The organism is Clostridium kluyveri (genome assembly GCF_001902295.1).
Classification (GTDB): Bacteria; Bacillota; Clostridia; order Clostridiales; family Clostridiaceae; genus Clostridium_B; species Clostridium_B kluyveri_B.
In genome coordinates this window covers 1-56,723 of record NZ_CP018336.1, presented here as the reverse complement: position 1 = coordinate 56,723, position 56,723 = coordinate 1, and the positions used below count along the sequence as shown (strand labels likewise).

Annotated in this window: 79 protein-coding genes (1 of these 79 running past the window's edge); 9 read left to right on the top strand and 70 right to left on the bottom strand. The window is 32.8% G+C overall.

Going from position 1 to position 56,723, the window contains the following annotated elements; genetic code table 11:
• The 40 genes from BS101_RS22200 to BS101_RS23610 all read right to left on the bottom strand — a co-directional run.
• Nucleotides 1-290 carry the 5' portion of a hypothetical protein gene (locus tag BS101_RS22200; protein ID WP_073540058.1) on the bottom strand. Its footprint begins 118 nt before the window's first position, so only the first 290 of its 408 coding nucleotides appear in the window; its start codon is at nt 288-290; the stop codon falls past the left edge of the window.
• A gap of 65 nt (nt 291-355) precedes the next feature.
• Entirely contained in the window at nt 356-595 is a 240-nt protein-coding gene (locus BS101_RS22195; protein ID WP_073541621.1) for a hypothetical protein, read from the bottom strand.
• A gap of 39 nt (nt 596-634) precedes the next feature.
• On the bottom strand, nt 635-1,555 hold the full coding sequence (locus tag BS101_RS22190) for a GH25 family lysozyme (RefSeq protein ID WP_073541619.1): 921 nt from the start codon (nt 1,553-1,555) through the stop codon (nt 635-637).
• A 13-nt stretch (nt 1,556-1,568) separates the two neighbouring features.
• Nucleotides 1,569-1,823, bottom strand: coding sequence for a hemolysin XhlA family protein (locus tag BS101_RS22185; protein WP_073541617.1), 255 nt, complete (start codon nt 1,821-1,823; stop codon nt 1,569-1,571).
• 410 nt (nt 1,824-2,233) lie between these two features.
• The gene (locus tag BS101_RS22180; RefSeq protein WP_073541615.1) at nt 2,234-2,875 is read right to left on the bottom strand and encodes a lactate utilization protein; all 642 of its coding nucleotides are present in this window, start codon (nt 2,873-2,875) and stop codon (nt 2,234-2,236) included.
• 131 nt (nt 2,876-3,006) lie between these two features.
• The gene (locus tag BS101_RS22175; protein ID WP_073541613.1) at nt 3,007-4,083 is read right to left on the bottom strand and encodes a GLUG motif-containing protein; all 1,077 of its coding nucleotides are present in this window, start codon (nt 4,081-4,083) and stop codon (nt 3,007-3,009) included.
• Nucleotides 4,084-4,104: 21 nt separating this feature from the next.
• Nucleotides 4,105-5,190: a signal peptidase II gene (locus tag BS101_RS22170; protein WP_073541611.1), complete on the bottom strand. Its 1,086-nt coding sequence runs from the start codon at nt 5,188-5,190 to the stop codon at nt 4,105-4,107.
• Between the two features lie 8 nt (nt 5,191-5,198).
• Entirely contained in the window at nt 5,199-6,194 is a 996-nt protein-coding gene (locus tag BS101_RS22165; protein WP_073541609.1) for a hypothetical protein, read from the bottom strand.
• 11 nt (nt 6,195-6,205) lie between these two features.
• Nucleotides 6,206-6,466, bottom strand: a complete 261-nt coding sequence (locus BS101_RS22160; RefSeq protein ID WP_073541607.1) for a hypothetical protein — start codon at nt 6,464-6,466, stop codon at nt 6,206-6,208.
• Nucleotides 6,450-8,450 (bottom strand): hypothetical protein, encoded by a 2,001-nt coding sequence (locus BS101_RS22155; RefSeq protein ID WP_073541605.1) that lies wholly within the window; start codon nt 8,448-8,450, stop codon nt 6,450-6,452. Before BS101_RS22155 ends, BS101_RS22160 begins: the two co-directional genes overlap by 17 nt.
• 11 nt (nt 8,451-8,461) lie before the next feature.
• A complete protein-coding gene (locus BS101_RS22150; RefSeq protein WP_073541603.1) occupies nt 8,462-9,700 on the bottom strand; it encodes a hypothetical protein in 1,239 nt (412 codons plus the stop codon).
• A gap of 11 nt (nt 9,701-9,711) precedes the next feature.
• The gene (locus tag BS101_RS22145) at nt 9,712-10,719 is read right to left on the bottom strand and encodes a hypothetical protein (protein WP_073541601.1); all 1,008 of its coding nucleotides are present in this window, start codon (nt 10,717-10,719) and stop codon (nt 9,712-9,714) included.
• A gap of 2 nt (nt 10,720-10,721) precedes the next feature.
• Nucleotides 10,722-11,291, bottom strand: coding sequence for a hypothetical protein (locus BS101_RS22140; protein ID WP_242951502.1), 570 nt, complete (start codon nt 11,289-11,291; stop codon nt 10,722-10,724).
• Nucleotides 11,292-11,294: 3 nt separating this feature from the next.
• Nucleotides 11,295-11,639, bottom strand: coding sequence for a hypothetical protein (locus BS101_RS22135; RefSeq protein ID WP_073541597.1), 345 nt, complete (start codon nt 11,637-11,639; stop codon nt 11,295-11,297).
• A gap of 1 nt (nt 11,640) precedes the next feature.
• Complete coding sequence (locus BS101_RS22130; RefSeq protein WP_073541596.1) at nt 11,641-12,753, bottom strand: hypothetical protein; 1,113 nt, start codon at nt 12,751-12,753, stop codon at nt 11,641-11,643.
• The gene (locus BS101_RS22125; protein WP_073541594.1) at nt 12,743-13,180 is read right to left on the bottom strand and encodes a hypothetical protein; all 438 of its coding nucleotides are present in this window, start codon (nt 13,178-13,180) and stop codon (nt 12,743-12,745) included. The genes BS101_RS22130 and BS101_RS22125 overlap by 11 nt, the downstream gene beginning before the upstream one ends.
• A gap of 12 nt (nt 13,181-13,192) precedes the next feature.
• Entirely contained in the window at nt 13,193-14,503 is a 1,311-nt protein-coding gene (locus BS101_RS22120) for a phage tail tape measure protein (protein WP_073541592.1), read from the bottom strand.
• A 206-nt stretch (nt 14,504-14,709) separates the two neighbouring features.
• The gene (locus BS101_RS22115; protein WP_156876155.1) at nt 14,710-15,618 is read right to left on the bottom strand and encodes a hypothetical protein; all 909 of its coding nucleotides are present in this window, start codon (nt 15,616-15,618) and stop codon (nt 14,710-14,712) included.
• Nucleotides 15,619-15,806: 188 nt separating this feature from the next.
• Nucleotides 15,807-16,772 carry a phage tail tape measure protein gene (locus tag BS101_RS22110; protein WP_242951501.1) on the bottom strand — a complete coding sequence of 322 codons (966 nt, stop codon included), beginning with the start codon at nt 16,770-16,772 and terminating at the stop codon, nt 15,807-15,809.
• 58 nt (nt 16,773-16,830) lie between these two features.
• Complete coding sequence (locus BS101_RS24695; RefSeq protein WP_073541588.1) at nt 16,831-17,343, bottom strand: hypothetical protein; 513 nt, start codon at nt 17,341-17,343, stop codon at nt 16,831-16,833.
• A 295-nt stretch (nt 17,344-17,638) separates the two neighbouring features.
• Nucleotides 17,639-18,100, bottom strand: coding sequence for a hypothetical protein (locus tag BS101_RS22095; protein WP_073541586.1), 462 nt, complete (start codon nt 18,098-18,100; stop codon nt 17,639-17,641).
• An 11-nt stretch (nt 18,101-18,111) separates the two neighbouring features.
• Complete coding sequence (locus BS101_RS22090) at nt 18,112-19,014, bottom strand: hypothetical protein (protein WP_083585848.1); 903 nt, start codon at nt 19,012-19,014, stop codon at nt 18,112-18,114.
• A gap of 6 nt (nt 19,015-19,020) precedes the next feature.
• Nucleotides 19,021-19,452: a hypothetical protein gene (locus tag BS101_RS22085; protein WP_073541584.1), complete on the bottom strand. Its 432-nt coding sequence runs from the start codon at nt 19,450-19,452 to the stop codon at nt 19,021-19,023.
• 8 nt (nt 19,453-19,460) lie between these two features.
• Nucleotides 19,461-19,907 (bottom strand): hypothetical protein, encoded by a 447-nt coding sequence (locus BS101_RS22080; protein ID WP_242951500.1) that lies wholly within the window; start codon nt 19,905-19,907, stop codon nt 19,461-19,463.
• The gene (locus BS101_RS22075) at nt 19,904-20,275 is read right to left on the bottom strand and encodes a hypothetical protein (RefSeq protein ID WP_073541582.1); all 372 of its coding nucleotides are present in this window, start codon (nt 20,273-20,275) and stop codon (nt 19,904-19,906) included. The genes BS101_RS22080 and BS101_RS22075 overlap by 4 nt, the downstream gene beginning before the upstream one ends.
• Nucleotides 20,272-20,547: a hypothetical protein gene (locus tag BS101_RS22070; RefSeq protein ID WP_073541580.1), complete on the bottom strand. Its 276-nt coding sequence runs from the start codon at nt 20,545-20,547 to the stop codon at nt 20,272-20,274. The genes BS101_RS22075 and BS101_RS22070 overlap by 4 nt, the downstream gene beginning before the upstream one ends.
• Nucleotides 20,548-20,560: 13 nt before the next feature.
• Complete coding sequence (locus BS101_RS22065; RefSeq protein WP_073541578.1) at nt 20,561-20,770, bottom strand: hypothetical protein; 210 nt, start codon at nt 20,768-20,770, stop codon at nt 20,561-20,563.
• A gap of 51 nt (nt 20,771-20,821) precedes the next feature.
• Nucleotides 20,822-21,859 carry a major capsid protein gene (locus BS101_RS22060; protein ID WP_073541576.1) on the bottom strand — a complete coding sequence of 346 codons (1,038 nt, stop codon included), beginning with the start codon at nt 21,857-21,859 and terminating at the stop codon, nt 20,822-20,824.
• A gap of 21 nt (nt 21,860-21,880) precedes the next feature.
• Nucleotides 21,881-22,231, bottom strand: coding sequence for a hypothetical protein (locus BS101_RS22055; protein ID WP_073541574.1), 351 nt, complete (start codon nt 22,229-22,231; stop codon nt 21,881-21,883).
• 18 nt (nt 22,232-22,249) lie between these two features.
• On the bottom strand, nt 22,250-22,888 hold the full coding sequence (locus tag BS101_RS22050; protein ID WP_073541572.1) for a phage scaffolding protein: 639 nt from the start codon (nt 22,886-22,888) through the stop codon (nt 22,250-22,252).
• The gene (locus BS101_RS23115; RefSeq protein ID WP_156876154.1) at nt 22,889-23,056 is read right to left on the bottom strand and encodes a hypothetical protein; all 168 of its coding nucleotides are present in this window, start codon (nt 23,054-23,056) and stop codon (nt 22,889-22,891) included.
• A 44-nt stretch (nt 23,057-23,100) separates the two neighbouring features.
• Nucleotides 23,101-23,337 carry a hypothetical protein gene (locus BS101_RS22045; protein WP_198039635.1) on the bottom strand — a complete coding sequence of 79 codons (237 nt, stop codon included), beginning with the start codon at nt 23,335-23,337 and terminating at the stop codon, nt 23,101-23,103.
• A gap of 2 nt (nt 23,338-23,339) precedes the next feature.
• Nucleotides 23,340-23,609: a hypothetical protein gene (locus BS101_RS22040; protein ID WP_156876153.1), complete on the bottom strand. Its 270-nt coding sequence runs from the start codon at nt 23,607-23,609 to the stop codon at nt 23,340-23,342.
• A gap of 50 nt (nt 23,610-23,659) precedes the next feature.
• On the bottom strand, nt 23,660-23,827 hold the full coding sequence (locus tag BS101_RS22035; protein ID WP_073541566.1) for a CPCC family cysteine-rich protein: 168 nt from the start codon (nt 23,825-23,827) through the stop codon (nt 23,660-23,662).
• 11 nt (nt 23,828-23,838) lie between these two features.
• On the bottom strand, nt 23,839-25,143 hold the full coding sequence (locus BS101_RS22030; RefSeq protein WP_073541564.1) for a hypothetical protein: 1,305 nt from the start codon (nt 25,141-25,143) through the stop codon (nt 23,839-23,841).
• A gap of 9 nt (nt 25,144-25,152) precedes the next feature.
• The gene (locus BS101_RS22025) at nt 25,153-26,595 is read right to left on the bottom strand and encodes a phage portal protein (protein WP_073541562.1); all 1,443 of its coding nucleotides are present in this window, start codon (nt 26,593-26,595) and stop codon (nt 25,153-25,155) included.
• Complete coding sequence (locus BS101_RS22020) at nt 26,595-27,938, bottom strand: PBSX family phage terminase large subunit (protein WP_073541561.1); 1,344 nt, start codon at nt 27,936-27,938, stop codon at nt 26,595-26,597. The genes BS101_RS22025 and BS101_RS22020 overlap by 1 nt, the downstream gene beginning before the upstream one ends.
• Nucleotides 27,938-28,705 carry a phage terminase small subunit gene (terS, locus tag BS101_RS22015; protein ID WP_073541559.1) on the bottom strand — a complete coding sequence of 256 codons (768 nt, stop codon included), beginning with the start codon at nt 28,703-28,705 and terminating at the stop codon, nt 27,938-27,940. The genes BS101_RS22020 and terS overlap by 1 nt, the downstream gene beginning before the upstream one ends.
• Nucleotides 28,706-28,763: 58 nt before the next feature.
• Nucleotides 28,764-28,886 (bottom strand): hypothetical protein, encoded by a 123-nt coding sequence (locus BS101_RS24340; protein WP_278335257.1) that lies wholly within the window; start codon nt 28,884-28,886, stop codon nt 28,764-28,766.
• A 294-nt stretch (nt 28,887-29,180) separates the two neighbouring features.
• Entirely contained in the window at nt 29,181-29,393 is a 213-nt protein-coding gene (locus BS101_RS23610) for a hypothetical protein (protein WP_198039640.1), read from the bottom strand.
• A 69-nt stretch (nt 29,394-29,462) separates the two neighbouring features.
• Between BS101_RS23610 and BS101_RS22010 the strand changes: the two genes are divergently transcribed.
• The gene (locus BS101_RS22010) at nt 29,463-29,645 is read left to right on the top strand and encodes a type II toxin-antitoxin system HicA family toxin (protein ID WP_073541546.1); all 183 of its coding nucleotides are present in this window, start codon (nt 29,463-29,465) and stop codon (nt 29,643-29,645) included.
• A 54-nt stretch (nt 29,646-29,699) separates the two neighbouring features.
• Nucleotides 29,700-30,101 carry a type II toxin-antitoxin system HicB family antitoxin gene (locus BS101_RS22005; protein WP_073541544.1) on the top strand — a complete coding sequence of 134 codons (402 nt, stop codon included), beginning with the start codon at nt 29,700-29,702 and terminating at the stop codon, nt 30,099-30,101.
• A gap of 473 nt (nt 30,102-30,574) precedes the next feature.
• On the opposite strand, the gene BS101_RS22000 is transcribed toward BS101_RS22005, so the two are convergent.
• The 25 genes from BS101_RS22000 to BS101_RS21900 all read right to left on the bottom strand — a co-directional run bounded on the left by BS101_RS22000 (nt 30,575) and on the right by BS101_RS21900 (nt 44,834).
• A complete protein-coding gene (locus BS101_RS22000; protein ID WP_073537069.1) occupies nt 30,575-31,579 on the bottom strand; it encodes a DUF3231 family protein in 1,005 nt (334 codons plus the stop codon).
• Between the two features lie 113 nt (nt 31,580-31,692).
• Nucleotides 31,693-32,211, bottom strand: coding sequence for a hypothetical protein (locus BS101_RS21995; protein ID WP_073541542.1), 519 nt, complete (start codon nt 32,209-32,211; stop codon nt 31,693-31,695).
• Between the two features lie 546 nt (nt 32,212-32,757).
• Nucleotides 32,758-33,174 carry a hypothetical protein gene (locus tag BS101_RS21990; protein ID WP_073541540.1) on the bottom strand — a complete coding sequence of 139 codons (417 nt, stop codon included), beginning with the start codon at nt 33,172-33,174 and terminating at the stop codon, nt 32,758-32,760.
• Nucleotides 33,175-33,275: 101 nt separating this feature from the next.
• On the bottom strand, nt 33,276-33,635 hold the full coding sequence (locus BS101_RS21985) for a DUF7448 domain-containing protein (protein ID WP_073541538.1): 360 nt from the start codon (nt 33,633-33,635) through the stop codon (nt 33,276-33,278).
• A 27-nt stretch (nt 33,636-33,662) separates the two neighbouring features.
• A complete protein-coding gene (locus BS101_RS21980) occupies nt 33,663-33,992 on the bottom strand; it encodes a MazG-like family protein (RefSeq protein ID WP_156876152.1) in 330 nt (109 codons plus the stop codon).
• 20 nt (nt 33,993-34,012) lie between these two features.
• Nucleotides 34,013-34,348, bottom strand: coding sequence for a hypothetical protein (locus BS101_RS21975; protein ID WP_073541536.1), 336 nt, complete (start codon nt 34,346-34,348; stop codon nt 34,013-34,015).
• 3 nt (nt 34,349-34,351) lie between these two features.
• Complete coding sequence (locus BS101_RS21970; protein ID WP_242951327.1) at nt 34,352-34,615, bottom strand: DUF1064 domain-containing protein; 264 nt, start codon at nt 34,613-34,615, stop codon at nt 34,352-34,354.
• A 43-nt stretch (nt 34,616-34,658) separates the two neighbouring features.
• On the bottom strand, nt 34,659-34,823 hold the full coding sequence (locus tag BS101_RS24125) for a hypothetical protein (RefSeq protein ID WP_242951506.1): 165 nt from the start codon (nt 34,821-34,823) through the stop codon (nt 34,659-34,661).
• Between the two features lie 13 nt (nt 34,824-34,836).
• Nucleotides 34,837-35,157 (bottom strand): hypothetical protein, encoded by a 321-nt coding sequence (locus BS101_RS21965; RefSeq protein WP_073541534.1) that lies wholly within the window; start codon nt 35,155-35,157, stop codon nt 34,837-34,839.
• Between the two features lie 147 nt (nt 35,158-35,304).
• Nucleotides 35,305-35,709, bottom strand: coding sequence for a hypothetical protein (locus BS101_RS21960; protein WP_073541532.1), 405 nt, complete (start codon nt 35,707-35,709; stop codon nt 35,305-35,307).
• Nucleotides 35,710-35,715: 6 nt separating this feature from the next.
• Complete coding sequence (locus BS101_RS21955) at nt 35,716-36,357, bottom strand: ATP-binding protein (RefSeq protein WP_242951505.1); 642 nt, start codon at nt 36,355-36,357, stop codon at nt 35,716-35,718.
• Between the two features lie 97 nt (nt 36,358-36,454).
• Nucleotides 36,455-37,339, bottom strand: coding sequence for a hypothetical protein (locus BS101_RS21950; protein ID WP_073541529.1), 885 nt, complete (start codon nt 37,337-37,339; stop codon nt 36,455-36,457).
• Nucleotides 37,340-37,487: 148 nt separating this feature from the next.
• Nucleotides 37,488-38,213 carry an MBL fold metallo-hydrolase gene (locus BS101_RS21945; RefSeq protein ID WP_083585846.1) on the bottom strand — a complete coding sequence of 242 codons (726 nt, stop codon included), beginning with the start codon at nt 38,211-38,213 and terminating at the stop codon, nt 37,488-37,490.
• Nucleotides 38,213-39,145: a recombinase RecT gene (locus BS101_RS21940; RefSeq protein ID WP_073541517.1), complete on the bottom strand. Its 933-nt coding sequence runs from the start codon at nt 39,143-39,145 to the stop codon at nt 38,213-38,215. Before BS101_RS21940 ends, BS101_RS21945 begins: the two co-directional genes overlap by 1 nt.
• Nucleotides 39,146-39,165: 20 nt before the next feature.
• Entirely contained in the window at nt 39,166-41,154 is a 1,989-nt protein-coding gene (locus BS101_RS21935) for an ATP-binding protein (protein ID WP_073541515.1), read from the bottom strand.
• A 10-nt stretch (nt 41,155-41,164) separates the two neighbouring features.
• Nucleotides 41,165-41,434: a hypothetical protein gene (locus BS101_RS21930; protein ID WP_156876151.1), complete on the bottom strand. Its 270-nt coding sequence runs from the start codon at nt 41,432-41,434 to the stop codon at nt 41,165-41,167.
• A gap of 92 nt (nt 41,435-41,526) precedes the next feature.
• Nucleotides 41,527-41,670: a hypothetical protein gene (locus BS101_RS23605; RefSeq protein WP_198039638.1), complete on the bottom strand. Its 144-nt coding sequence runs from the start codon at nt 41,668-41,670 to the stop codon at nt 41,527-41,529.
• 12 nt (nt 41,671-41,682) lie between these two features.
• Complete coding sequence (locus BS101_RS23110; RefSeq protein WP_156876150.1) at nt 41,683-41,820, bottom strand: hypothetical protein; 138 nt, start codon at nt 41,818-41,820, stop codon at nt 41,683-41,685.
• A 14-nt stretch (nt 41,821-41,834) separates the two neighbouring features.
• On the bottom strand, nt 41,835-42,002 hold the full coding sequence (locus BS101_RS23600) for a hypothetical protein (protein WP_242951504.1): 168 nt from the start codon (nt 42,000-42,002) through the stop codon (nt 41,835-41,837).
• A 28-nt stretch (nt 42,003-42,030) separates the two neighbouring features.
• Nucleotides 42,031-42,792, bottom strand: coding sequence for a hypothetical protein (locus BS101_RS21920; protein ID WP_073541509.1), 762 nt, complete (start codon nt 42,790-42,792; stop codon nt 42,031-42,033).
• Nucleotides 42,793-42,816: 24 nt separating this feature from the next.
• On the bottom strand, nt 42,817-43,239 hold the full coding sequence (locus BS101_RS21915) for a hypothetical protein (protein ID WP_073541507.1): 423 nt from the start codon (nt 43,237-43,239) through the stop codon (nt 42,817-42,819).
• Between the two features lie 6 nt (nt 43,240-43,245).
• A complete protein-coding gene (locus tag BS101_RS23105; protein ID WP_012102339.1) occupies nt 43,246-43,398 on the bottom strand; it encodes a hypothetical protein in 153 nt (50 codons plus the stop codon).
• Complete coding sequence (locus tag BS101_RS21910; RefSeq protein WP_073541505.1) at nt 43,399-43,611, bottom strand: hypothetical protein; 213 nt, start codon at nt 43,609-43,611, stop codon at nt 43,399-43,401.
• Between the two features lie 4 nt (nt 43,612-43,615).
• Nucleotides 43,616-44,155 (bottom strand): hypothetical protein, encoded by a 540-nt coding sequence (locus BS101_RS21905; RefSeq protein WP_156876149.1) that lies wholly within the window; start codon nt 44,153-44,155, stop codon nt 43,616-43,618.
• 475 nt (nt 44,156-44,630) lie between these two features.
• Nucleotides 44,631-44,834: a helix-turn-helix domain-containing protein gene (locus BS101_RS21900; protein ID WP_073541501.1), complete on the bottom strand. Its 204-nt coding sequence runs from the start codon at nt 44,832-44,834 to the stop codon at nt 44,631-44,633.
• Between the two features lie 156 nt (nt 44,835-44,990).
• Here BS101_RS21900 and BS101_RS24120 point away from each other — a divergent pair, with 156 nt between their 5' ends.
• Nucleotides 44,991-46,025, top strand: a complete 1,035-nt coding sequence (locus tag BS101_RS24120; RefSeq protein WP_083585844.1) for a helix-turn-helix domain-containing protein — start codon at nt 44,991-44,993, stop codon at nt 46,023-46,025.
• 70 nt (nt 46,026-46,095) lie between these two features.
• Here BS101_RS24120 and BS101_RS21885 read toward each other — a convergent pair whose 3' ends face one another.
• Both BS101_RS21885 and BS101_RS21880 read right to left on the bottom strand, forming a co-directional pair.
• A complete protein-coding gene (locus tag BS101_RS21885; protein ID WP_073541499.1) occupies nt 46,096-46,896 on the bottom strand; it encodes a YhfC family intramembrane metalloprotease in 801 nt (266 codons plus the stop codon).
• 202 nt (nt 46,897-47,098) lie between these two features.
• Entirely contained in the window at nt 47,099-48,517 is a 1,419-nt protein-coding gene (locus BS101_RS21880; protein WP_073541497.1) for a hypothetical protein, read from the bottom strand.
• A 316-nt stretch (nt 48,518-48,833) separates the two neighbouring features.
• Here BS101_RS21880 and BS101_RS21875 point away from each other — a divergent pair, with 316 nt between their 5' ends.
• From BS101_RS21875 to BS101_RS21865, 3 genes are all read left to right on the top strand, one after another.
• The gene (locus tag BS101_RS21875) at nt 48,834-49,019 is read left to right on the top strand and encodes a hypothetical protein (RefSeq protein ID WP_012102358.1); all 186 of its coding nucleotides are present in this window, start codon (nt 48,834-48,836) and stop codon (nt 49,017-49,019) included.
• 165 nt (nt 49,020-49,184) lie between these two features.
• Complete coding sequence (locus BS101_RS21870) at nt 49,185-50,795, top strand: recombinase family protein (protein ID WP_073541495.1); 1,611 nt, start codon at nt 49,185-49,187, stop codon at nt 50,793-50,795.
• Between the two features lie 89 nt (nt 50,796-50,884).
• Nucleotides 50,885-51,298, top strand: a complete 414-nt coding sequence (locus BS101_RS21865; protein WP_198039637.1) for a helix-turn-helix domain-containing protein — start codon at nt 50,885-50,887, stop codon at nt 51,296-51,298.
• Between the two features lie 17 nt (nt 51,299-51,315).
• Here the strand turns inward: BS101_RS21865 and BS101_RS23090 are convergent, their stop codons facing one another.
• Nucleotides 51,316-51,489: a hypothetical protein gene (locus BS101_RS23090; protein ID WP_198039636.1), complete on the bottom strand. Its 174-nt coding sequence runs from the start codon at nt 51,487-51,489 to the stop codon at nt 51,316-51,318.
• Nucleotides 51,490-51,759: 270 nt separating this feature from the next.
• On the opposite strand from BS101_RS23090, the gene BS101_RS21860 reads away from it, so the two are divergent.
• Nucleotides 51,760-51,999, top strand: coding sequence for a helix-turn-helix domain-containing protein (locus BS101_RS21860; protein ID WP_073541493.1), 240 nt, complete (start codon nt 51,760-51,762; stop codon nt 51,997-51,999).
• Nucleotides 52,000-52,075: 76 nt separating this feature from the next.
• Nucleotides 52,076-52,366, top strand: coding sequence for a helix-turn-helix domain-containing protein (locus BS101_RS21855; RefSeq protein ID WP_073541491.1), 291 nt, complete (start codon nt 52,076-52,078; stop codon nt 52,364-52,366).
• 227 nt (nt 52,367-52,593) lie between these two features.
• On the opposite strand, the gene BS101_RS21850 is transcribed toward BS101_RS21855, so the two are convergent.
• Nucleotides 52,594-53,133 carry a nitroreductase family protein gene (locus BS101_RS21850; RefSeq protein WP_073541489.1) on the bottom strand — a complete coding sequence of 180 codons (540 nt, stop codon included), beginning with the start codon at nt 53,131-53,133 and terminating at the stop codon, nt 52,594-52,596.
• Nucleotides 53,134-53,255: 122 nt separating this feature from the next.
• On the opposite strand from BS101_RS21850, the gene BS101_RS21845 reads away from it, so the two are divergent.
• Complete coding sequence (locus tag BS101_RS21845; RefSeq protein WP_073541487.1) at nt 53,256-53,576, top strand: winged helix-turn-helix transcriptional regulator; 321 nt, start codon at nt 53,256-53,258, stop codon at nt 53,574-53,576.
• Between the two features lie 321 nt (nt 53,577-53,897).
• Here the strand turns inward: BS101_RS21845 and BS101_RS23595 are convergent, their stop codons facing one another.
• Nucleotides 53,898-56,723, bottom strand: a complete 2,826-nt coding sequence (locus BS101_RS23595) for an N-6 DNA methylase (RefSeq protein ID WP_073541485.1) — start codon at nt 56,721-56,723, stop codon at nt 53,898-53,900.

Genomic DNA, 56,723 nt, shown 5'->3' with positions numbered 1-56,723 from the left:
ATTTGAATTTCACAGTTATGCACTGTTTTTTCTAAATTTTTCAATTCTTTTAAGGCTATTATAAATGGTTCTAATCCTGCCTTTCTTCCTGTACATTTTCCAAACAATATCTTAGGGCTTTTTTCAGTCTTACAAAAGCAGTCATTACATTGTCGTTTAGTATTGCCTATAACAATACTCATGTACCAAATATTGCTTTTATTACTACTAACATAACTGAACACTACTTTAAGCCACTGACCATTTTTTAATTTAAAAAATTTGCCCATAGGTCTTCCATTTACCTCCATAATTTATAATCTAAAAAGAGAGCCTTTCAGCTCCTAATTTATTTACTTTATATTGCATATAATTTTTAAACCTCAGATACCCCTTTTGCTCTCATGTCATTAAAAATCCTAAGTGCTGCTCTGCAAGTTTCTAAGCTTATTGCTGTATAAACGTATATTTTATCAGTTGTTGATATTGGTTGCCCAAGTGCCTTGATTCCATCCCAGTCTTTATTTACGTCATTTACTGTCTTGATTGACCGCAAATTGTCTTCATATGCTTTTATATGGCTTTCCATATTTTCAATAGCTTTTTTTATATCCAAAACGTCACTTCCTTTGCACTACGCCTTGTGAAAATATTTTTAGTTATTCAAAAATATACTCCATGTCTCCAATCTCAATACTCCATCCGTCGGTCTTTCCCAATTCTTCTGGAGTTCAGTTACAGCCTGAAAAGTTGGTTCGTCATATAACATTTGGGTATAGGAATTTTCTTTTAGATATCCATATTGTTCTAATTTCTGCTGCAGCCATAATACAACATGGGACTTGTGGCCTTTTACAATGATATCCTGAATTCCTTTTAATGCTGCCATAGTAGCCGGACCTGCTATTCCATCTATAACTAACCCTGCATTATAATCAATATTCAAGTTATATTGAAGGGATTTAATTTGCTCTATAAGTGGATCTGGTTTTACTGGTTCATTTGTACCAATGCTATTATAAAAAGATTCCGCCATGTAATTTAAATCCAGGTATCCACTTATTCCTGGTATCTGCCCTTTTTCTGTATACTGCCACATTGCATAATCAGGCCATAATACAGTGCTTGGACTGCTAACTCCATAATGGGCCACCCATAGAGGATACTTTGTTATACTGCTGTTTAAATATGATTTTATATAGCTTGGATTACAATAAATAAGTGCAGGTGCAATAGTAGCCACTATTTCTAAGAAAGCCAGACATGCTTCTGTCATATCTCCTGAACACTGTTGCTCAAAATCTAATACTACAAAGTCTGGTTTAGCTCCTGCAGCAATAGACTTGAAAAAATTTGCTTCCTGGATGGCCTTTGCTATGGTTGTAAATCTAGCGAAATGATAAGCCCCGGTTACAAGTCCCAGGGCTTTAGCTTTAGCAATATTATCATTGTAATATTTATCTACAAAGGTACTTCCCTCTGTGGCTTTTGCTATTAAAAAAGAATTACCTGCATTTTTAATTGAGTCTATACTAATTGAGCCATTTAAATTACTTATATCTACTCCTTTAATCAATCTGAATTACCTCCTATTTTTTTAATAAAATTCCCATAACAAAAATAGAGACTGTGACAAATATGCCAAGTCCCCATTTGATTGTTGATATGAGATCATCCATCTTTTTTATTAAATTTTTTATGTCAGTTTTATTTTCCCTGGTGTCCTGTTTAATTAAGCTTATTTCTTCATCATGCTTTTTTAACCAAGTTTCATGTTCATCCACTGTATTATTTAGTGTTTTGTGCTTTTCTTCACACAATTTCCCGTCATAGCATTCACTCATAGTGCACCTCCTAGTTTTATGTAAAATAAAAGAACCTGGTTAAACCAAGTTCTTTTGAGTTAGATATTTTCAGATTAATCTTAACATCAATCTTTTTTCTGTGTCTTCTTGCTATGTTTAGTTTTAGAATTATTTTCTTTTCTCTCTTTTTCTTGTTTGCTTCCACAAGAAGAACAATGTTTTTCACCCATAGCACTTATTCCTCCTAAATGAGAATTTACTGTAATATCCTTAATATTTTGTTCAATATAAAAATTATAATGCTATGAAATTAATAGTAAAAATAAGCATTCATTATTTGCTTACGCTACCAATATTTTATTAAATAAATTGAGCATTAAAAAGAGCTCTGGATTTATCCAAAACTCTGAATATTTATCGCATAATATGAAATATTACGAAATAAATAATTAATATCCTAATTGCTTTCCTACAATAATTACTTTTATCCTATCTTTGATAAACTGTCCTCTAATTATTGTAAAATCATTACATATTCTATCAGGACTTTTACAATCTACACAATAGCCTAATGTAGTACATGGAGTATTTTTCCCTAATCTTTTTGCGTCAATTGGAGCAGAATAATTTCTAACTCTTTTTTCTGCTTCTTCTATGTTCTTAACAATCTTATTTATACCAGTTACTAAAATAACCTGTTTAGGCCCATAAATCATTGGTGCAACTCTACTTCCATTACCATCAATATTGTAAAGTTCTCCATCTTCAGTTAAGGCATTTGTACTACACATAAAAGTATCAGAAGAAAAGTTTTTTATATAGATTTGTTTTTTATCTTCACTTGTAATATCTTCTCTGTACTTATCTAAAAAAACGTAGTTTCCTTTACGCAGAAAATCTATAGTACCTGTTTCAAAGAGTGTCATTGAATCTCCTACACCTACTACAGAATTTTCATCTATAAGTTCTTTTAAAAGTCCTTTTAGTTCAACATCATCCTTAACGAAAAAACCTGCCATATTTCGTTTTCTTAAATTGTTTATAGTTCTTTCGATTTGTTCTTCTAAATACCACAAGACATTATTATCCATCTAAATGTATATCCTTTCGATAAATATAGTTCAACTCTTATTTTTATTATACTAATATCATACTTCATAATATGTTTCTAATTTAATGATACCATATTTTCAAGGCAAAATAAAAAAGCCATCTCTAGCTCCTATTTTGCCTTCATCATTCTAATTTCAAATTGATCATTCAAACTATCAATTAATTTATTTCCATTTGCATCTGGAGTTAACAATGCTTCTTTCAAGTCTTCTACACCATAATTATTAAACAATTCCTCCTTCTGTGTATCGTCTGTTGGTGTTCCTAATAAAGTCAATATGTTATTTTGTATACTATAATATTGGTTATCTCGCATTATGAGATATTTATTTGGAGGTTTTTCAAACCATAACTTAGGATACTCTCCTTCTTTTAATTTCCATACCTTAGTAACTCCATTGTCTAGTACTTGTGTATCCCAATCTACGAAACTTGAAGGAGTTTTCATCTGTACTGTTGTGAGTCCTGTCCCTCCTGCTGATGTAGATATACCAGATGCTTCTTTGTCCCAATAAGAATTAGATACAATACTCCCATCTGTATCTGTATTACGTCCAGCAATACCTCCTATATACATATTTTGTTCAAAAGTTATGGTACCAGCAAAATAACAATTTCTTATAATAGCTCGATAATCATTATTTGCTGCAATTCCCCCTGCATAACTACCAACAGAAGCTACATTACAAGTAGAGTAACAATTAGATATAATACTATTGGCCGAAGCTGTATTATACCCTATAATTCCTCCAACATTATAACTTGTTGCACTTATATTACCATTAGAATGACAATTAGCTATAGTGCCTCCAGTATTATACCCTACAATTCCTCCTACATATCGCGATCCTGTTACATTAATATTAACAATTCCTACATTTTTAATAATTGCAGGGGGTCTTACATATCCAAATAAACCTACAATTTCAATAGTTGGCTTATTTATAAATAAATTAGAAATAATATGACCATTACCATCAAATACCCCTGTAAAAGAAGGATTAGCACTTCCAATAGGAGTCCAACCTTCTCCATTATTATATGGAGATATATTTAAATCTATATCTTTAATCAATTTATAAGATTTACCTAAGCCATTTCTAATAGCATTTAAATCTAAAGCATCTTCTATTAAATATGGATTAGATGTAGTTCCATCTCCTCCTGCAAAACTTCCATTTGCCATTTATTATTGCCTCCCAATCTTTCAATAATTTATTTTCACATCTCCACTAAATTTCAAAAGTACTTGTAAATTAGTGTTACTGCTATAAACCACATCATAAGTATCTTCTTTGGATTGCACCCATTTCCCTTGACCATCATACTGTAATTCTAAATCATCTATATTTTCTACATCATCTATAGAATCCATAGCTAACAAATAAGCAAATCTTATCTTTTTATTTGCATTAAGTAAATTCCAATAGGTAGAATTTATAGCATTAAATGTGTTAATGCTTATTCCTCTTGCTTTTACATCTTCTACAGTTAAATTCACATCTTCCCAGTGGTCTGTATTAAAAGTTTTCCATGATTCACCTGAATCTACACTTACAACTATTTTCAAATTACTTCCTGTGGCTGTTACCTTAAAATAATCTATACTTTGTACATAACTTAAATCTTTATCGCCACTGGCAATTAACAATCTATCCATTGGAATTGCAATTATAGCAATTACTTCATTCACCCCATCTGTATTTTCTTGTATATCTTCTATACTTTTAAAAATGTTTGTATCTATTTCACAGCCATATTCCTTATTATCTGTTCCTATATCTCCAATATATTGCATTTGATAATCATATTCTGTTTTTAGATGCGTAGTATCATCAAAGACAATCATGTCGTCAACCTGAAAATCACCACTATCAGAATTACTAAATGAATTTAAAGTTTTAATTACATTCTGGTCTCCTTGCTGGAATTGCAACACATTTACTCTAGGCACTTTAAAATCCAGCGTATTAACTGGAATATCTACTACATAGGGTGACGAAGTGCTTCCTACTACTCCCATTTTACTTATTTGCTTTAAGCTTAGCCCAGCAGCATCCCCTATAGTTTCAACATCTATAGTGGTGAATTTTTTCATATCATCCGAATAAACAACTACTTGTTTATCCTTCTTATTTGCTGCATTTACATCATCTAAGCTTTCAAACCGGGTCACTCTATGACGGATTATTTCATCTAGTATTTTCTGACCTGTCCATCCTGCGAAATTATTCGTTACACTATCATCCAGCACAACATCTTTATTTAAAGTTACACTAAAAAATTCACTCATACAATCACCTACTCGCTTATAACTAATTGGAAATCTCTTACTGAAAAATTATGATTATCTACATTTTTAGTTATCTTTACAAATATGTCTTTGCTCTGTCCTTGCGCTAAATCCAAAACTATAGTATCAGAATAAATTTCACTGTCTAAACTCAGCTGGATCAAGTCATTGCTTGCAGTTTCTATTCCTATATTTAATCCGGTATAATCCACAGTATCTACATTTTTAATAGTTATGCTTTCATCTAAATCTTTTAATATTCCAGGGCTTGTATTTGTAACAACCAAACCATTATAGATTATCTCAAGCTCATACTGGCTAAATACATATATGTCACCGTATTTTAAATCCAGTGAATTAGACCTATATAACTCATTTCCTTCTTCATCCTTGAAAATAAAATACCCTTTAATATTGGAATCTAAAAATACTTTACACTCCATATTACTATCAAATGTTCTAGTTTTAAGTAGATTGTCATTTTCATCATACAGCTGGCAAACAGTATTTTCAGGGAAGTTTTGTAGTGTAATATAAGGGTCGGCATATACTTTATAATCATTTAATATAAAATCCTCAGTGCTATGTTTTTCAAATCCTTGTTTTGTGATGCTCTCTGCAAAATTCATACCGCCGATATCTACATAATTAATCCCGTCATCACTTGCATATGCTTGAATATAATTGTCCTGCTTAAGAATCTTCCAGAACTTATGTTGCTCGTCCTGCTTCTCATCCTTAATCCCAAAAGCGTAATCATTATTTCCTAGATATAAAATACAGTAATCATCCTGTCCCATAGAACTAAAATTTTCTTTTTCAAGTTCTATGACAAATTCCTCAAGAGTAAAATTTCTTTCAATCTTATTGTTGCTAATTAACTTTACCTTTCCGGTGCTAATGTCCCTACTTACATTTGCACTTCCGGCAAAATCTGCAAAAGAAGAGGTTAAGAAAAAATTCTCAACCTCCAGTAATCCATCTTTAACTTTTATAAGTTTCATATGCTCACATCCTATACATTAGGCTGCATAATGTAGTCATATGGTACAAATTCAACAACTTGCACATTAGAAGTTCCAGTCCCCTGTGCTATTAATAATTTTGCTTGCTCCAAAGCGTCCTGATAACAGTTCGTTGAATAAGATTTTACAGGATTTCCAGAAGTATCTGTTATTCCTCCATAATTCAATTGGACTAAATCTTTATCCTGTAATATCCCCCATTGTTTCTGCCTTGGATTCTTAAAATCTATTGTACTAGGAATTACCGCCATTATTACCACCTCCGAAAATATTTTTCTTCTCTACGTTTTGTGTTTCTATATAGTAATATCTCTTGCCTTTTACTTTGTCTAAGGATTTAATTAAATCTCCATTTTGAGCAATTCTATTGAAATTCCTCTCTATATCCATGGCCTTTGGATTTCTCCAAAGTGGAACTAAATTAAATTCGTGATTTTTCAAATGTCCTATAAGATTAGTTGTAAGCACTCCTACAGCCTGTAATCCAGTATCCAAATTTAAAAAGTATACTTTTTCTGCTTCCCATCTTATCCATCTGTATGTCCTGTAATAATCTGTATTAGGAGTTGAAGTTCTTAAAGTATACCAATCATACAAAAGTTCCATTATAAACTGCATGGATTCCTTACCTGTACTACACATCCAGCCTTGTACATTACTATGCCATACCATGATCAAAATATTTATTAGATCCAACATTATTTCTATGCTTACTGCATAAGCAGGGATATTCCAATCTATGCCCCATGCATTTCCCCATCCTATAGGATGGTTTGTAAATCTAAGATATTCATAATATGGATTGTTCAAAAGCTCTTGGGTATAGCTAAAATCCTTATTGGGAATAATTATGCTGTCTCTTGGTTCTGTGGGATTCAGCCACCACCATCTTTTTATAACATCTATAAACTTGTTGTGATTACCTTCTTTGTATAGTTCCCTACCAAAACTAATACCTAAACTGTAACTTTCATTTTTAAATACGTCGATTACAGAAACATTTAATAATTCTTTTTCTATTTGTTTGTATATATTTATGAACTTAACATTGTTTAAATATCTATTGAAAACTTTATTTATATTAGTTGCTTCATCTCTGCTTAATATAGTAGCAATATTGTAATAAATATCTTTTCGTATATCTCTTTTAACAAGAATGTTAGAATTATTCTTGAATATGGGAACAATATTAACCTTGAAGAGATAGTTGAAATCTTTAAAAGCATTTCTATAATTACATCTGTACATACACGCATTTCTTATAAATCTTGATATGTCTATATCACTTATTTTGTATGCCATTTTTGCTACTTTACTTTTACTAATCCTTTTTGAATTAAATTTACGCACCATATTTATTTTGCAACTTCTCATTATATCTTTTAAAGTATACCTATAAACTGCATGTTGTAAATCCAACATATTCATGTGTTTAGATAAATCTTTTCTAGCATATCTAGTCACAATAATTCTATTAATGTTTATAACCCTTTCAGGTGAAATTTGCTTTCCTATTTTACTTTTAAAAAATTCCCTAATTCTTAATTTTTCAATAAAAACATTCGTGAGTAAATTTATATCTTCTACATGTCCTGTACTGCAAGTTATAAGTATATCTTTTTTATACAGTCCATTCTGCCAGCTTCTTGTAAGATTTATATTTTCCTCTATATTTATAATTTTATCTTTAATACCCTGTAAGTTCTTGCATCCATCTACGTATATCTCATTATACCTATCGTTTTCAATATTTTTTGATACTTCTATATTTATAAAAATATTGGGTCTCTCTAATTGCAGGGTGCTATTTTTAATAAAATTTAGATATTCAGCTTCTAGGTAAATATTCCATCCTTTATCTATTAAAATATCCTTTCTTTCCATTTCAACATGTATGGATTTTACTAGACTAATGTTTTCTCGTTCAAGGTATATTTTATAAGATTTATTTATTTCTTTATTTTTTGCTTTAAGCTCTTTTGGGTATTCTTTGCTGGCTATTTCATATGGGTTTTTATATAAATATCTTTTATTGTGTTTGGATATATGAGTTGCACTCTTAAAAAGTGATTTATTCAACCCTTTTTCGATTTTAATTCTATTTAACTTTTGTCTTGAAAGCCAACGCTGTTCAAATTTTATAACCTTAATTGAAGTTTCATATTTAAATGTAGCTCCAGAGTAAATATCCCCTGCATATTTAAAATTACACAAGGGAATTTTATGCAAGGGCATCTATATCACTCCTACTCAGATGTTTTATAACATCTTATGGCAATGCAATAATTAATATTTGCACTATTATTCAGGAAATTGAATGGCGCTGTAATTTTAAACTTTTTATAATTTTCCTCACTATCAGTATCCTTCATATATATCAATTTATCTCCGTCAAAGATAGACGAAGCATCTCCCACAAGTACATTAATCATTTTTCCCCTTTCCATATCCACAGGATGAACTACTGTAATATCACTGAATTGATGTTTCTTATGGTCCCATCTGCTTCCTTCTACATTACATTTATCCATAAATGGATTGGTCGCATAAAATGCTGGATAATGGGGCTGATAAGGCATCCCTATTTTATTTGCTATCATACACACATCCGTTACTCCTGTAGCAGTTCTTTCTCCATATAGATTGCTATAATTAGGCTCAATGTCACTAGATGTTGTTATTCCAAAATTGTATATATCATCTGTAAAGGCCGAATCTTCCACAGGCTTTAAGCCTCCAATATAGGCATAGCTAGCAAGATAGTTCTTATAAGGGGCTACGTCAGCCGAAGGGTCTCCTCTCAATATAAGGTTTATGGCATCCTTTGTCATGGATATCCAATATTGTACTGGCAACCAGTCTTTAATTGTTGAAGGTAGATTTCTATACCAGGCAAGTCTAAAATTATATTCTTTCTGTATTTTACTATCAATATTTATGTCGGTACCCCCGCTATTTAAACTGTCGCAAATTTGGAATCTTATATTATTTAAAGCCTGTGGCGCTGATAAAGCTGCTACATATTCCTCATATTGATTCGTAAAACCATTAGTGGAATTCTTCCCGTATAGTAATTCCAATACTTGTGCATCTGTTCTATCCACATAAACTGCACCATTATAATATTTGTGCTCGCTGACAAAAGTTTGGATAATAGCATTCTCTGCTTTAGTTAGTTCTCTTGAGGTTCTCTCTATTTTTACATAAAATGTTTTTCCATATGATGTAGAAGTTTTTAAAATACAAGTATCATTTTGCTGTGGAACTTCAATTGTAGTGGGAACTACAGAAGTTGTACTTCCATCTGTTATTAAATTTATTGTTTTGGGTGTTCCGTTAGATCCAATATCATCTATACTGGCCGGAACTACCAAATCCCATTTATAGATCCCGGCATTTTGGGTTATCTCTTTAACTAAAGTTTTAACCAAATTCTTTACGCTGGTGTTACCCTCTACATAATAAAAATCTTCTGTTACCGCCATGTAACTACCTCCTATTCAAATACATTCTTTCTGGTAAACATATCTGTTATTTTCTTGGTTTTTAAGTCTATACTACACACTCCATAGCCCAAAGGACTCTTATTTTCAACCTCAATATCATATTCTTTCAGCAATACTATCCCATAGCTTCTCTTTTCATATATTTTTACATTTACAGGCTTCTTCAGAGGTACTGAATTATAATTCTGTATATATATCTTTAAAGTTTTGTTATAATGCCCTTTAACCGATATTATTTCAGGATTATTGTTACTAATATGTTCCCTGTAATCCCAATTAAGATAGAAGCCAGTATGAGATCTATTCCAAAAAGACACATGCATGTCTCCTATAAATCCATGAAGATCCATATCACAAATTGAATTTTCCTCCCACTGCATACGTACTGCTATATCCCAATCATTTGGAATATCTATAACATCAGGTCCGCTTGGATTTATTGGCGGCTCAGTAATTTCTTGTCCTTCTAGGTATTCTAAATCAACTACGGTTTGTCTACTGTTTCCACTATTATTATGCAAAATAAAAGAAACAGGGGTATTTGCATCAACTTTATAATAAGTATTGAAGTATTTATGCTCTCCTATTTCTTTGGTGCTGGCACCATCTATTATTTTTTCTTTGTTTATAACCAAGCTGTATCTATCATCCTTTTTCCACCCTGTTTGATTAAAATGTAGTCCAGTTAAAAATACATCTTTATCAAAAACAAAATCCTGCTTATAATCACTTATAATTGCAGGAATATCAATCAAAGCTCCCTGGACCTTTTGGGTACCATCATATTTATACATTATGAATTGTTCTATTCTGTTCTTTAGTCCCCTATACTTTTCATCTGGTAGCAAGTCCTCTATTTCACTTAGAAGTGCTTTAATCTCCTGCATATCTAATTGTGGGTATTTATCCTTTAATGCATCATCTATAAGCCGAATTAAGTCTTTTCTTAACTGGCCTGTAAGCTCATCAAAGTTTATAACATATCTAGGTAAGCTCATCTTTAAGAATCCTCCAATATGTTAAAATCTACCCATAATATTTTGCTGGATCCACTGACATTGTTAAAAATAAAATCTATCTTCTGCCCTGCAGTTACCGGATAAAACACATTGAAAAACTTATTCTCTCCATATTCCTTAGTCCGGACACCAGTAAATAAAGTATCCTCTCCTACTTTTAAGTCCCAGGTATCCTGAAAGTTCCATGCTGACTGTGAAGTTGTTATTCCAGTAATTCTCCCTGCTTTGGGCACAGTAAATTCTATGGTATACACTCCTGTGCTTGCCAGAATTTCAAGCATCTCCCCATATATTTTCTGTGTACCACTTATGCCTAAATTGCCAGCCAATCCATCCAATTTAACTCCCAGTGCATTTAAGGCTTCTATCAAGGAATTATAATCCACACCCTGTATTTTATCTTTTATTTGAGATAATAAATCTTCTATTTGGTCCGTTGGTACTACTATGCTTCCAATATCTACGTTTACGCCATTTTCAAGATAATTGCTTATCGCATCTGCTAGTTCGTCAAAGTTTATGACATATGAAGGCAAACTCAACTCAATCACTCCCTAAACATAATCTACGTTATCAACTAAGTTATCAGAACCTTTATTAATTTGAACTGTCTTAGTACTGCTATCAGGGTAAGTTGTTTTTATTTGGTATACTTTCCCTTCTGTATTTCTTATAAGTTCTTCTGACCATTGCTCTGCTCCTGTTCCATATATACATTTAACTACTTTTTTAGTGGCAGAATCTCTTGTTAATTTAATCGGGTATTCCACCAATTCTCCGTCATATGATTCCTCTCCTGTGTCTATCGATACTCTATTCTTAAGATCTCTTTTCCTAAGCTCCTGATTTAAAACGTAAACTATAGGTTCTCTTACGTTTTTAAATCCTTTATTAGACATATTAACTTGCCTCCTTTATGACACCAGAAGCTAATAACACCGGTATTTCATATATTGTATTTTTATCCCTCATACCTTCTAATTGTAGAGTATCTGCATAACCATCCGCACTTACTTCTGTATCTACGCCAACTACTAAATAGTACCCTGGATTAGTATTATCTCTTAATAACTTAACTACTTGACCTATATTAACATCTTTATTACCTGCAGTTGGCAATATGTTTAATGGCGTACTTTTTCTCCAATACTCAAGATATTTCCACCCTGCCACAGCTTTTCTTTTTTCTTGTGTATTGGCAAGTGCGTTATCCAAAGTTTCATACCATTTCTCACCATTAAGGTACTCAGTCATTGAAGGATCTTCAAATTTATCATATACGGTTTGAGTTTTGTCTCCAGATTTTATGTCACAAGTTATCTTTAATATATTTCGCATCAAAGAAGCATCTCTACCCGCAATGTCAGAAGCGTTATTTGTATTATCTTTATAAGTCCAATCAAAGTGGTTAGCATCTCCACCACCTTCTATATAATCGGGATATTGTTCATCAAGTACAATGATTCCACTCTTATTACATCTAATGCTTGCGTGCATTGTTTCTAAAAGACTCTGTATAACATCTGCATACACTGTTCCTTCTACTATTTTTAGATTGGAAATACTGTAATTATCTCCACCAGCATAATGAAAGCTTAACCCTGCCCTACTTACTAAATCAGCAATTACATTTACCGCAGTTGTATCGACATAAACTATATCTTCATTAGTAGCATTTAAAAGCCTATAATACATATCATGGCAGGTTAGAGTTATAGTCTTGTCGGTTTCATTATACTCATATTTCTTTATAACCCCTGTAAACTGGATTGTTGCATCAAAATAAGTTTCGATACGAGCAAAATTATCAATTATTCCTGTATTTCCTCCTTGGTAAGCTGCTAAAGGTAGCTTTTCATATTCTGCAACAATTGTTGCTTCTGTGACTTGAGTATCTTTACTCCTATTGGTTTTTATATTTACAAGGCTATTTTTAATGGTAAGTTTATCGGCATCCTCCGTACCATAGCTCACATAACCTTTTTTCCTATACACAACTATACTAAAGTCCATTATCGTCACTCACCCATCCAGAAACATCGTGGTTACAGAGCATTTCAATAGCTATACCATATACATCTCCCTCAATTGAAGTATCTAAGTCATATTTATTCTGGAAATACCCTTTATATGGTATGCCAAATTCATTTATTAGTATAAATCTTTCTGTGTACCTACTAACAAATTCTAAATACTTCTGGGCATTCGCCTGGGTCTCTGCATCTGTTTCTCCTTTAATCTGAAAAACTACAGTAAATTCCACGATACAATCGCTCTTCACATTGTCCTGGAATTGGCTGTATCCCGATATAGTTCTAACTGCCTTTCTAAAATAAGCAGGACGAGGTGGCTTGTAATTGGTTATAACACCTCCGGTATTGGTTCCACCATTATATTGAAGTTCTACATCAAAAGTATCTAATCTTGATATATCAGCCAATTAAACCACCTCCTAGTCCCTTATAACATCATTCATGAATAATTGTGTCATTGCATCCTTAAGTGCATTCCCCGACATAGTTTTAACTTCGCCAACAAGCTTTTGCGTACCTTTCTCTCCAGTATCAGCCACAGTAACATAGAGAGTAAACTTAGGGTTGAAGTCAAGTATTTTGCTTGTACTAAGATTATTTATTCTGTTTAAAGTTTCTCTTGAAGAACCATTGTAAGCACCACTTAGTGCAATATCACCTAAACTTGAAAAATCTGGTTTTGTGTTCCATAAACTTTTAATTCCATTGGCTAAACCCAACATTTTTTGTTTTATTGGATTCTTTATTTTATCCCAACCATTTATATAACCCTGTCCTGTATTTGTTGCATATTCTTCGAAGGCAGTTGAAGGAGAATGTATACCTAGAGCTGCTTTAAATGTATCTTTTATAGATTCTGCTATAGAAGCAACTTTATCTTTTATCTTTCCTGCCATACTACTTATACCCTCGAATAACCCTTCGAAAATAAATTTACCTATAGCTTTCATGGCATTTCCTAGTCCAGAAAATATTAGTTTCCAGCCTTCCACTGCTGCTTTAATAAATTCGCCAAAACCTTTAAATAATATTATCCAGCCTTCTACCGACGCTTTAAGGAGTTTACTGAATCCTTCAAAAATTAACCCCCAACCTTTAACTGCAGCACCAATAAACTCTCCTACAGCTTTAAATATACTTTTTATAGCATTTCCAAACCCTGTTGCATACTTTTTGAATGAATCCCAATGTTTTATTACTTCATATACTACAAAGGCAAGTCCTGCTATTATCCCAACCGTAATTAGTACAGGTGGACTGATTAGCCCTGGTAATACTGTAAATGCACTTGCGGCTGTTCGCAACCCACTAAATATTGTGCCTAAACTCCTTACTGCAGTTCCTATCTTCCCTAATGCACCAACTACAGTTGCTGTTGATGTTATAATCTTACCAAATATGATCATAACTGGTCCGAAAGCTGCTGCTGCAAGCCCGAGATAGACAATAAATGTCTGAATAGGCCTAGGTAAATTAGAAAATCCATCAGCCAACTTACCTATAAAATCCGCAGCTTTTCTTATTCCAGGTGCCAAAACATCTCCTATTCTTATACCCATAGTTTCTATAGAGCCTTTCATACCTTCAATAGCACCTTTTAAATTGTCTTGCATGGTACTAGCCATTTCCTTTCCAGCACCATCACAATTTTTAAGCCCTTTTTCAAGTTCATTAAATTTTTCTGGTCCTTGGTCTACCAGAGCAAGCATACCAGACATAGCTTCTTTCAATTTGTTACCCTATAAGCTTTTTATCCTATAGCTCTATATGTTTCCATATAGTTCAGCATATATTTTTACCTTCGTCTTTAATCGTTAAGGTAATCGAGACTCGTGGGGATATTTTTGCTCTCATATCGCTCAATCCCTATGCGTTACAAAGGCAATTTGATATATTGCCCTCTCGGTATTAACATATATAAAAATATAAAAAAGTGCTAATTTAAAGCACTTTCAAGTATAGTTTCTATATTATTAAACTCCCAATATGGTATTCTTAGAAGTTTAATATTATTATCTTTACAATAATTATTTTTAGTCTCATCATTTATCTTTATATTTTTAAATTCCTTTTTATTAAAGCTTGGCTTAAAATGTTGTATGCCATCATATTCGATTACAATATTATAATCCGGCAAATAAAAATCAAATGGGAGTTTTCTTTTGCCGATACAATCATTAAATCTTTTTTCCCTTTCATATAGTATGTGCTTATCATTTAATATGTTAGCGATTTTATCTTCGCCTTTACTTCTTGGCGAGCAAAACACACAAGCTTTATTGGTTAAAAAATTTGTAGGTTCGACTTCCCATGCGTTTCCACACACATTATGTTTTATTAATATTGGAATTTTAGCGCTCTTATATTCTCCTAAAACATAAAATTCATCACCCACTAAATTATAAACTTCCAGTTTGAATTGCCTAGTAGTTTTTTTCATGTTATTGCCATAACATTTAGGGCATTTACAATGTTGATGTAATATTGATGATGGTCTTACATTCCAAGTATAATCACATTCCAAATGCTTAACAGTAATTTTGGAGTTTATGTTCTTATAAGGTGTTAATGCAACATATTCCTCTCCCAAAACTTTACAAAGTTCTTTTTCAAACTCTTCTTGTGTTTTCACAAATTTGTCATGCATTAATTTATTAGAACATTCATTGCAATATTGCTTATTTCTTGCTTCCATTGCCATTAAAGTATTCTCAAACTTATTTCCACATTCGCATCTAAATTTCATTTTAGTTTTCCTATTAACATATTTTGTAGACAATAGTTCGCAATGAGTTGTTTCTTTTATTTTTTGTTTTAATTCTTCTATTGTTCTTTTTCTAGGCATAACAAATAACCCTCCCATAGGTTTTTATTCTCCCAAATATCAAATTTTACTAACAGGAAAGGTGCTTGGGAAAACACCCTTTCGACAAGGCTCATGACTTCCTTATCTATCCTATTTATTATTATACCATATTAACATTATATATAAACTATACTTTTTATACTTAGTCTTCACCGATTTTCCCGATTTTAAGCACAAAGTTTTTCAACTTTGGTCGGCAAAATTCTACCGAAAAGAGTTTGCATAGCACTAGCTTTTTGTTGCTGTGTGAGTCCAGAAGTTTTATCCTTCAAAATTTGAAGCACCTGTCCAAGTGGCAACATTTTCCCCTGGGCATCAAAGAAATTCATTCCCAATTGTTCCATAAGCTGTGCTGCTGCATCAGTAGGGCTTGCCAAATTAGTCAAAGCACTTCTAAGTGTAGTTCCTGCTTGCGAGCCTTTTATTCCAGCATTACTCAATAATCCTATAGCTGCAGTAGTATCTTCAAAAGAAATTCCTAATGCATTAGCTACTGGAGCTATATACTTCATAGCTTCTCCTGTATCGGTTATACCTGCATTAGTGTCTGCTGCGGCTTTCGCCAATACATCCGCAACATGTGTAGCTTGACTTGCCTCCAGCCCAAAACCCCTAAGAGAACTTCCTGCTATATCGGATGCAGTTGCTATATCAACGTTTCCTGCTGCAGCCAAATCCAACATTCCAGGCATAGCTTCCAGTATTTCACTAGTTTTAAATCCAGCAGAAGCTAAATTTTCTTGTCCTTCAGCAGCTTCTGTAGCACTAAATGCTGTATCAGCTCCAAGTTCTATAGCCTGTTCTCTTAATTTATTGAATTCATTTCCTGTTGCGCCACTTATGGCTTGTACAGACGACATTTGAGCGCCAAAATCCATAGATGTTTTTACTGCAGCTGCACCTATTCCAACTAAAGGCAGTGTCACAGCCGCAGTTGCAACGCTACCCGTACTTTGCATTGCTCCGCCTAAACTTTGCATTCTTGTTTCTGCGGAGTTGCTGGAATCCATAAATTGTTTCATTTGTTGTCCTGCACTGCTTAGTCCACTTGTAAATCGAGAGGTATCTAATTCCATAAAAGCAACTACGGTTCCTGCATCTATTGCCAAACTCTCACCTCCCTTTTTAGACATAACAAAAGCACCTACTAACTTTTACTTAGCAAGTGCCTAGATATACTTTTTTAATTTTCTATCTTTTGGGTGCTCTATACCCAGCTGTCTCTGCCTCTTCTACAGTCTTAAACCATACTTCTGTATCTTCTATTTTTGTACTGTCGTAATAAGTTGAACCTGGAATATGGTATATCTTCTCACCAGTGGTTTTGCTGGTATTGCCTTTTATAAGTCCATTTCCACTTGCATCTACATATTGTGCGTTATTACTATTACCTGTACTTGAAGTAGCTGAAATTTCTTGAATTGGTAGTTTTTCTACTTCCTTAATGGGAATTTCCTGAAATACAGATTTGGTAACACTCTTTGGTTCAACTGCTGTAACAGGACCTTGCGCAGATACCTGAGACACTCCATTGTTGCTACTAGCCTTAGTAGTTTGTACAATATCGTACTCTGAAAAAAACATTAGAAAGAACAACAACAAATACAAAGCCGAAGGCAGCCCATATCCTACGCCACCCTGCCATTTTTCCCTAAAAACTATTGGTTTGGCTAAAACAGATATTAGAGCCATACTTAAAAACATAATTCCTGCACAATAAAATATCCACTTAATTATGGTAATCTCCTCCCGAAAACTAATTCCATCCTGTGTTGTAACAATTTACTATATTATAGCAATATTATTCATATTTTGTCCATATTTAATTAATCAAAGAGGTTTATTATGAGCCATCATCCATTCTATTGTTGATTTATTACCCTCCATGGATTTCTTTTCTTTCTGTTTTTCATCTTCCCATTTAGGAGTCTCAGGTTTTTCTTTAGACAATTCATATAGAATATAGTCACATGCTTCATCAAAACAAAAGGCATCATAGCTATTTTCTATGTTTAAAATTTGGCTTGGCCTTAGTTTGTACATTCTTGCCATTGATATTACTGAGACTATCCTCCGCGATTTTACGAAAGGATTTTAGCCCCTCCACCCCCTGCTGGCTATATGCCCACAACTGCATTTTTTGAGTATCTGTAAGTTGTATATCTGCTTCTTCTAACTGTTTCATGGTTGGTTCAACTAAGACATTTTCAGAAATTATATCAAATAGCCCTCCCATTTCTTTTAAATCCATACTAGGCAAATTTCTAGATCCTCCATAGAATAATCCTTTGATTGTTCCTAAAAGCTGATTAGGTATTTGCCCCTTTCGACAAAGCCCCAATATAGATAATCTTTTAACTCTAACATTTATAGTGCCTTCACCTGAAAAATCTTCTATCTGAATTATTTGAGTAGCATTCTTCTTTAGCTCCTCAATATTCGTTACTATCAATTCACTCATTTTAACCCTCCTTATATCGTACTAAATTCAACTGTTACTGCTGTAGTATTCCCACTGCCATCTGCTCTCCTTACTGATTCTGCAATAGCTTCATACGTCACACCTGCTGCTATCGAAGTAGGTACAAAAGTTATTATTTTTTTGGTTGTATCCATAGTTACGTTGCCAGACACAGCTGTTCCATCCGACTTTTTAGTGACTTTAAAGTTAGCGGATGTTACATCTGCGTCAAGTACAGCTTCTGGGAATATCCATGTTACTCTACAATCAGAACTTACTGTTACCCCCGGAGTATCTGTGCTTGAATCCGGTGATGTAGGTGTTGGCGGACTAGGTACCGTTGCTCCAGAACCTCCACCAGTGCTTGTTTCGCCGTTAGGCAGAGTATCTACATATTCAATATATACAGGTTTTTCACCCTTTTTAGGTCTGCTGGTAGATTCAAATTCAGGCACATAAAACTTTCCATCTTCAAACTTAAATTCTACAGGTGTCCCCTTATTGTGTCTAAAGCTAAATTTTACATAGCGAACTGTTGAAGAGTCATAGTCCTTCTCTTCACTGTATAAATTTAAGGTATACGGAATCTTTTTTACTGCTTTACCTACCTCTGCACCCTCATATCCTGTTGAAGTTGTGGTACCTCCATCTACTAATACCATAGTTTCAGGAGAAAATGTATTATCTGTAAGTTTAATATTATAGCCTATGCATATGTCATCTGTTCTGTTTATGGCGATTATTCTGTTTTTAACTCTAAGTATATCTTCTTTCCCTTTGCTTAAATCCGGTTTAATATCTGCTTTTTCAGCTGTATCAAAGACAAAGGATTCGCCTGTAATTTCATTTATAATTTCTCCTAGTGCAATATTAGCAATAGGCATACTTTCTGTAGAAGTTGTTACATCTGACATTCTATTTTACCTCCTTAATCTCTGGAATGTTTGATATTCCAAGGCTTGTGTGTATCCATTTACTGCATTGTCTAAAACTACAGAAGTTATATTACCTGTAGGTCTTATATATTCTTTCAGTTCTCTTAGAAAATCTTGAATCTGTGTTGTAAAAGGCTCTAAATTTGAATAATTTGTTGTAGGGCAATATACCATAATATCTAAACTCTGTGACCCTATTTGATTGCTGCCTTGAAATCCTATCGTTCCAGTATTTTTTACAACAACATAAGGAGATGTACATTTCCCTTGATGTTGTCCTGGGGAATATACATCTACACCTTTACTTTTCAAACATAAAAAAACACGCTCCCATACGGTACGTGGTTCATACAATCCATCTATATAATTTTCAAGTGCATCTCCTGGAATTGCATATCTAAAATTTGCTTCTGCCATTCAAACACCTACTTTTCTAATAAATTAGCCATACCTGTTACAAATTCTGGAGTAAGCTTTCTGACAGTTGGCCTGAGTATTGCATACTTGCCCTCTCTTCCTAATTCTAGCTGTTCAAAAGAAGGAGCTACTTCCATACCGACTTCATTGTCTGTACTTTTACCCTTGGCATGTGCTAATTCAAGATATGGAGAGTAATCCATGTTCCCGGCTACATAGGCAGCACATTTACTTTCATTTTCCCACTTAAAGTCACCTTTTATAGTTTGCCTAGCATTTCCTGTTCTATTATTCCATGGGGCATTATTTTTAGCATAGCTTTCCATCTTTTTACCAGTACTATGGCAGTATACCCCAACTGCTGCTTTCATTTTTCCATTTACTCCACCACTTCCACTGGCAATTTTCTTTAAAAAGTCAGTGGCATCAAATTTAAAGCCATCCACAGCCCTCATTCCTTCCTTTTTAAGTACATATCCCAGACAATATCTTGAATATTTCCTTTGTCAATTATTTCATACGTAACATAATCAAGTTTAAAATAATCATGCTCTTTTATTTTCTTGACTTCATCATCTACTATCATTAGAAATCTATCCTGATAATTCCTATTCAGATTAGCAGCTTCCGTACTATTATTAACTATATTAGAGGTACTTCCTATGTGATAATAACCTTTCACTTTACATACATATTGATCCTTTTCATATTCTCCGAATATATTTTTTCCTTCCCTGAGAATTGTTACTTCTTTCATGAAAGGGGTTATCCTTTTTACAAGCTGATTTCTTATTTTTTGTTTTCTATTTTCATCCCATTTCATTGTCCATCAGCTCTATTCATGCTTGTAATATATTTACCTTGAGGCCTGAACTGCTTTGCAAGTGTAAGCCAGTATTCTCTATTAGAACTCAACTTTATACCTGATATTTCTAATTTATCATCTGCAGCAGCCTTTTTTAGACAGCCTTCATAACTTGCAGCTTGAATATCTCCGTTATTTTTATCTAACAAAAGCTGGAGATCTCCATCATCAAAATAGGGATATTCTTTCTCTTGGAGGTTAAATTTTAAAATTTCTAAATCACTAGCCATGATTTTCACCTACTTAATTATTGGCTGGAGGGGTCTGGTCATCCTGTTCCAGTTGAACTGGTGGAGTATAGCTTATATATCCTTTATTCTGTAATTCTTCTAAATCAGACTGCCTTATATCTAGTTCTTGCCCAATTTTTACTACATCACTATCATATTTTAAGTTCACTTTTGCCTTAACTTTTACATTTCTCTCCTCTTCAGCTGTTGTTTTCTTAGCCATTTATATCAATCCTTTCTTTAAAATAATTAAGCATAGAGATTTTAATTTTCTCTATGCTACTGTTGCAAAAAAACATTCCCCTGCTCTATCAAAAGATGGGCAAACAATTTGTGATATCTTAGTGTCCACTTCAACAGGATCTTCTTTAACCATAGTAGTTATTGCTATTCCAGTTTTAATTACCTGTGTATCAATTTTACCAGATCCATACTCTTTATCAAATTCCTCTGGAGTAACAGCATAAAGAGTTTTCCCTAAAGTGCCAGCAGGTATAAGAGTAACCAAATTATCTTCATAGAAATTCATGGTTACCCCTTCTTCATTCACATAAGTACCATTCAAAATAGCTATTTGTAATCCCAACTTTTTATTTAAGAAAGAAACATAGTCTGAATCAGTTAATATTACTTCTCCTAAAACCCTTGATTTAAGATCGTTCGTTATAGCAGTATTTTGTGTAATATAATTGAATGTTTTTTGTGTTAGTAAAATTCTACTAGGCTTCTCTAAACCTTCATCAGTAAATACCTTCTGCCATCTACTTATATCCCCAACTATATCAGATGAAGGATCACTCCATATTGAAGTGCCAGTTAATACCTCTTTATGTTCGGCTGGTATAATATAGTCAACTACGATATCTCCATCATCTGTTGTTATATTTATCTCACCTTTTTGCATAGCCTGAGCTCTCATTCGGGTTGCCTGGACATCTGCGCCTGCTACTAAAGTCGCATAGTTTTCAAATACAGTTTTAGTTATGAATTCAACCAAGTTTTGATTATTACTATTTTGTGCAATTATTAAATCTCTTCTATCTTTTTCTTTTATCCCTATAGCTTCCTTAAAAAACGGCATTTCTTTCTTTTCAACAGATACATCTGCCTTTAAAGCCCTTACTTTTACAGCTGTATCAAAAGTAGATAACCTTAAAGCTACAGGTTTTTGCTTCGCTCCCTTTGCTATCTCTATTTCTGTACTTAATTGTTTTGTAACCGGAAATAAGGCCTGGTCTATACTTGTTTGTGGTGGTAAGTTCTTAATATATAATGCTATTTCTTTAGAATTTATAAAGTCTTTTAAATCCATTATCATTGCCTCCCTAATATATTATAGAAATTTAATCATATTTAAAGCTGCTATAGCTTCAGTTGAAACAGTATCACCTGAATACTCTTCAATTTTTCCCTTATTGACAAAACCATGTATCATAACTGGAAGTATTTCTGTACCCATAGAATTATTAAAGTCAATATCTTCAAAAAGTATCCCAAAAGATGTTGTGCCATTTGCAGGTTTTCCATCCTTATCTACTAAGGTTCCTGCAAGTAACACTCCATCAACTAGCTTTGCAGTAATATCTGTTTTTGCAACTTTTATATTTATATTTACAAAATGATCCCCTGCTATTTCTCTTATATCTTTTTGTCCTACACTTATCGTTCTTGTACTTTGTCTCATTATTTATAGACCTCCTCATTATTTTAAGAAAAAACTGTCCAAATTTTCACTTGACTTAGCAGCTTCTACTTTTTCTGCAGCCAATCTTTCGCCTAAGCTTTTAGTTTTATTGGCATCAGTTCCTCCACCAAAAGAACCAGGATTCCCTATATTACCAGTACCACCTGGATTATTCTGATTATTATTTTCATCAAATAAATATCCATCAGATTCTTTTACTGCTTCAACCTGTTCTTTAAGTCCGATAAAGTTACCATTATCCTCAAGAGTTAATTTGTCTAAATCCAATAGTCCCTTTAAAACTTTAGGATTTTTAGCTCCTGCAGTAGCTAATTTAGCATCAAGAGCAATATTAAACATCTGCTTCTTATATTCAGCTTCTTGCTTTTCCAAATCCTCTTTATTCTTAGTTTGTAAATCAGAAAGCTTAGTCTTTAGATTCTCATTATCCTTAGCAAGTGGCTTCAAGTCTTCTATTTGCTTGTCTCTATCAGATACACCTTTTTTATAATCATCACGTTCCTTTTTCGTTTGATTATATGTCTCCTTAGAAATATAATCAGAACTATCTACCAGATCTATGTCTTTGTATTTTTTCTGGAGATCTTCTGGTATTTGTGTAAATGAATCTCCTAATATTTCACTTAACTTTGGCATTTACTGTTCCTCCTCGTTTTTATTTATTAAGATATTAATTTTGTCCGTAATTTCCTGTTTTACTTCATCAGGAACTCTTTTATCCTCCACAACTCCTTTCAAAATATTTATAAATCCACTAAAAGCATCAGCTCCCCTAATGTCTACTTTTACAGATAAATCAGCCACACTTTAACCCTCCCTAAATTTAGACATAATAAAAAGCCCTATTTCTAAGACTTAAATCCTACTTGTTTATTTTCATAACATTTATTAATAGTAATAGCTTCAATTCTATCAACATCTAAAGCTACAGTGCCATCTTCATCATCAAATGAAATAATTTTTTCTAACTCATACTCACGATCCTCAAATCTCTTCTGCAACCATTTTATAGTATCTTCATCAGCTGTTCCAGATATAGTTTCGCCACTTTTGAGCCAGATTAAATAGTCTTTCACGCTCAACACCTCTAATCATATTTTTCTCTAAGCTCCTGCATTATTTCTTTATTTTCCTTAACTATCTCATCATATTTCTTCTGCAGCTCTTCTATTTCTTTTAGATTTTTTCTTATCCTTTTGTCTTTGTAAAAAGAAGTATATTCATTTTTGCAGTACGGACAAATAAAATAAATCCTTTGTACATTGTCATCTATCCACTTGGTTTTGAGCTTTTGAATTTTAAATGATTTTCCGCAAGAATTGCAATCTATTTGAGTACTTACAAAATTATTTTTCATGCTAACCTCCAAAAGCAGAAAGTACTTACCATTTTATCTAGTAAATACTTCTAATTTACTTTTTTATCATTTTTATAAGCTATTCTTGCTTCCTCTAATGTCATTTTATTGGGTCCACGCAAATCTGATTCTTTTTCTTTAGAGCCACTATTTTGCCATCCACAGTTATCACAAATATCAAAATAGTCTACTTCTTCACCGCATACAGGACACTTCATAATTTTCCTCCTTATTTCTTATATTTTTTTATCTGGTCTATCCAATATTCATAACCATCTTTGGGTTTAAACAAAGTTGATATTTTTCTATCCGTTCGACCCATCGCAAAATCATTTGTACTATTTCTGTATTTAAATAAAAATCCTGCTTCACCGGCAAAGCCTTCCACGTCTTCGCTTAATGGTGCTGCTAACAGTTCTCTGGCAATATCTAAATATTCATCTTTTGTAATATCACCATATTCATCCAAATGTTTTTCTATATGTTTATTGAATTTCTTTTCGCTAGAAAAATTTGATTCTAACCATTTCTTATTACTTATTATACCATTATTTTGATTATATTCGGTATTGTTTTTATTAATATTTCTTAATAAATCACTCTCTCCACTAAAATAATCACCATATTTGTTATACCATTTATCTAACGTTGGATCATTGTCACCATTTACCCATTTGTTCAACCTTGTACCAATATCCTCTAAGCTGTCATTTAAAATAGGCTCCTGATAGCACATTCCGTTTGGATGATCCATTGGGCAATCTTTAAGTAAATATTCGTTGCCATCTCTTTCTTTACATAAAGGACATGTTCTACCCGGTGCAAATACACTATGCCATCTTACTTTTGTTATGAAAGGATTTCTCTCACAGCTTCTAAGCATAGACAATGTGTAGGCATGGCTTATTGAAGTCCTTGCAAGCCTTTGAGCGTTATAATCTATTGTTTTGGCAGTTCCGGGATAAACCTTCTTCCAGCTCCAATCTTTTTTTGCATCTGGATTTACATAGTCCTGAAGATCCTGTGCTAATTCGTATGCGCTCTTCTTTTCTGCTATACCTTTTTGAATTATTCTATCTATGTCTCCATCTACTTTATTGCCATTAAACCATATTCTTTTACTTAATCCCTTGCCATCCTTATAAAAGTTCCCTGAAACAAGTTCCTGCAATACATCATTTGGAACATTAGAAAACATGTTTTTAAAGCTTGTACTCATGCCTAAACCATATTTCATATTAATCTGGTCAAAGAAATCCAATTGTATGGCAGTGGCATTTTCGGCACTCTTTTTTATATTTCCAGATATTATAGTTTCAATAACCGCATTCATTTCTTTAACTTGTGCCTTGACAGCCTTCTTGTAATCTTTTGCCCATCTTTCTGTCAGACTGCCCTTCTTAGCCTTATTAGCTTTAACCTGAAGACTTTTAGCAACATCTTTATATGTATCTCTTATTTGCTTGTATTGTTCTAAGTTAATTTTAGCCTGTTTTTTTCGAGCATCATCAACTAATCTTTGATATTCATTCAATGAAATCACCTATTCTGTATTATTATCAGCAGGAACCATTTGCTCATTTTCAGCTGCAGTTATATTAGCTATATCCTTAATTATTTCATCCATTTCACCATCTACATCCTCTATATTGGAGAAATCTTTGATATAAGATTTATGGCTTCTTACATTATTCTGAACTTCCTGCATAGCTAAATCTTTCTTGTCGTCTATATCTTCTGGAATAGGATAGTTATGATTAAATACAATATTAAATTGTAAATCATCCCATTTATGATCCCACTCTCTATAACAATTGAACTTACTGCAACATTCAATAATTAATCTGATTAGTTCTTTAATCACGGGTTCCCATGTATTCCACTTCTCGTTACACCTTGCTATTAAATCATTGTAGAGATACTTTAATGCCTTAGCAGAGGGTACCTTCTTAAGTTCTTCCTGTCTTGGCATATCCAGCATCTCATACATATCCTTTTCGGCTCTATCAAGAAACTTTTCTGCAGGTTCCGCAGAGGTAAAAGAACTTTCAAGCCTTTTTGCATCTGCTGTATGCTCATCTATACTTTTTAAAGGTATTATTGCACCTGGAGCCACCTTGCAATTATTTACACTATCTTCATCAGCATCTATGATTACCCTCTCACCGAACATGTTAAACCTAAGTGCATCTGCATAATCAGAAACTTTCCTATTATAACTATTCTGTGCATCTCTAAGTCCTGTTACATCACTTTGTCCATGTATTTCTCCAAGCATTGCATCATTTAATATTACCCATGCAGGTAACTTATCCAACTTTGTATCTATTGTTTCTGTAGAAATAGGTTTATCAAAATTTCCACCAGTAAATATCTCTATTTTATGAGTACAAGTAATTTTCTGCAAAGTATACGTATGTCTGTACCATACTTGCTTATCCTGTTCTAAATCTGCTGTATCAGGTTCTTGAACCACAAGAATAATTTCCTGCAACTTTTTATAATTGCTTGAGGTAGTTCTATAAGTAAAATCATTAATAGAGTTATAAAAAATATTTATAGGCTGCTCTGGATTGGCTTCAATTCTCAAGAGCACTCTTCTCCTTACAGTACAATCTAAAAAAGCCTTTAGAGTATCACTCCAAAAGCCATTGTCTGTGAGTATCTTATCTACAAACTGCCTTAATGCCTCACATTCATCTTTATCCTTTGCATCATAAGGTTTGAACAAAATATCAGGAGGAACACTAAACATAAATCTAGCTTGTTTACGTAGAAGTGGTCCTACTTTATTTCTTATATCCTGTGCAGGTACATAATCTAAATTATCACTAACTGTCCAAGACTGTCCAATGGTATCCGGATCACTTATTGCCCTTTGCTCATCCTGACATTTCCCTTTATAATAAAAGTAATCATTTTTAGCTTGCTTTCTTTCTTTTAATTGTGAATCTGTAAGTTTTAATAGTTGCTGTTTTATATTCATTAAAATACAGTGCCTCCTTTCCTTCTATGATAAATATTACTTTTAAGCCCTCTGCCCTTGTTATAAACACTATCTGCATATTTTTGTTCTTTAATATCAGCAACTTCATAACCATCTAATCCATACCATATAGCACTAAATGTATGAGGATCTATATTAAATTCATCTTCTATAATTTCACCATTTTTATCTATAGCATATGTCAAATCCTTTAATTCATCTACGGTATTAGTACAATTGCTAGAACATACTATTTTCTTGAATCTTTTAACCTTCTTGGTATTCTGCAGCCTTGACCCTGGAAACTTTTTAGCTCTTCTAATGTTGAACCCTTGCTGATTGAAATACTTGATTGTTTTAGGTTCTGCACCATCAGCACGAATAAGTTCTTGAGTACTTTTAAATTCAACTATTTCAATGGCAGTTCTATCATCTGTCATCTGATTCTTGTAATACTCCCAATAGATATAAAGTATCTTTTCATTATCGTCTACAGCTAACCTTAACAAAGCATTATAGGAATCTTCAAACCCAAAATCAAAACCAACTCTTTTAATCGGATCTTTTATATTTCCTATAGCTTGAAGCACTTCATAGTGTGGCCTAACTTCAAATTGAGGAAGTACCCTCCTACCATTTATACCGAATCTACCTTTTCTGGCTATCCTATATAAATCAATATCATAAGTTTTTAATTCTTCTAGCTGCTCTATATAACTTTTAGGCAAAAATAAATTATCATCTGCCAATGAGTGATGATAATAGGTATTATTTCTTACAACTATTCTTTTTTTGTAGAGTTCCTCGTCATCCAGTATGAATATTTTTTTCTTCTCATTTTTAAAGAAGTGCTTGTATGCCCAGTTATCTTTCGATACAGGGTTAGTTGAAAGTATCATATGCAGTGGCAGTCTTGGATGTCTTAAACGTCCTAAAAGTTCTTTGAATCCCTCATATTTAACCTCTGAACATTCCTCAATCCACACTATAGAAACATTGTTTATAGACTTTAGCTTTGAAGGTTTATCCATACCTTTAAATATTATTTTGGAGCCATTAGGAAACCTAACCTGCATTGGTGAAGCTGTAAATTTAATTCTAGTGTCAAGTCCCATGTCTATTACTATTTCCTCTAAAAGTGAATAGCAGCTATCCCTTATAGTATCAAATACTTCTCTAACCACGAGTGCAGTTCTTTTCTCCTGGAGCAATTTAAGTATTAATTTCAATGCCACATGATAACTCTTTGATGATCCATAACCACCAACTAAAAAATAGAATTTATAATCCCAGTTGAAAATAAAATCTTCAAAGCTAGGATTTACTTCTTTTTCTATAAGCATTATTCATCACTTTTTCTTTTTATCATTATTTCTATAGGCTTGTTATCGTCAGGATTTTTAACCTTCTCAATCTCAACCCTAAGTTTTTCCACCCTCAGCCTTTGTTCTTCTGTTGCCATATCTGGATTGTTATGAACCATCTCATCATGCTGCTTGATAAGGCTCCTTAATTCTGACATTGCCCTTGATTGAGCTTTAAGGAATGTAGCTTGCCTGTCCCATGCAAATTGGAACTCATATTCTAATTCTTTCTCTGATTCATTACTAGAGGTTTTCTGTGTGCTTCTATCCTTGGTTTTAATCTTAGACTTTTTAAGCTCCTTAATCATTTCTTCTTTACTCTTAACATCCATAATTCTCTGGGACCTTGCTATGGCCGTATACTGAATTATTATATTTTCCCAGAGCATATCCAAAGGATCTTTAATCATAATATCTTTCACCACCTCCATTGTTTCAGGCGGAAAAATCTTAGAAAAAAAGCCATGGGATTCAGCGTTTTTGTTTCCTTTTGGTACGCTGCTCACATGACCTTTTGAATTCTTATTTTGTGGTTGGCCGCCTTTTTTTCGTTTAGTTGCGCAACTATTCCCGTTTGATTGCGCAACTTTATTTTTATTGTCCCAATTATCCTGAGCTTTCCAATTTCTAACCTGACTTTCGGAAACATTTAAAACCTTTGCTATATCCTTACATAATAGTGTTTTACCCGATTCTAAGTACATTTGTTTAGCTTTATCCCGGTTCGGGCTTCTCTGTCTCGGCATCTCTACATTGTCACCACCTGCCTATTCGTTTTGTTTTGGACATAAGAAAAGAACGAAATTAATCGTCCTTTTTATCGCCCTTTTCTATTTTATTATTATCATTCTTCTTTTCATCTTTATTAAGTAAATAACTAAAATCAGTTAATTCTTTATTCTTCCCTTTATTATTTCTACGTCCCAAGTAAATCACCTCTTACCATATAATAGGATGTATTAATTTATAAGATTTATTTCTATATAAAAATATAGATATCTAAATTAATAGATATCTAAAAATTTAATGGTAGTTGCATTTATATTTTACATGCCCTACAACCACAAGCATAAAGACCATATTCATGATTTCATCCTCATTATGCAGAAACTTTTATTCCACACGATTTTCTAAGTAATTACGTTTGCGTAACTTAATAAGTATATCACTTCATCCATCTAGTGTCAATTATTTCTATAATTCCCTGTATTATTTCCATTACTACCTCACCCTCCTAACAGCACCCTTAACTCTCCTGTAACACTCATGCCGCATCAATTTTTCAATATCAGAAAAGGAGAGGTATTCGCCTCTCCTTGGTTTATCTTTATTTAGTTTTTTATCTTGGTTAAGCTTTTCTTTCAGGATTTCCCTTATTTTCATACCTCTCACCTTTTTTATGTTATAAACTAAATTTTTATTCCATTTTTTCAATTATTTATATCTTTTTACTTGACACGTATAATAAATACGTGTTATAATATAATTGTAAGGAGGAAGGGGATGAAACCAAAACAAATACTCAAACTATTAAAAAATGAAGGATGGATAATAAAACACCAAAATGGTTCACACATCCAATTAGTTCATCCCAATATACCTGGTAAAGTAACAATTCCAAATCACAATAAGGATCTTAAACCAGGAACCCTAAACTCAATACTCAAACAAGCAGGGCTAAAATAAAGCCCTCTTGTAAGATTTTATATAGAATAAATTATAAAAGGAGGTCTTAACTTAATGGATAAATATATATATCCTGCTTTATTTGAATCATCAGAGGATGGAGGGTACTGCATAACATTCCCTGATTTACCTGGATGTATAACTGAAGGCGACACCCTGACTGAAGCTCTTGTAATGGCGAAAGAAGCACTAGAACTTCACTTGTATGGTATGGAGGATGACAACGAAAAACTACCCACACCAACGCCACCCGAAAAAATAAAACCTCAGCTTGGAAGTTTTGTTGTACCCATAGAAGCTTATATGCCCTTGATACGTGAGGAAATGGCTAACAAAGCAGTTAAAAAAACCTTAACAATTCCTTCATGGCTAAATAAAATAGCTGAAGAAAAAAAGATTAATTTTTCTCAAGTCCTCCAAGCTGCTTTAAAGGAACAACTTAATATCAAACGTTAAAATGGATGTGTGATTAACACATCCGTTCTTATTCACTATTAAAATAGACACTGCCTTAACAGTGCCTATCTCTGACATATAAACATATAGTATAATTTTTATTTGCAGTTTCCCGCATTGGCAGCCCTATTTAACCTCGGGGCTAGAGGCATAAGTAAATTGAAAGATTTATTATAAGTTACTATCAGTATAATCCCTGACATTCTCATTATAACTATTATACTACATTTTTGCAATATTTTAATTCCAATCTAATTCCATTTTAATTCCTGTTTAATTCCACCTTAATTCCTGAATAATTCCTAATATTTCTGTTTTACAAGTATAAAGACACTGTAAAATTCAGTTTTGAATAATACAGTATTTAAAAAATTATTTAGTTCTTAGTATCAATACAGACATTATAATTTATAAAATTTCATTGTAATCTGAATATACCATACTAATATTTATATTTACTACATTTTCCTATATCAAACTCCTACCAAATTTTCATGGTTTATTGCCTGTGGGGGCTGTTCAAACCATTCATTATCAATCATGATATTTACACCATCTTTAGAATACTCCATAGCTTCATCTAAATATTTTCTATATGTAGCCTTCAAGTCACTTCTCATTATATTTGCCAATGCTAGCCCTATACTACCTATCTTTAACCTATACATTAGAGAAACTTTACTTAACATAAGTTTCTCTGAAAATGGTGAAATTGTTGAGTCAGTTACATATGAATCCGAAGAGCTTCCAATTGGAATAACTTCATCTACTAAGAATGAATTAAAACCATCATTTTGTTTAGTTGCAAGATTTATAACTCTTGATATATAATTACAAACTTTTTTGTCTTTACACACTTGATTAAAACCAACTAGTAAAGCTCTTCTTATCACGGTATCATTGGTGATAGAAACAATGTCCGTTATTTCATCTGCAAGTAAAGCTCTCTTCTTTCCAAAACTATCTAAAATAAAACTTTTACTTTTTATATATTCAACTTTTTTAGGTACTTCTATCCGAGGTGCTTTAATAAAAATACCCTTTGATAAGCCCAGTTCTGCCGCCCTGTTATAGACGTCAGTACTTTCTTGAATGCATTTTGAGAAATAATCTCTAATATCAGGACGTGTCACATGACCTAAAATCACACTATAGCTACGCACTGCTGATTTTGCCTCATATGCTATATACTGCAAGTAGAGAGTGTCAGAAAATAAACGTGGAGCATTTACATCAATATCGCTGTCTGTAATACCTTCTGGTAAAGGTAGTTTCTCTTGATTAAATAAATTAGTTAATACTTCAATACGCTGATTAAATAAATTTAGAGCATACTGTAAAATATCACGAATTTCATCATCATCAACTCTGTTGGAAAAATATCTAACTATGCGTCCAACTAGATTTCCAGCCATATAAGAGTTCCAAATACCTGATATTTCTGATGCAACTAATGGCGTTTTTGTGGTGTTCCCCATTTATATAACCTCCTAACATAAAAATATTTATAAAATTAGTATTGTAAATTATTTTTATTCTTATACATATAATAATTGTTTTATAAATTTTAATAACTATGTCGACTTAGTAATTAGGCACTAATCCACATATCCCAGTTAACTATATTCTCAATCAACCTATGCCTTCTCTTTGTAACTCCCCCTGGAGACATATTAAATTTTACTCCAACCTGCAAATCTGTTTTCTTGTACTTATACTTATATTTCAAAAACTCCTGGTCCTCAATTCTTAAATCTTTAATATTAGCTTCAATAACAGCATTATCTGCTTCCATATTCCTTAAAGTTTCCTCTATATTTGCAACCTGTTCTCTCTTCCATGACTGCTCCTTAATCAATTTATCCGTTATACGCAGCAAAGTCCTCTCGGCATAACTTTCACCTGTAGGACTTGTCTGGACTCTTTCTTCATATACCATTGAACGTGATTCTTCGGGGAGGTCTACTGCAACATTCTTAAGTTTGTACTCTATTACATCTATCTGACTTTTTAAAACTTCTAACTTCTTATTAAGTACATTAATCTTCTTATCTTTGTTAAAATAATTTCGGAGTTTCTCTTCCATCTCAATGAATTTTATTTCATCCATTATTTAATTCCTCCCCTAAAATCTTATTTCTGATTATGTTACATTTCTCATTTATTCCCAGTATAATAAACCTAATTTTACATATCCTATTTATGCGAAACCTCTTTCGTATGAATATTTTTATATTTTGCATTTACTCCTGAATATAGCCATCATTTTTTCATTATACCGGGGATGGATAATCCCCGGTGTTTAATTCTGCTTGAAATTGCAACTAATCTATATTAAATTCCCTGTATAATAAATTCAATTTTGTATATACTATTTTTATAGAATTATTCTAATTTAGAGATATTTTTATATCTATTAATACTCATGCCGGGGATGAATAATCCCCGGTGTTTGGTTTTACTTAAAATTTCGATTAATCTATATTAAATTTCCATGTATAATAACTTATAACTTTACATATACTATTTGTATATCCATTGAATAATTATCTTTTCAATGTTTATCTTTAACATATTAGTTCCTCATACCAGGGACATACAAACCCCTGGTATTAGCTTTATTAAACTATTTTCAACTTATTCGCTACCATCTACCTTAAAGTCCTGATTGTAAAGGAAATTTATTCTTCCATTGTGTTTGTTCAAGTCTTGCTGCTCCACAATCAAACATAAAAGTAGCCTTTACACCATTTCTATTTTCAACAACTACAGAATCTTGTTCTGTTTCTGTAACCTTTACTAATTCTCCATTTTCAGCGTACCCTGGAGCACCTGCTCCAACTATCCTTAAAATATCTCCCTTTTGTGTTTCTGAATACTTAATCATAAATTTTCCTCCTCGAAAAATATTAGACAACTTTTTATACTTCTTATATCTTCTTGCGAGCCCTTGTTGTATACACTGTCTAGTCACTCCATAAATTTTACCTATTGCATCATACGTAAGTCCCTTATCTCTCAACTCTTTAATTTCTTTCCACGAATCATCTAACGTTACTTTTCTAGATGCCATATAGTTAACACCTTCCTTTATTAATTCATATAAATTTCAGAAGATATCTTTTTAATTGTCAAATTTGAATGTTTTTCACCCCTCCGTTGCTTTAATACTCTTTAAGTTATTTTTTCAAAGTCAACCGATTCAGAATAGTAACCATTTGATTCTCCATACCACCTTATGGTTACATATCCTTTTACTGTTGCTAATTTATAAAACGTCCATGTAAAGCTCTCATCATATTTATCTTTTGGGTTATCTGAATTAGTAGATTCTTCTGCCACTATAATTGGAGAACCAATTAAATCATTTATATCTCCGCATATATCCTCTATGGTTACACTTTCGCAGCAATCTTGATCATGGTACATTTTGTATACACTACCATCATCACAATGGAATAATATTTCATCTGCTGACTTAACCTGAATCTTTATTAATATTTTGCCTTTTAATTCTTTAAAATCCTTATACATATTCATTCCTCCTGTCTAAATTCTTAACTACTTCCTACTCGCATTAAAATTAACCTCTGCACAAGCCTCACAGCCCCTATCAACCAACTTTTTATTGTGCCTGTGAAATCCCTGAACTATGTCAAAATTCTCTCTAAAAAGCTTGGCCAAGATTCCTATACCTACTTGAATAACGTCCAGTACCTCTTCCATTATCTTTTTCTTATCTCCAGAGGAGAGAGCTTCACACAACTCTCCTGCCTCCTCTAAAACTTTATCCTTCCAATCTTCCCAAGACATTGTACGATTGTCTATTTTATTGCCTTTGCGGTCTATCAATTTTCTAAGCACCATTAGTTTTAGTTTCAATGTGTTCACCTCTCCAAATTTCGCTTCCTTTAACGAATACTATCAATATATTTTTTACGCAATCTTTGTTTTTCTGCTCTTCCACATTTAACACACAAGCCACTATATCTGCCTATTGATGAATGATAACTTTCAATAACCACATTCTCATCTTTACAGTTTTTACACGTCCCATAATTAGCTTTACGTGTTGAATAAGTTATTGAAACTTCCCTACTCGCATAAAATGATTTTCCACATTCATCACACTCTATTAATCCTAAAGCTTCATCATCACCATATTCCCAACTGTCAGTAAATTCTTGACCACAAAATGGACAAACAATTTCATCTGTACATTCATGGTTTATATCCTTACACTCCATACCTTATACCTCCTTCAATATTTTCAGTTCTACCTCTGGATATCTCAATTTAAACTGCTTGTACGTCCTCTTCCATTGTGCTGACTCATAACCTTTGGTATCCTCAACACTGTAGGTACCATCCTTATTCAAAACCAGAAAATCAGCAGTATAAGTTATAGCTCTTTCTTCTCCTTTACCTTCCTGAAGAATAAACTCCGGCTGCAATATAAATCCTGCGATTTCCCCAGCATAGAATAAAAGTTTTAACTGGCAGTATCTCTTCATTTCCAGCTGACTCCTGAAATACATTCCATCATGCCATGCACCCTTATTCCTGTATTTCTGCTTCTTTACTTTTGGTTTCTCTACCTTCTGACCTCTCTTTTTGAGGTATTCCTGGTATTGTTCCTCTGTCCAGTTCATCCATCTTCATTCCTATCTGATTACCAAATTTTATAGGTTTGGCTCCTCTTATGATTTTCAACTTACTCATAATCTCATTTCCCTTATTTCATATCACATATTTCTATTTCATCTTCATTAAATCCGAATCCATCATTACCCAAATTCACTTCTTCTATGAAATCTTCTACACAATCATATCCACTTTCTTGCGTTGTTTCTGGATCATTTTCCCATGCATACTTGCATAATCCTTCTAAGTTTTTTTCTCCTTTTTCCCCATCTATAGAAATTAAATTATAACCAGTGCCAATTTTAAATACTATTAGTTTTTTATCTTTTAGGTATCCATGCCAAGGTTCTGTGACTTTTTTCAACTTGCCCATTTTTATACAATTGACCAGAAAATTTTTCTCACTTTCCAATATCTTTACCTCCTACCACACTATTACTCTAAATCTCTCATACAGTCCTTTTAAACCCATTCCAATTTCAAAGCGATAAAATTATTTTGTCCCCTTTTCTTTAGAATTTGCTATACCTATGGCTTAAATTGACTGTTATTTGTATAATTAAACAACCCGAACCTCTCCCACGCAGAACTCATCATACCTAAAACTTTCTCTTCGGTCTTTTCCATACTTCTTCCACTTGACCAGAACCAAATAGTCTGTCTTGTTAGCTACAACTCCACTTATGACTTTATATTTCCCACGACTGCGTTGCACCTTTAGAGTTATCTTCTGCCCTAGTCTAAAATCATTTCTCATCCTCCGAATACTATCAATGGTACAGAATGAATCTTTGGGAAGCGTAGGTAACTTACGCTGGATGGGCAAACCTAATTCGCCTCCTATCACACTCACAAGAGAAGTACTGCACCCTAATTTCTTTGCCATATCCTTTTTGTACATGATTTCCCAGTTATCTCTTACAAAGTCCAGGGTTTCTTTTTTTCTTTCGAATGCAACTGCCATTTTTCATCACCCCTTTCTAACAAATTCTCGCATCCTGTAATTATGCTCGTCACCCTCAAAAACTATCATGTTATCCCCGCAAGATTTAAATATTCTTCCTGCCAGCGCATCACTAAGCTCCATAAGAATTTCCTGTGTACATTCCGTACTTATCAGGGTTGGCATATTGTTAAGAGACCTGTAATTTATAATCGGCATTATGTGTTTTATGTCAGTTTCTGTTAGAACAGCTTTTTTCCCATACCGGTCCTTAATCAGGTTTCCATTTGCAACCTTGTCCTTGAACAAATCGTCCATAATCAACACTTTTGCTTTCTTATACCTGTCAGATAATCTCAAGTAGTATTCATCATCATTGACGTTTGCCTTAAGCTCTCTCATGGCTTCAAGATAAGGCATATATATAACCTGTACAGGATTTTTCCGGTTTAAAAGTGCTGCACCTATGGCAATTGCTATATGGCTTTTTCCTGCCCCGGGTTGTCCGAATAAACCAAAGCTGTTTTCTTCGGTGTTCTTGATGCTTTCAAAATTGCGTATATAGGCTTTAGCCATGTATAAAGCCTTCTTGGTAGCATCATCATAGCCCTTGTAATCATTCAGAGCTTTCACCCTTGATGGGTCTACTCCAAAACTTTTCCAGAGCATTTTGGCATGTTCTTTTTCATAGCAACTGCACCTTTTGTATCCTGTTTTTGTTTTGGCCCACCCGGTATCCTGGCATATAGGGCATTTATACACAGATCTACCCCTTGAACCTTGAGAAGTCGTATGGACTTGAGTTCTTACCTGAGTCAGTATCCTGTTTAGAACTTCCACGCTTCCCACCTCCATTCTTCTTGAAATTTTCACGCTTCTGGAGTCCCCTTATAACTGTTGCACAGTAGCAAAAGGAGTTTATTTTTTCATCCCCAGAATCAGGCTTGAAGTTATCAAAAGCATAATCTATACCCTTAAGAACTGTGTCAAGGGACGGTACCTCTTCACAGATCTCCTGGGCTGCTTCTCTTTCTCTGTTTCTCAAATTTGTATCTGCCCTGCCTGATTTTTGGCAGAAATATTTCAGCACTATAAACCAATTCTCTTTTTCTTTATTTTCTTTTTCAACAACAACAATATTATTGTTTAGTTTAGTTTTGTTTAGTTTATGTCCCTCGGGAACTGGCTCACAAGGCTGCTTCCCAGACACATCTGGTTCATGATCTGGTTCACCATCTGGTACTCGATCTGGTTCACCATCTGGCTCACATTCTGGTTCAATATTTGCACCAGTTTTATTTTTTTGTATATCTGGTTCATCATCTGGTCTAATATTTGCACCAGTTTGAATACCAGTTTGTTGTTTTTCTGCTAAACTCACTAAACAATATCTACCTGAATTCTTTTTTCTTGGTATGGATTTATATAAAAGCAATCCACTTTGTACAAGAGTGTTTCTATGAGTATTAAGTGTGTTTTTTGAAATTTGTAAATCTGCCATTAATCTGAAATTATCTATGGTAATCCATGGTTCCCAATTACTTGAGTTATGGTAATCTATAATCACGTACCATAGGGCCTGAGTAATTGCCGGAATAGGATTGGTCCTCAAATAATTCCTAAAGGCATTGATTTCTTTTATATAGTTCATGTGAGCACCTCTTGGGAGTTTTAAATGAGACTGCCAGATCGGTACTAACATGCCTGATTTAAAACTTCTTCATTTCTTGTCTGGTTAAATTGGAATTTTAGCAGTCTGCTAGATCGGTACCGGCAGCCCTGCTTTGTAACTTTAAATTTTAAAATAAATCTATTTCCAACTCTTTATCTGCAATATAAGTAGGCTTTCCTGTAAGCCTCTCTATCTCTGTTTTAAATCCTTCTTCATCACTATTGCTATCACTAAGATGTAAAAGCACAATGTCTCTAACCTGACTTAAATCAGTAACCTTTAAAAATTCTTTCACATTCTCCATGCTGAAATGAGATTTCAAAAGCCTGTTCCTAAGTACAGGATGTATTAATCCTCTTTCAAAGTTTTCATTTACAATATCCATACTGTAGTTGCACTCAATCATAATGTGATTAAGTCCTGTAAAGTTATACTGGCAGTAGTAACTATCTGTAATGAAGAGCAGCTTGCCCATATCACTATGTTGTATAAGGAACCCTAAAGGCTCTATTGCATCATGTTCAGTTTCGAATGGAAGTACAGTAAAATCCCCTATAGAAACCTGATTTTCAGATTCAATTACTTGTGCTCTATAATCCCCAGCATCTACTGCCTTCAATGTTCCACTGCTGCTGTAAACATCTATTCCGTTACTGATAAACTCCTTTATGGCCTTACTATGATCCTTATGCTCATGTGTTACCAGGCACCCTACAACATTCATCAAATTAAAATCTAGTCCTTTTAAAATAGTCTTATAGGGCAATCCACATTCAAGTATCAAAGTCTCATCTCTATTCTGGAGCAGATAGCAGTTTCCACTGCTACCACTCCCTAAAACTGTAAGTTTCATCAAAATCCTGGTCCTTCTATTTCAGTCTGTTCTGCTGAACTTGGAGTTTGCTTTTCTTCCACCTTCTCAGGCTCCACATCAATTACATTCTGCTTATCCGTTTTCTCCTCAGAAACCTTTATATCTATGGACTTTTTATTTGCCTTATCCTTTATTTCTTCCTTAACTTCATATTCAACATTACCTACCATACTTTCTTCATCATAGGTCTTATCCGTATTGTTAAAAGCTTCAATCAAAAGGTCACTGTCGTCAGAAGTATTTGCATACATCTTGCAAGCTCTGTTTATCACCGATTTCTTTGCCATTTCATCAGTAAAATTATTATGGGCTGTAGATTTTCCACTTTTATAGGCAATACCCTGTCCCCATGCTTTTCTAATCTGGTCGATATTCATTACCTCTGCATGGATGGGACCATTCTCTCCTATTACTACTGCAAAGGCACCTTTGATTTTATTTGTATCTATATTTTCAAACTTAGGATTGAATTTACTGATTTTTAAAGTTGCTGTATCTAAATCATAGGTCTGCTCAAATTCATCACCTTCATATATACAGTAGGCTTTAATGTCCTTAACACCTTTCAACCTTTTGGTTACTGCTACTGTTCCCATGTAACTTCTCATAAGCTGCAGTTGATTTCCATAAACTACGAAATAGCATTGTTTCTTTGCGGGAGTTAAACCCTGCAGACACATATCGTATAATGAACCTATAATTGAATTTTTAGTACATACTTCCAATGCAGGTTTATGATCCTTATTCTGTACTTCTTGAAGTTGCAACCATGCACTGTTTAGGGCATTAGCAACTGAATAATTAGGTGGAAACACTATATCATTATTTTTTCTAAGCTCCCCTATTTTTTCCGTTATCTGATTTAGGGCATCTTCTTTGGCTAGTGTTATTGCAGTACTTTTACTTTCCATTTCCATCACCTTCCTTTAACTTAACTTGCCAGCTGTTTTTCCTCCGCAAGTTCGCCATTTTCAATCCTTAAAGATTTATCTTTACTGCTTACAACTAAATTTACTACCTGGCTTTCCACATCTATAAGCTTTGTGGTGCTTTCCCTGTTATCTATAAATATTGGTGCATTAATTCCGTAGTGCTGAGACAGAGTATTTATAATATCTATTCCAGCATTAATCCTTGCACCTGAATTTAAGTTTGTTGAGAACGGTACACCATCTACAAGAGGTTCGCATCCCTCTTCAATTCCTCCATTAACTAAAGTCTTAAAGAATCTAAACTTAATATATTTGAATTTAGAATTAATACTTGTTTCCATAAGTTCAACCTTGGTTTTTATAAATTCGTTGCACAGGAGCTCTTGTTTCTCTAAATTAGCAATCTGCTGGCTTAGTTCTTTTTCTTTGTTTAACAGTTCTTCAATCCTAGCATTTGTCTTATCATTGATTTCCCTGTATCCCAGCTTGTAGTTGACCTCCTCAAGTTCTTTTTCTATACTGTCTTTTCTCTCCTTGAGCTCTCTTATCTGGGAATTTGAATCTACTGGTTTTGAAAGTTCCGTTTCAAGTTCTTCCACATGTTTTAATATTCCCTGGTATTCCTTGTTACTATCAAGGTCTATATTTATTTCAAAATTGTCCATTTCAGATTGAAGCTTATCTTTTTCATTATTGAGTTTTTCTAGAGAATCCTTGGCATTTTTCAGGGCAGCATCATTCTTCAATACTCTCTCTTTATACTTTTCAAGTTCATTAGATTTTTCTAAGCCTTGGGCTTTTATACTTTTCAAGATTTTGGACTTATTCTGTTTAAAGTTACCCTCCATCTCTTGCCTGTGACTTTCAATGTCTTCCTCGTCAAAAGGACGGTGGCAGGTAGGACATATACGTGCATCCTCTGGAAGTTCAAAAACTTTTGCATCTTCCTCATACCATTTGTCTCTTAAATTCTTAACTTCTACTTCTAAGTTCTTGGCTATTTTAAGGTTGTTGTTTTTCTCCATTTCAAGAGATTTAATATCAAACTTGATTTCAGCTATTTCTCCATTTAAACTGGTTATGTCCTGGGCTATTTTATCTCTTCCACTTTCGGCCTTTTCAACTTCTTCATGTTCAATATCCTTAAGTTTGGATTTAAGTCCATAAAGTTTGTCTTTTTTCATAAATAGTTCATCATCAAGTTTTGTCTTATCAAGGAGCTGCTCCTCCACACTCTTCATTCCTGCAACTATTCCACGCTTTCTGAACTCCAGGGCTTCAAAGTCAACATCTTCTTCTTTTATACTTTTTCTAAGTTCGTCAACTCTAGGAGGTATTGACTCCTTGTCCTTTATAAGCTTTTTTCTTGATGCATTTATGCTTTTTTTAAGTTCATCTATATCCTTGTTTACAAGAAGTTCTTCCAACGGTTTTAATTCTTCCTTTGAATCAATAACATTCTGGTCTGTAATTTCCCCTATCATTCCCATAAGTATATTTTTTCTTTCCTGCCATGTCATTTTAGTTGAGAAATGCATTGGGTTGGTTAGCAGCTTAAATATATCCTCCTGGATGATTTCATTTATTTTCTTCTTATACTCATTCTCTTTCTTAGGTACATCATCAATGTAATAAGAAGTAGTTGCACCCTTACACTCTGATTCGGTTTTTCCTTTTGGTTTAACCCATTTTTCTTTCAGAAGCTTCCTTAAAACTGTGTTCACACCATTTATCTCAAGTACTGCTTCAACTTCGGTATGAATCATAGGGTCCACTTTATTGTTCTCATCAAGTGGCTGTACATAAAATTTACTTATATTTTGGCTGTCCTTATTAAACAGCAGCCATGTAAAGGCATCAAATATTGTAGTCTTTCCTGTGGCATTGTCACCGTAGATGTTGCTTATGTTTGAAAAATCTATTGTTAAGTCCTTGATACCTTTGAAATTCTTAAGAGTCAGTTTTTCTAAAACTATTGTTTTACTCATGTTCTACCTCCTAATCACAATAAGTCCTATTACAATGTGGACAACCTGTTATAAGTTCTTTACCGGCCTTTTCAGTGGATATCCCTGTTTTAAAATCAGCCTTTTCTAAATCAACTCTTATCTTTCTTCCTAATTCATCACGCTTCCATCCGATCTGTTCGTAGATATTTTGATTACAGCACCAGCACACTCCTGACTTTGGTGCAAAGTGCGGATAGTTTTTCTTTTCACATAATTTTGCTTGAGCATTTATAGATTGATTAATATCAAACTTTGCCATCTTAATTCCTCCCATATTTGATTTTTCCCCCATTCTGCGATAGAATGGGGATAATGAAGTTTTAATTTTGTGCCCTTTGGCGAGGGCTTTTTTTACGCATATTTAAGAAATTCTTTTACTTCCTCAACTGTCAGTGCATCAATATCTTTAAAAGTCTCTCCAGATACCGGATCATAAAGTTCTCCGTTGTTATCCAGTTTGCACTCTCTAAGCTTCTTTACTGTAAGTGCATCCATGTTATTCACCCCCTAACTCTTCTGCTTGCACACATCCTCCTGACACTTAACCTTTTCCACGCAAATTTCCGCAAGTTGAATACCTTCCCTTAAAAGCTCTCTAAGCTTCTTGTTTTCTCTCTGCAGCTTAACAAATTCCTTATCTCTCATCTATTGGCCTCCCTTCAAGCACTAATAAGCACCTTTAAACTTCTTTTAGCAATGGTAAACATCTGCTGTAAGCTTGTCTTTTTACCGAACTTGATTCGGTTTTCTCTTATGTCGTCTGTAGTGATTTGCATTATTTCTTTGAGTTCCTGGTCTGTCACTTTGATGCCGGCGTTATGGAACAATTGTTTTATCACGCTTCCACCTTCTTTCCTATTTATGTTTTACTAATATGCCATCCCTTATTAACCTTTCTATCTTCCCATTTATAGCTTGAGCAGACTTGTTTATATATTCTTTTATGACATCACTTTTATAACCATTGTTATACATATCAGTTACAATACTTATTTCTTCACTTCTCCAGCTGCGGGACAAGTCCCTGATAGGCCACATGTTTAGACCTAAATCGTTGATTCTCCTTTTAATGCCTGCTTCTGTCCTAAGGATCTGCATTGACAGCTCTCTATAACTGTATCTGAAGATTCCAAGTAAACTTTCAAGCTGCGAATCTTCCTTTTTGGTCCATGGGGTAACCTTGTATTTAGAAAAAGCAATATCCGCCCTTCTCTGCCCTTTTACCCAATCTGGCTCAAGTCCCAATTCATTTTCTTTAAATTTGCTAAAATCAATATGCATTCTGTATTCTCTGGCCCACTTCCAAAAATCTTCCAAATAAACTACTCTAAAACTACTATTCAAAACTTTTTTATTTTTAACAGGGAACCCTTTCCTTATCCAGTTACGCAATGTATAACCAGTACCTTTTTCTCTTCCTATAGCCTTAAAAAGTTGATTGACTGTTATATACTCACCATTATCCAAAAATGCTCCAAGCTGCAAACGTGTTTTCTTATTCAATATTGAAGATATACTTCTGTTTAAATCATTAGCCATAGCATTAATGGACTTAATTCCCCAATTATTTTCTAGATACTCAACTTCACTTATGGAAAAATTACTATTCCTTCCCATGGCTTCTTCTCTCCCTCTCCATATCTAATACCACTCACAATTCTTAGTAATGTGCAGCCAGCTAACATCAACCAAAGTCACCTTCAAATACCCCTTCATTTTTTGCACTTTTACCGGTTTATGCTTCTCTGGATACTCCCATGCATCATAAAACTTTTTACAGAATCTTGTGAACAGGTCCTTGTCTGCATCATTCAGCTTGTTAAATCCTTTTACTTCAGTAGCATCAAACATCTTCTTTACCTCCTCAACTGCCTTCAATCCATTTTTCCTAGCCCATAAATCCAAGTTCTTTTGAGCTTCTTCTCTGGATGAAGCCATTGGCATCATTGGGGATTTTACACGGTGAAGTCCTCCTGCTTTACTCTTTCTAAATGAACCATATTCTTTCATTCCTAAGCCCTGGCTAACAAATACTTCCTTGCCCTTTTTATCTATATACTTCACTTATTCCTACTCCTCTCTATATCCTTTGCCATTTTCACCTCTAAGGATAAGTTCCATACGATACCTTTCTACATCTAGCCCTCCAATTGGAACCATACCATTGTTATAGGTCCAGATAGCGTTTTTTAAATCATCAACAGATAATTTACTTAAATCCATTTATACTCCCCTCCTTCTCCTCCTACATGGTCGTTCCATATTCTTCAATTCCTCTGAATATTCATCTAGGGGTAGACTCCCTAAATTATCAGTATAGTAATCAATGTTTTCATGCGGGTAACATAGTTCCTGAATAATGCTTTGAGTCAATTCCCTGCGTGTTACCTGTGCTCCTGCAAATACATCCATTTTAATTTTTACTGAGTTGGTCATTTTGTTACCCCTCCTCTATATCTACAATGTAACGCTTTTGCCTGAATTTCTCCCATTCTGTCATATCTAGCCTGTCCAAACTGACGCCAAACAACCTTTTAAGTCTTATAAGGAATGTTTCTATAGGAGGTATTAAATCTGCTATCTGCTCCATATGTTCATATAGTTCTTCTATCTCATCTTTACTCAAAGACTTTTTATTCATTGTTAAGCTTGATATTTCTCCAAAAGCTTTTACAGCTTCAGGAATTTCTTCTCTAATCATTTTTAAAATCATACAGTGGATGTTATCATCAATTCCATTCATCATAGGTATATTTATAATCCCTATCTTTTTCTGTGCCTTATAGGCCATCTTTAATTCTTCAAATTCGCTAAACTTAGATAAGTTTACAATTACATCCTCTGGCATATTTCTGTCACCTAGTGCATATCTAACCACTGCTGATTCGCTTACTCCTGCCATTTTGGCAACTTGCTTGCACGTGAGTTTGTGTTCCTTCTGTATGTGTTTTAATGTTTTAGAAATCATTGTTGTACCCATTGTCATCCTCACCCCCTTTCAAGCTGACACCCTAAAATTTAAAATATTAGTAGCAAAAACTTTGAAAATTTCATAGCATATATTAGGAACGTGTTTGTCCATATTCGGCTATGCGATAAAGTGTTTTGCATTTTTCTCTTTAGTTAATTACTTTTTATAACTTCAAAGACTTTTACTATAAGTTCGCTAACTTTTTTAATCTCTCTGGAGGCATATTAACAATAATTTTTGCTAATACCCTGTGTAACCTAATATCAAATTCTTCTTTATGTTCATCACTTGGGTAACTCACAGTAACAGATTTAACTTTATTTTTCAGTTTAATCGCCTCCTAGTTTATGGTATGAACGCTATTGTATGAAGGTTACTGATTGCTTTATATTAAGTTTTGAAAAGATATGATCTAGTTTTTATAGCTTTTTGAAGTGAAGCATAAAGCTATGAAGTGATTTTCATTGCCACTTGGCAATAAAAACTATAAAAAAATTTCATCATGTTTTAAAGATATATTACTGCTAAGTAGTTTAGATATAAATTTTACACCTGGTTTTCTTGTGCCTTTGAATATCCTATAAACAGTAGTATAGTTAACGCCAATAATTTCAGCCAATTCACTTTTTGAAATATTGTTTTCTTTCATATATTGCCTTAGCTTATCTAAATTAATTAAGTTATCCATATATAATCACTTCCCTTTGCCATCTGGCAATATTACCTTATGGCAATATAATATAATATTGTTTGCCAGTTGTCAATACATTTTTCTGTTTTTGATATCTTATTATTTGCCTACAGGCAATATATATAATAAAATAGAAATAAGGAGGTTGTTTTTATGAGTATAAATGACCAAAATTCAGCTTCAAGTATGAATGTAAATATCGGTGAGTATATAAAAGAGATTCGCGAAGAAAAAGATTTATCCATAAATCAACTTGCCTTATATTCAAATGTTAGTGCTGCTCACATTTCAAGAATTGAGCGAGGCCTGAGAGCCCCTTCGCCAGATATATTAAAAAAAATTTCATCTGCTCTTAAAGTTTCATATGAATTACTTATGACTTTAGCTGGATATATAGAAGGGAAAAATATAAACACGCAATTAAAAGAAAATATGATTAATGTTGAAATTAATGAAAATTTACCTGATAAAACAAACGATGTGGACAATATTTTAGGAAAAAGAATAAAATTACTGCGAACCGAAAACGGGTTGACTCAAGAGGAATTTGGGAAACCTTACAACTTAAAAAAATCAACAATATCTCAATATGAATCTGGTTTTAGTAAACCAGATGATGAACTAAAAAAAAGAATCGTCAGTGATTTTAATGTATCTTTAGACTGGCTAATGGGACTTACAGATATTCGTAATCCTTACAGTAATAACATTAATACTTCTAGTCCTAAAAGTTTAGGAAAAATCATTTCCGAATACAGACAAAAAAACAATTTATCTTTACAGGATTTTGCCACTAAAGCTGACTTAGAATGTGAGTATGTTGATAACCTTGAAAAAGAAAAGGTTTCAAGATCTCCATCACTCGGAGATGTATGTAAAATTGCTCAATCAATGAACACTCCTGAAATGGATCTATTAGAACAAATAGGATACGTTAAACCCAATCCTGAAAGTGATAAAATATTAAAAAAATGTAATGAACTTTTGGAAGAATACATAAAAAGCCATAAAGATGATGATGAAAATAACCTCAGATCCAAGGGTTTATATACTACCCTCTTAATAAAGAAATTATTTGAAGATGGGCTTATTAATGATGATGGGGAAATAGATGATTCTTACATAGAATTAATAAAGGCATCTTTAAAAACAGATAGCAAACTTTTAAATAAGATTTCAGATCAATAAAGGAGCCTTTATGGCTCCTTTAATCTTATAAACTATACAACATCCATATTTTTTAGTTATTCATGCCGTTTTAATACACCTTTTCAGAAGAAGTTTTGTCAAATAAAACCTTTGATTTAATGATGAAAATTAAAGATATAATAGCAACTACTAAAACTACACCCTCTATCAAAAATATACTTTTGATCTTTCCTGCTTGATACAAAGCAGCAGGAAAATCAACTATAGCATGGATTATTATAGCATATAAAAGATATATTTTTTTCCCTTTTTTAATTCCATATAACACCACAAGAGATAGTGCTATATGTAATGGCAGTACCAGCATTCTTTCTATACCTATAAACCCAAACATATAAGATGGAGTGTTCTCTAAGCTATTTTTTATTGATGTTAACATACTAACAGGAAGCTTGGCACTAAGAACTTTTTCAAAAGTACCAGAGTTTATTAAATTTGAATATACTATATTCTGTATACCTGCAACTCCACCTATTAATATAGCCTCTATTCCACCATGTCCTATACCATAGGCGATTCCATCTTTCCATTCTCTTTGGCCTTTAAGCAAAAACTTAAAACCAATATATCTACCCACTTCTTCAAATATCCCTGCTGCAAGTCCTCCATAAATCATAAATAGCCATGGATTCTTTAATAATGCTATGGTATGAGGGTTTTTTGTTAGTACAAAATAATGTAATGCTTTTTCTAAAATCTGAGAAAATATTATAAATATTAATACTCCTATAAATACACATTTTATTGATATTTTATACTTTTTATAAAAGTAAGCTACTAACCCTAAAGGTAACCCAACTGAAATAATTAGAGATATAATTAAGAACATAATTGATGTATTACTTACCATAAAACTCCTCCTTTCATATATAGAGATCTACTAATATTAATAAATTATACTCTATTTTTTATATTTTATTTCGTGTGAAATTTGTATTATGAGTTTCTCTTTAATCCTTATATAAGGATTAATAATAAAAATTGGAATATTATAATGTAACAACCTCTTAATATAAAGTCTTTTGTTAATCGAAATACAATTTAGTAACTTTCTACATTGGTATTTTCCACCACGACTTAGCTTTAGAATACTCTATTTTCTCTGTCTTTGAATCATAGTACCGAGCTCCTTTATCTAATTTAACATTCGAAGATATAATCTCATAATATTTCCCTGTACGTGAAATACTAATTAAATCATTTATTAAATTCCTGTAAATACTTTTAAACCCTTTCTTTGGAATAATATCTCTAAGAAAAGCCAAAGGCTTAATATCTACATTAATATTAGGGACCTTAGGAAGATTAGTTGCTAAAGTTGTCATATTATATACAGATATTATTTGTGTTAATGGTACACCTTGGTTAGTTGTAACTCCATATCTTGAGCATAACATATTAATTTCATTTTTAATCTCTAAGTTTAATTTATTTGCTTCTTTGACAAATTTACTATAATTTTGTTCTTCTAATAGACACTCCAATTCAATTAACTTCTGCCTTGCTTGAACAAATTCTTTATTACTACGAATACTATATGCTTCTTCAATAAAATTACAAGGATTCTTAGTTTTTTGAGCTAACCACACTGTAAATAGTGGTAGAGGTTGTTGCAAAACAAAAGGTTGAGTTGTCTCCGTTATCTTAGTAAAAGTTTCAACGGCTTTTCCATTCATAGCGTTTATGATATTTTTGAATACATCTTCCTTACCTTTATTAATTTTAGATAATAGACTAATTTGAAATTGATTTCTTATAGGGTGCAATATTAATTCTAAATTCATTTCTTTTGCTAAAAGTGTATATAAACTTGTCCTAAATGCAAGCCAATTTAAAGCTGCGAAGAACACTTCAACTTGCCTAGATAATTCGGTATCTTGTTCTTTTCCATCACGATCTATAACTTTATATGAAGAGTTTATTTCTCTTCCGTGTGAATCATATAATTTTATCTTACCATTCGTATTATTTTTTTTAGTAATTTTTTTTTCTGACAGCTCCATAAATATCATATTTGATAATTTGCTATACTTCTCAACATCAATCCCTCCTATTTCTTCTAACATCTTCTCGGTCAAGAAATAAACACTTGATCTTATATCCCAAGTAAACGTAACATTCATTTTTAGCAAATCAAAGAAAGGCTTGAAATCTTTATCTGAAAATTTTCCTCCTTCTACACATGGAACAATTTCTTCTGTTATTTGTTTTGCAGTTTTTAATAAAGATGAATATCCTACTTCACTTGGACTGAAGTTCATCATATTATCAAAAAATTTTTCTCTAGAATCTCGATAAGTTTCTTTGTAATCATCAAGATATATCAACTTATCATAAAATAAAATTGCTTGAATATAATTTTCTAAAGCAATAATATCTCCGTCAATAGTATGTTTATTTTTTATTGGAATTTCTCCAAGAATTCTTTGTACCGCGGTTAAGGTTGAATTATCAATTAGAGCATACCTCAAAAAATCATCTCCTCATGTTTATACTTAAATTTTAAATAACTATTACATTTTGATTTTCTATTTTCATAATTACTTATAATAATATCTTATTTTATTTATATATTACTATATTTTATCTAAATATGTTGAATTATCCATAGAATTTATATAAAAATAAAGCCTGCTAGAAAAGTTCTTAACAGACTTAGAAATTATTTATATATATGTTATAATATTTACCAAGAGAATAAAAATGTTTTTAGTTGGCCACCTCCCAGAATTTATCTCTTACAAAAGAGGTCGTTGCGGTTAATTTGACAGCAGAGGAGGTGGCAGTGTGGGTGGATATATTGTTATTGCAGCTATGGTATGCGTTACTATAATCGGCATAGTAGGTATTTTTGCTATGCTTGCATACTTAAAAGAAAAAGCTATTCTTAAATATAAGAACAGCTCTAAAGTTGGCGATAATGAAATTTCAATTACCGTTGATGATAACAAAGATAAAAACTCAAAAAACTAAAAATGCACCCATTCCAGTAAGTGCATTTTTAATGAACTAAAAACATATAACGTTGAAACCGCAACGGCTTCTTTTAAACATATTATACCACAATTATATTAAATTTAAACTTATTTAAATTTATTTTTATAAATTATAGCATTTCTATAGATGAGGTGTATTTTTATGATAGCAGCTATATACTCAAGAAAATCAAAATTCACCGGTAAAGGTGATAGCATAGAGAATCAAATACAAATGTGCCAGGAATATTGTACTAGACTTTACGGTGAAACTATGGAATTTATAATATATGAAGATGAAGGATTTAGTGGCGGAAATACAAACAGACCTAAATTTCAGGAATTGATAAAAGATGCGTCAAATAAGAAATTTGACGTCCTAATATGCTATAGATTGGATAGAATTTCTCGTAATGTTGCTGATTTTTCATCTACTTTAGAATTATTGCAAAATTACAATGTAAGTTTTATAAGTATAAAAGAGCAGTTTGATACAAGTACCCCAATGGGAAAGGCCATGATATACATTGCCAGTGTCTTTGCACAGCTAGAAAGAGAAACTATTGCAGAACGTGTAAGAGATAATATGTTGGAGCTTGCCAAAAGTGGTCGTTGGTTAGGCGGACAAACTCCATTAGGGTTTAAATCAGAGGAAATAATCTATTTTGACCAAGATTTTAAAGAGCGAAAAATGCACAAGTTAACTCCTGTCTCTGATGAAATGAAAACCGTAAGACTAATATATGATAAATATTTAGAATTAAAATCTTTAAGCCAAGTTGTTAAGTACCTGAATCAAAACTTTATTAAAACCAAAACCGGTAAGGATGTTTGGAATAAGAGTGGTATTCAAGACATCCTTGTTAATCCGGTTTATGTCAAAGCCGACAAAAATGTTATTCTATATTTAAGCGATCTAGGGATGACTGTAGTGGGAAATCCAGGTGGTAAGCATGGTATTCTAACTTATAATAAGAAACGTGGTAAAGCCATATATAGAGATGTAGAAGAATGGATTGCAGCTATAGCTAAACATGAAGGTGTAATAAATGCCAAAGACTGGTTAATGGTTCAAAAATTATTACACGAAAACAAAGAAAAGGCTCCAAGATTGGGAAAAACCCATAATGCTCTACTTACAGGAATTTTAAAATGTGCTAAATGCGGCAGCAATATGAAAGTTATACATGGTAGAAATAAATCCGGAAAAGTATTTTATTATAAGTGTACGCTAAAAAACTCCAGTGGAAATACTAGATGTGACAATGCTAATGTTAGAACTGACGATATAGAAAAAATTCTAAAAGAAAAGCTAAAAGAATATTCACTTAATAAAGGTTTACTTAGAAAAGAAGTAGAAGAATACAAAAAGGAGCTCCTTAGTACTAAATCCTATGAATTTAAAAATATAGATAATATAAAAAAAGATATAGATAATAAAAAGAAACAAATTGAAAATCTTGTAAACCAAATGTCACTTAGCCCTGTTGCTGCTAAATATATTATTCCACAAATTGAAAACCTTAATAGAGAAATAGAAGATCATCAGAAGAAGTTAATTGACGTTGAGACTTCTACCAATTTAATTTCCCAGGCAGACCTAAGTCTAGAAATGATATTTAAATGTTTAGATAAAATGCAGATAATAGATGAACTAGAAGACGAAGAAGTAAAACTTATATATAATGTAATGCTAGATAGTGTTTTGTGGGATGGAGATACCGGGAACCTCACAATAAAGTTCTGGGGAGATAAAAAAAAATTACTTCTTTAGAGGTACAGTACCCTTCATTGCACTTTGGTACAGCGAGCAGAAGCCATTTGTACCAAAGTGCAATCGTTACTCAACAAGTTTACATCAACTTGTATGAAGAATTATATAAACATCTTTGTGAGGAAACAGTTGGCAACCGTATAGAAAAAAGTAGATTAATTAAAAACTTATCACAATATCAATTAGGAAAATTGATAGGTGTCAGTCATTCAACTATACAAGATTATGAATCTGGAATGTGCTTTCCCTCCCCTGCTATTCTAGTAAAAATATCTAAAGTTATAAAGAGATCCATAGAATACTATTATGATGATTACTATAAATTTATATTTTCCAACTATAGCCACATGATAAAAAATTGGAGAATCAAACACAATTTATCATATTGGCACGCCGGAAAGTTAACAGGAATCGATTATAGAGCATTTAAAAATTGGGAAAACGGTACTACTGTTATTAATAGGGTTTACTATGAAAAACTAAAACCTTATTTAAATATTTAATTCCTAGAAGCAACCCTTTAAATTAAAGGGGTTGCTTCTAATGCAGATGACTTAATACTATCCACTGATGTATTGATTTTATCAATACATTCATCTAATTCAACTAGTTCTATTTTCTTAAGATCCTCCATTTCCATTATTTCTAAAATAACTTTTTCTAATTTCAAATCTATACCCCCTATGTCCCACATAATACCATTTGATAGAACATCCGTTCTGATTCACTACTACCATATTACCACAAAATTGTTAACATATCCACTTTTCTTAAAGTTTCACTCACCATGTAAAGCCCCCTCCTTTGTTACTCAATTTAAACGGTGCACCTTTTATTGCTTTATATAATAACACAAATAATATTCCTAGGAGGAATATCATTCACCAATTAGTTACATTTTCCAACATTTGATTATTTATAGTTTGAGAATATTGTCGTATAATGTAGAATCGAGGTGGTTTATTTGTTTAGAGCAATAAGAAATAAATTAGGCATTACACAGAAACAAATGGCTGAAAGACTTGGTATAAGCCAAAGTTATTTAAGTAAGCTAGAAAATACTTCCCTTTATAAAATGAATTATATAAGTATTCCCTTTATCAAAAAAACATGTAATGAATTTACAATGTGTCCAATAATGTTGTTTCTTTATTTTTACGAAGGACAATTTTATTGTCCTTTTTATTCAAAAAAGAAAAAATAACTTGAATAAAAGAGTAAATTATAGATCTTCCTATAAACTGTAAATTGTATAACAAAATTTAGGAGGATAACAAAATATGTTTGGGGATAGGCTAAAAGAATTAAGAGAAGAGAAGGAGCTAACCCAGGATGAATTAGGAAGAATGTTAGGTGTTTCAAGGCAATCTATTTCCAGCTACGAATCACAAGATATTGAACCTAGTATAAACAACTTGGTTAAACTAGCAGACATATTTAATGTAAGTTTAGATTATTTACTCTGCAGGACAAAAGAAAAATATAATTTGAACTTGAAAGACATTGAAGATAGAGACTTTATAGTAGATCTTGCAATGATAATTAAAAAACATTATAAAAAAACAAAGTAAGTTATAGTAGTTAATTTACTTTGTTTTCTTACTTTGTACCTTTTATTTATCTTACACGTATGAACTTTTTAAAACTAGTAAACAATTTACTATCTAATTTTGTTCGCTTCCCGTTATGCCCTTTTGAAACACTTGACATACGTAATCTTTAGTAAAGTAAGTCCGCAGAAACTCAAGATTTCTACGGGCTTTTAATCATACAAATATAACCTGAAACAGCAAAGTACTTATTTGCAGTAATTGATAGTATTTGTAGGTTTGGGGGACTCAAAGGCATTTCCACTAGCGTATCCTATCAGAACACCGCAGATGGGTTTGAAACCTTCAGGAATACCGATTTTTTCCCCTAATTCAGGATTCGCCTTTATTCCGAACAGCGGAGAAACCACATAGCAGGAACCAAGCCCAAGTTCGGTTGCGGCAATAGTGGCATTGGCCGCAGCGCAAGAGGCATTAGCGTCACTATAGGGTTCACCTTTTTTAGCTGAAAAAAGAAGCAGAACTGGCGTACCGTATAACGGCTGATACCCTTCAAGAGAAGCCGTGCTAACCAAAAAGTCATTGCCTGAGTTTTTCAAGGCGATTAAGGTTTGGTCATTGAGAGCTTTGAGGATATTTTGATTCTCTATAACAGATAGATGTAAAATTCCCGCTTTGGGGGCATTGTTGGCCGCGGAGATCAATTGCTGGATCTTTTCTTCCTCAACGGGATTTTGCGCATAGCTCCTCTGGCTTTTTCTTGCTTTAATTGCTTCTAATGTGTTCATCACAAATCATCCTTTCCTTTTTGATTTGACTTTTGACTTTATTGTACTTCCATGATAATATTAAATCAAGTACGGAAAATATTATTACTAAGTAATAAAAATATAAGTAAAGGAGATAATGTATGGAGGAATGTCCTGTAAAGTATGCCTTGAGTATCTTAAACGGAAAATGGAAAATACAAATTACATGGGAATTAAACCAGCAGGAAGTTATTCGATTTAACGAACTGCAAAGAAGGCTAAAGGGGATCTCTAGTTTTATGCTATCCAAAAATCTTCAAGAGCTGGAAAAACAAAAGATTATTGTTAGAAAGCAGTATAATGAGGTTCCGCCCCGCGTGGAATATTCTTTGACCGAATTAGGGAAGGCCATCTATCCGGCGTTGGATATGGTTGGCATTTGGGGTACCAGGGCATATAATGAAATACATAATGAAACATAACTTTAGTTTATCTCACAGTTTCAAAGGAACCACAAAGACATGTACTAACGCTGAGAATCTAATTTGAATGTAAAACTCCAATATCATCCGCCTCCTGTTCGGAGTTTCCCGGATAGACATTTTTTATATATTGTACCTCTGCCCTTCAGACAACAGAAATAAAAAAACGTTGATTTGACGGCAGGATAATTATAAAATGTTTAAAGTTGGTTATAATAATTAATGTCATAAGAATACTTTAAAGTCACTCATTATTGTTCTAATTGGTGAAAGCCCTGGGGTTGGTCCTGGGGCTTTTAAACATCTACATAGTTAAAGATCTTAATAAAACAGTTCATCTACTCTATTGTTGATTTTATTTGTAAATAAATTAATAGCATTCTTTTGATTTATAATAATTTTTCTTTCGTTTTCTAACCCATCTACTATTCTATTCTGTATATTCAAATCCGGAACAGGTATTTCTATATCTTTTACTACGCTCAAATTCAATTCAATTTTTCCACTCGATCCCGATGCCATATGTTCGATTTTATCAAATCCATAAAAAATACTTAAGGCATACATTAAATATTTTGGATTAATTTTATCTTTATCAGGTCTCAATATGGTTATATGACCATCGACTAAACAATCCCCATCCAATTCAAAATATGTAACCCTCCCTGCGGTTCCAACGCCTGTAGAATTTAATAATACATCTCCCTTTTTTAGAAGCCTGTGATCAATTTTAAAATCATCTGAAACATAATACTTCTTATTAAAATCAAAATCAAAAAAACCCCGGGCTTGTCCCGATTTAATAAGTTGAATATTAGACTCTCCATATTTAGGAGTTTTACCTCTTTGTATTAATATACATAAATCTTTTAACTTAATTTTATTATATTTATCAATATTAGCATAAGGCTTATAGCTATCCATAATACGTTTTGCATTTATGATAATATTTTGATAACTATCCAGTTCACATACTATTTTTTGTTGCTTATCAAGAGAATATAACGGTATTACTAATTTACTAATTTGTTCCTTAGTAATACCTTTAAATGTGCTACCAGAAGAAATTTCATTTAAATGAGATTCAAGACCCAACATAATATAATACAAAAACTTATAATTAATATTATTATATGCTCGTAAAGCCATTAATCCTCTGCCAATACATATATCATGCATACAAATATTGATTTTTCCTACCGGAGCACGAACTGACAATAAAATATCATTAGGTACTGCTTTTTTTATTACTTGTGTTGTCCATTTGATAGGTGGATTTATATACATATACCCAAAATTAGAATTTCCTTGGTAAAATGGCATTCCCTCATTATTTTGATTATAATATTTACCTTCAGGAGACTGCCCTGCAATTATTTCTACAATATCCTTCAACATAACATTGTAATAACTATGTCTTTGAATATTTGTATCTTTATACCTATTTCCAACTAGTATATACGAATTCTTTTTAATTCTTTCTAAAGATATTATATCAAATCCAACATTAATCATCTCTTCTTTTTGATCAATATCAAGCTTTCTATATTCCTCATATCTTTTTAAATCATTATCCCCCTCAATTTTGCGACGATGATTATCTAAAGTATAACCATCATTTTTGACTTCAAAATACCAATAACTACTACGCTTTTTTACATGTTTTTTATTTACTTTAGTGGCATATAAAATATTAGTTTTAACTCCTGTATAAGGCAAAAATACACCTTGTGGAAGCGATATAATACTTTGAAGTTCACAATTGTTAAGCATATATTCTCTAGTTTTAGCCAAATCTTTTCTGAATAAAAATCCTTCGGGAACAACAATTACCATTCTTCCGTCATTAGCAGTTTTATTTATTGATTTCATACAGTGCTGAACGCAAATACTATCACCATTATTAGATTTTACATCATACAAATCAGCATAATCAGTTTTTTGGGAGTATGGCATATTAGTGAGTACCACATCATACCTTCCATCAACTGGATTAGCTAAACTATCTTCCATTTTAATATTACTATGCCCATCTCCAGCCAAAATCATATTCATTTTTGTTATTCTTGCTGTATTGGTAATTTCATTACCGTAAATTGTTTTCTCGGTCAATATCTTTTTAGTAGTGTCATTTCTAGGCATTGTATTCCAAATATGTCTAAAACTTTCTATCAATAACCCTCCTGTACCACAGAATGGATCATAAACTTTTTCCCCTATTTTAGGATTAGCTAGCCTAACCATAGTCTTAACAATATGTCTCGGAGTAAAATACTCTCCAAGATCGTTTCCAGACGCAGTCGATTCCTTTAAAAAATATTCAAAAGCATCCCCTTTAACATCTGAATTAATATCTGTTAAAGTAAGAGGATCAATTTTATCGATTATTTGGGATAACGTTTTAGGGTTCCTTATAGCAAGCTTATCGAATATATTATCTCCACCATATAATTTATTGATTTTAGGATATACCATATTATTTATATAATCTATCCTGTCAGTAGTACTCAATTCTCTAATATATTTCCATCTAAAACTTGCTTCAAGAATAGCTTCCTCTCCTTCTAGTTCCTTATTTTCCTCATTTTCACTTATTAATTTCAAAAAGAGAATGTTAGCAAATTCACCAAACCTTTCTATTCCTGCTCTAAGTCCCTCTCCCCTTAACATATTATTAGCATCATTAAATATTTTAATTAATTCTTGTCTTGAATATTGTACCTTTGGTGAAATCGTATTAACTTCATAAGTATTTAAATATTGTATTGCTAATAATTCTCTTAAAAATTCATCTACTTCTTCGCCATTTAGCAGCAACGATTTATCAAATTTTGTATGATATGACTTACAAAACAATCCATCAGTAGCAAAAACAATAGGAGCACCTAATAGTTTGGCATATCCTACTCCTTGTTCCAAGGCTCTATCAACTCTTTCGCCTTTTCTCTTTGCCTCTATAACCATTATGGGTTTATCTCTTCGTTGCGAATAAAGTACATAATCAGGCCGTTTCCCTTTTAACTTTTTTCTTTCGGTTTCACTTCTGGGTTGTTCTAAAAATACATTTTTATCTTTTCCTTCTAAATTCCATCCGAGATTTTCCAACCATTTATCTATGTGTATTCTTGTGTCTGCCTCCATTGACAT

Coding starts and splice junctions, on each gene's coding strand:
- BS101_RS22040 (WP_156876153.1), bottom strand. CDS start 23,609: ATGAAAAATAATTTTGTAAGTACTCAAATAGATTGCAATTCTTGCGGA.
- BS101_RS21955 (WP_242951505.1), bottom strand. CDS start 36,357: ATGCTCTGGAAAAGTTTTGGAGTAGACCCATCAAGGGTGAAAGCTCTG.
- BS101_RS22065 (WP_073541578.1), bottom strand. CDS start 20,770: ATGGCTAAGAAAACAACAGCTGAAGAGGAGAGAAATGTAAAAGTTAAG.
- BS101_RS22080 (WP_242951500.1), bottom strand. CDS start 19,907: ATGAGGGCTGTGGATGGCTTTAAATTTGATGCCACTGACTTTTTAAAG.
- BS101_RS21855 (WP_073541491.1), top strand. CDS start 52,076: ATGTTTGGGGATAGGCTAAAAGAATTAAGAGAAGAGAAGGAGCTAACC.
- BS101_RS23595 (WP_073541485.1), bottom strand. CDS start 56,723: ATGTCAATGGAGGCAGACACAAGAATACACATAGATAAATGGTTGGAA.
- BS101_RS22085 (WP_073541584.1), bottom strand. CDS start 19,452: ATGGCAGAAGCAAATTTTAGATATGCAATTCCAGGAGATGCACTTGAA.
- BS101_RS22050 (WP_073541572.1), bottom strand. CDS start 22,888: ATGCCAAAGTTAAGTGAAATATTAGGAGATTCATTTACACAAATACCA.
- terS (WP_073541559.1), bottom strand. CDS start 28,705: ATGCCGAGACAGAGAAGCCCGAACCGGGATAAAGCTAAACAAATGTAC.
- BS101_RS22150 (WP_073541603.1), bottom strand. CDS start 9,700: ATGGCGGTAACAGAAGATTTTTATTATGTAGAGGGTAACACCAGCGTA.
- BS101_RS22095 (WP_073541586.1), bottom strand. CDS start 18,100: ATGAGTGAATTGATAGTAACGAATATTGAGGAGCTAAAGAAGAATGCT.
- BS101_RS21950 (WP_073541529.1), bottom strand. CDS start 37,339: ATGAACTATATAAAAGAAATCAATGCCTTTAGGAATTATTTGAGGACC.
- BS101_RS21845 (WP_073541487.1), top strand. CDS start 53,256: ATGGAGGAATGTCCTGTAAAGTATGCCTTGAGTATCTTAAACGGAAAA.
- BS101_RS23105 (WP_012102339.1), bottom strand. CDS start 43,398: ATGGATTTAAGTAAATTATCTGTTGATGATTTAAAAAACGCTATCTGG.
- BS101_RS24125 (WP_242951506.1), bottom strand. CDS start 34,823: ATGAGTAAGTTGAAAATCATAAGAGGAGCCAAACCTATAAAATTTGGT.
- BS101_RS24695 (WP_073541588.1), bottom strand. CDS start 17,343: ATGTTTTTAAGTATGGCTCTAATATCTGTTTTAGCCAAACCAATAGTT.
- BS101_RS21940 (WP_073541517.1), bottom strand. CDS start 39,145: ATGGAAAGTAAAAGTACTGCAATAACACTAGCCAAAGAAGATGCCCTA.
- BS101_RS22115 (WP_156876155.1), bottom strand. CDS start 15,618: ATGCCTAGAAAAAGAACAATAGAAGAATTAAAACAAAAAATAAAAGAA.
- BS101_RS21985 (WP_073541538.1), bottom strand. CDS start 33,635: ATGTATAAGGATTTTAAAGAATTAAAAGGCAAAATATTAATAAAGATT.
- BS101_RS21905 (WP_156876149.1), bottom strand. CDS start 44,155: ATGGGTACAACAATGATTTCTAAAACATTAAAACACATACAGAAGGAA.
- BS101_RS21995 (WP_073541542.1), bottom strand. CDS start 32,211: ATGGATGAAATAAAATTCATTGAGATGGAAGAGAAACTCCGAAATTAT.
- BS101_RS22110 (WP_242951501.1), bottom strand. CDS start 16,772: ATGTCTAAAAAGGGAGGTGAGAGTTTGGCAATAGATGCAGGAACCGTA.
- BS101_RS21990 (WP_073541540.1), bottom strand. CDS start 33,174: ATGGCATCTAGAAAAGTAACGTTAGATGATTCGTGGAAAGAAATTAAA.
- BS101_RS22135 (WP_073541597.1), bottom strand. CDS start 11,639: ATGTCTAATAAAGGATTTAAAAACGTAAGAGAACCTATAGTTTACGTT.
- BS101_RS21910 (WP_073541505.1), bottom strand. CDS start 43,611: ATGACCAACTCAGTAAAAATTAAAATGGATGTATTTGCAGGAGCACAG.
- BS101_RS23110 (WP_156876150.1), bottom strand. CDS start 41,820: ATGAGAGATAAGGAATTTGTTAAGCTGCAGAGAGAAAACAAGAAGCTT.
- BS101_RS22025 (WP_073541562.1), bottom strand. CDS start 26,595: ATGAATATAAAACAGCAACTATTAAAACTTACAGATTCACAATTAAAA.
- BS101_RS21960 (WP_073541532.1), bottom strand. CDS start 35,709: ATGGCAGTTGCATTCGAAAGAAAAAAAGAAACCCTGGACTTTGTAAGA.
- BS101_RS22185 (WP_073541617.1), bottom strand. CDS start 1,823: ATGAGTGAATGCTATGACGGGAAATTGTGTGAAGAAAAGCACAAAACA.
- BS101_RS22165 (WP_073541609.1), bottom strand. CDS start 6,194: ATGAAACTTATAAAAGTTAAAGATGGATTACTGGAGGTTGAGAATTTT.
- BS101_RS21870 (WP_073541495.1), top strand. CDS start 49,185: ATGATAGCAGCTATATACTCAAGAAAATCAAAATTCACCGGTAAAGGT.
- BS101_RS22180 (WP_073541615.1), bottom strand. CDS start 2,875: ATGGATAATAATGTCTTGTGGTATTTAGAAGAACAAATCGAAAGAACT.
- BS101_RS21945 (WP_083585846.1), bottom strand. CDS start 38,213: ATGAAACTTACAGTTTTAGGGAGTGGTAGCAGTGGAAACTGCTATCTG.
- BS101_RS21885 (WP_073541499.1), bottom strand. CDS start 46,896: ATGGTAAGTAATACATCAATTATGTTCTTAATTATATCTCTAATTATT.
- BS101_RS22175 (WP_073541613.1), bottom strand. CDS start 4,083: ATGGCAAATGGAAGTTTTGCAGGAGGAGATGGAACTACATCTAATCCA.
- BS101_RS22130 (WP_073541596.1), bottom strand. CDS start 12,753: ATGGACTTTAGTATAGTTGTGTATAGGAAAAAAGGTTATGTGAGCTAT.
- BS101_RS22160 (WP_073541607.1), bottom strand. CDS start 6,466: ATGGCGGTAATTCCTAGTACAATAGATTTTAAGAATCCAAGGCAGAAA.
- BS101_RS22005 (WP_073541544.1), top strand. CDS start 29,700: ATGGATAAATATATATATCCTGCTTTATTTGAATCATCAGAGGATGGA.
- BS101_RS21975 (WP_073541536.1), bottom strand. CDS start 34,348: ATGGAGTGTAAGGATATAAACCATGAATGTACAGATGAAATTGTTTGT.
- BS101_RS23605 (WP_198039638.1), bottom strand. CDS start 41,670: ATGGATGCACTTACAGTAAAGAAGCTTAGAGAGTGCAAACTGGATAAC.
- BS101_RS22075 (WP_073541582.1), bottom strand. CDS start 20,275: ATGAAATGGGATGAAAATAGAAAACAAAAAATAAGAAATCAGCTTGTA.
- BS101_RS23090 (WP_198039636.1), bottom strand. CDS start 51,489: ATGTGGGACATAGGGGGTATAGATTTGAAATTAGAAAAAGTTATTTTA.
- BS101_RS22010 (WP_073541546.1), top strand. CDS start 29,463: ATGAAACCAAAACAAATACTCAAACTATTAAAAAATGAAGGATGGATA.
- BS101_RS22145 (WP_073541601.1), bottom strand. CDS start 10,719: ATGAGCTTACCTAGATATGTTATAAACTTTGATGAGCTTACAGGCCAG.
- BS101_RS22090 (WP_083585848.1), bottom strand. CDS start 19,014: ATGTCAGATGTAACAACTTCTACAGAAAGTATGCCTATTGCTAATATT.
- BS101_RS22035 (WP_073541566.1), bottom strand. CDS start 23,827: ATGAAGTGTCCTGTATGCGGTGAAGAAGTAGACTATTTTGATATTTGT.
- BS101_RS22070 (WP_073541580.1), bottom strand. CDS start 20,547: ATGGCTAGTGATTTAGAAATTTTAAAATTTAACCTCCAAGAGAAAGAA.
- BS101_RS22055 (WP_073541574.1), bottom strand. CDS start 22,231: ATGAGACAAAGTACAAGAACGATAAGTGTAGGACAAAAAGATATAAGA.
- BS101_RS21930 (WP_156876151.1), bottom strand. CDS start 41,434: ATGGCAAAGTTTGATATTAATCAATCTATAAATGCTCAAGCAAAATTA.
- BS101_RS24120 (WP_083585844.1), top strand. CDS start 44,991: ATGAGTATAAATGACCAAAATTCAGCTTCAAGTATGAATGTAAATATC.
- BS101_RS21935 (WP_073541515.1), bottom strand. CDS start 41,154: ATGAGTAAAACAATAGTTTTAGAAAAACTGACTCTTAAGAATTTCAAA.
- BS101_RS22060 (WP_073541576.1), bottom strand. CDS start 21,859: ATGGATTTAAAAGACTTTATAAATTCTAAAGAAATAGCATTATATATT.
- BS101_RS22170 (WP_073541611.1), bottom strand. CDS start 5,190: ATGAGTGAATTTTTTAGTGTAACTTTAAATAAAGATGTTGTGCTGGAT.
- BS101_RS22020 (WP_073541561.1), bottom strand. CDS start 27,938: ATGCTTATAGAAAAAGAAGTAAATCCTAGCTTTGAAGATTTTATTTTC.
- BS101_RS22000 (WP_073537069.1), bottom strand. CDS start 31,579: ATGGGGAACACCACAAAAACGCCATTAGTTGCATCAGAAATATCAGGT.
- BS101_RS21900 (WP_073541501.1), bottom strand. CDS start 44,834: ATGGATAACTTAATTAATTTAGATAAGCTAAGGCAATATATGAAAGAA.
- BS101_RS21920 (WP_073541509.1), bottom strand. CDS start 42,792: ATGGGAAGGAATAGTAATTTTTCCATAAGTGAAGTTGAGTATCTAGAA.
- BS101_RS22155 (WP_073541605.1), bottom strand. CDS start 8,450: ATGCCCTTGCATAAAATTCCCTTGTGTAATTTTAAATATGCAGGGGAT.
- BS101_RS21850 (WP_073541489.1), bottom strand. CDS start 53,133: ATGAACACATTAGAAGCAATTAAAGCAAGAAAAAGCCAGAGGAGCTAT.
- BS101_RS21970 (WP_242951327.1), bottom strand. CDS start 34,615: ATGAAGAGATACTGCCAGTTAAAACTTTTATTCTATGCTGGGGAAATC.